We start from the raw sequence: 56890 nt of genomic DNA on the forward strand, positions 1-56890 counted from the left end.
GCCGATCCGGACCCGGTCGGCGGCCTCGGCCGGGTCGAGCTCCGCCCAGGAGGCCGGCATCTGCTCGGCGATGAGCGCGTGCAGTCGCGTGATGCCGTCGAGACCTTCCGGCAGCCGGGCGCGGGCGATGCGCCGCCCGTCATCGTTGAGCAGTTCGACGTCGTGGTGGTCCTCGGCCCAGTCGTCTCCGATCCAGATTATCTCTCACCTCCATTGTGGACAGTTACGTGCTGCAGCAAGGAGGAGACGCCAGCGATCTCATAGTCAAGTGCTCACCGCCTCGAGCCGGGGCACGTCATCCCATCAGCTGTTGCATCTCCTCACGACCAGCGGGCGCACGGTCTGCCGCAAGACCTCAACAGGGTCCGATCCGAAGAGTGCTGACCCGCCAGCCGCTACAGGAGCCATCCTGCATCCGCAGGCTGACAAGAACCTATGAGATCCGGATGTCTGATCAGGTCTGTGTTCATTGCCGGCCGGTCAATTCATGGCGTGGGTTGGAGCTGAACGAGGACCATCCAGTTGTCACCATCGGCGCGGTACGTCGCCCGGACCCGGTATGCGCTCGGCTCCAGATCGACGACGAGGTGGTTGTCCGGCTCCAGCTCCGATCCGGGCCACGCCGAATCGAACAGCACGACTGGCCCGTCCACCACCCAGCGGACATCTTCATCGGCGTCCCACTCCACGCCATCACGTACCGCACGGCGCGCAGCGCTCACCAAGTCGTCTTCCTCGTACGCCGCTGCCCACCGCAGGAACAGCCGTTCCGAGGGCAGGTACGTCGTCTTCGCCGGCTCGTCGCCCAGAACAAGCGCCTGCACCTGACCGATGGCGACCACGCCAATGTAGCCGTCGATCGCGCACGCCCGGCCGTAGTCCCCCCAGTCCTCCACAGGTCCGTCCGTGCTGTCAGCACCGGTCCACAGCGACAGCGCCGATTGCGGAGCGACGAGCAGCGGTCCACCAGCTGACGAAACCCACGTGCACGGCAACGGCTCCACCTCCCGTATCGATCTTGTCAGACCGCGGCAATGCACGGCTGCCCGCCAAGTGGCGGTAGAACGTCATCAACGCCGGAGCCTCGACCGCACGATGCCGCAGCCAGGCGATCAGCAGGTACGGCGGTGACGGCCACCTCGGCAACAGCCGTGCGATGACAGCGGCATGTGCGGATGGCGGTTTGCCAACTCGGTTGCCACTTTGTCGATGTCTGTGGCACGGTGCGGATCCCCGACCCCGATCCGAGGCCCAGGTGACGATCTACTTTTACGGCGCCGACGAGGTTCCGTACGGCTGCTTCTCCAACTTCTCCGCTCACGGCTTCGACCTTGATGGCCGCTGGTGGTCGACCTCCGAGCACTACTTCCAGGCTCAGAAGTTTGCCGGTACCCGCCACGCTGAACTCATCCGGCGGGCGGCGACCCCGCTGCGGGCCGCCGAGTTGGGCCGCGACCGGTCCCGTCCACTGCGCCGCGACTGGGAGCGGGTCAAAGACGACATCATGCGCCGGGGCGTGGCGGCCAAGTTTGCCACCCATGCCGACATCCGTGCCGTCCTGTTGGACACCGGCGATGAGGAACTCGTCGAGGACACCGGCACCGATCACTATTGGGGACGGGGCCGGAGCGGCGCCGGCAAGAACATGCTCGGCCGGATCCTGATGCGCACCCGTACCCAGCTGCGCGCCGACCTCGCCCAGAACGGCCACATCCAAGGCCACCGACATCGACAATCGCGCTGAGCGCGAACGCCTCCAGGTCGAGACGATCGACTCGTAGCATCTCGGCATGTCCGGGAGCTGGGCGGCCAACTCATCGTGACGTTCCGTAGCGAGCTGATTGCGGCCAGATGAGGATGGGTTCGGGCACCGACGCGCCGGACGTGATCCGGCAGACTGCGTTCATGACTGAGAACGTGCTGTCCGTGCCCGCCTACAGCTCTCAGACTGGGGTCATCGCTCCCGTCGAGGGAGGAACAGTCACTATCGAGATCCGGGATGGATCGGTCGAGATATTCGGCGACCCAGCCGGACTTCGTGATCTCGCCCGCTGGTGCCTTGCGCTGTCCGACACACGGGCGCCATCTGGAGCACATGTCCACCTTGACCCCGGAACCATCCCGCTCGCTGTGGAGTCAGTGCCACTGATGCTGGCTCGCCACTCGCGGTAACGCCCCCGAACCCCGACTTGCGGCAGAAGAGCGCGTTGTCTCCTCGGGCGCTGCTGATCGATGTCGTGGCGATCGACGCGCCGGGCCGTCTATCCTCCTGGACGCAACAGCCAGCGTGCGAAACACCCGTCGTCGGGCAGCTCGGTGTACCACCGGACGGCGAGCCGGTACGTGCGATGGCTGGTCTCGATCAACAAGCCGGGGTCGGCCACGGCGGTGGGCCGTCCATGGGCTGGCGGCACCGGACCCGAACTGACCGGCAGCAACGGGTCGGACCCGTCCACCGCGGCGCTGAAGATCGCCAGCTCGCCGCTGTCCACCCGCAGCGTTCCGCCGTCGATGTCCCCGCGATCGGGGTAGTCCAGCGCCTGGGCGACGACACGCCGGTAGTCGGAGCCGGAAGCTTGCACGATCGCCAGCGCGCCGTCGTCGGCCTCGAGCACCTCCATCCAGCTGTCGTCGCGAACCACACCGTCACCACCGACGAGGACCGCCGTTCCCGGCCCAACCGCAATGCTGGTGGCGTCCGGCCCGATGCCGACGATGCGTTCCTCGTACAGGTCCTCGTCGCTGCTGCCGCGCCGCCCCTCGCGAAGGGCGGCGTCCACCGCGAGGAACGGCTCGCCGTTGGTCCACAGCCGTCCGACGTGCACCCATGTTCGCATCCGTTCAGTTTGCACGTCGCCGTCTCGTGATCATGTCCCGACCATGCCCGCGCGCACAGGTCGCTCACTACCTTCAATGCCGTGTGTCTCGCCGGATCGCGGCAGATGAGGATGCTCAACCAATGCCGCGCGAGGTCGCAGGCACGAGGCCGCGGCGCGGCCAGCGGGTTGAGGCGGTGCTTTAGATTGACTTGAGTCGGTACACGGGGGTCACATGACGGTTTTCGGCTGCCGAACCTGCGGAGCCGCGCTGACGGTTCCCGTGTCAAGAGTGGCGCTTCCCGTCCACGCACATCAGAAGTACGGGAACGGGCCGGGTTCACTCGACCCGGTGCTGGAGCCCGGCACATTCGCGGTGGATCCATTGCCGTCCGGTTCGCCGTGGCGCCGGTGGGCCGAGCTCGAAGTCGGTGAGGCCGAGGCACTTGGCTGGTACGCGCCGAGGTTCAGCATCTCCGACGGACCGGCCGGCCAGGTGCTACTCGCCCCGGGGGACGTCCGTGACGCCGTCATCGACCCCGCGCTGGCGGGCGACTCCGCATGCTGCGGCCTCGACGGCGGCGAACCTAACATGGCCTGCATCAGCTGCGGCGCACTGGTAGCCACCCGGATCGACGACTGCGGCCTGCCGCAGGCGGTGTGGCTGGACCCGCTGACGACCCGCGTGATCGAGGACGGTCCCGGCCCGCACCCGGTGCTCGACTGGACGGGCCTGATCGACCAGCGGCCGGGCATCCCGCCGTCCGAACCGGACGGCGGCTGGCACCCGATGTGGGCGGCCGCCGCCGCCTCGGCGTTGGCACATTTGCTGGCCGTATCGGGCGGAGACCCGATCCTGATCCCGGATCACCGCATCGCCGGAATCTTCCGGCCCACTCTCGACCGTCTCATCGGTCCGGTCAGCGCGGCGCCGGAGCACACCCTGGTCCTTGCCGGGCCGGGCCTTCCGGCCGCCGACGGCGACTTCGCCCTCGTCCCCGAACATCCGCAGACCGGCGAACACTGGCCGGTGGCCCAGCCGGTGAAGCCGGTCCCGCTGGCTTGGGACGCCTGGCGGCATCTCGCGTTTCACCGCGACCCGAAGACGGTCAGACGGTCAGTCCCGATCCTGCCGGAGGCCCTGCCGGCACTGCTCCCAGGCTACCGGCTCGAGCCGGACGGCCGGATTTTCCTCAGCGTCCTGGCCCGACTGCCCGAAGTCAGGCAGCCCTGGCTACGCGCCATCTACGACCGAGGCCGCCCCTACAGCTACTACGTCTTCTGACCGGCTGGTTCACTGTCGTTGTCGGCGCCAACGGGCCAAGCATGCCTGCCCCGGCGCGACAATATCGCCCTGCCGATCTACGCAACTCGACTCAGGCGGATGCGCGCTCATCGGCTATGAGCGGAAACGTGGTCAGGTGCTCCGGCGGCGTGTGCGCGCATTCCATGGCTGGCGGTGCGGCCTTGCGGCCCATTGCCGTGGCCTTTGGTGCGCCGACAGCGCTGCCTGGCGTCCGCGGTCGCTGCGCCCCCTTGCTATCCGGCGGTACACAGTGGCGGCATCACCAGACCGGTGACGCGGTCCGCCCCCGCGCGCCGCGTCCGCCGTGTTTGTCCCGTTGTTTGCCCTCAGCGGTACGCTCTCTCGAGACGCACGGTGCCGGCCCCGCGGCCTGGCGGCGACAGGCAGGCGACCGTTGGCTTCGACATGGCTCTGTGGCCGAGCAAGAGATGATTTGAGTTGACAACCGCATTAAGAGCGCGATTCCGGCGGTGTGGCCGGGTTGCGGTTGGTGCCGGATAGCACCCGTCTGTGCCGGTTTTGGGCGGCCCGAAGCCATCACCGCTGCCGCCATGTGGCGGGCAGTGCCAGTCGCTATGCAAGCGGTCGATCACATCGATCACACATTCCGGCGCGGCCAGGCAAGCGGTCTGGGGGCCTGAACCGACTACCGCTGGGTTGAAAAGGATCAGTCACCCCTATTAGCCATCCTGCGAATTTTCGCCCGTACGTGGTGGAAGCCCTGGCTGTCGGCAGGGCTGTCCGATGCACACGGTGGGGGCTGCAGTCTGTGGCCGTTGCGTCGGGCCGGGCGGCTGCAGCCTCGGCGAGACGCTGTTCGCGTTCGCTGTCATCAAGCAACTCATGCAGTTGGGCACCGACCTTGCGGTTGTCGCAGGAAATGCCGGATTTCCTGCGGTACTGCTGGCGGTCGTTCGGCCCGATGCGGGCGACGGCGCGATCGTCTGCAACTGCGACGCGCTGCCGGGGCATCGACTGCCAGTAAGGTCGCCAGGGTGCGAGGAGTGACGCAGCGGATGCTGCGCGAAGCCATTGGCGTGGCACTACGCGACCCGTTCACGCCCGACGTGCTCGACGTGCTCGGCGCGGCCGCCGGGGTGGCCCTGCGGCCGACCGACGCCGGCGCGCGCTCCGCCGCCGCGACTGCCGACGCCCGCACCGAAGCCGCCGCCGATCGGGCGTACACCGCCGAGCCCCGCCTCGACGCCCACCTCGCCAGCGACCGTGCAGATCCCAGCCACCCGAAGACGCCCGCCGGCCGCGGCAGTGGCCGATGAGCGCCATCCGCTGGGTCGGACGCAATCCGGCCACCATCGAGCAGGCCATCCAGATCCTGCTCGTGGAGCTGCACGACGGCGCCCGCCCGATCGACGGTCGAGGCGGCGACGGCGGCCGCGACGTGCGCTGGGACAGCCCGGACGGGCTGGTGGTCAACGCTCAGCCACTGCAACCACAGCAGGTGATAGAGCACCGGCAGCACCGCGAGCGGATCACCGACTCGGTCGGCCGTCTCCATCACGGCCGCCGGGCTCGCGAACGCATCCAGCAGACGATCCGCCAACGCGGGTTGGAAGTTTCGCGGATGTCGATATCCCGCCAGCCAGCGCAGGTTCGCCAGCCATACCGGATCATGCCCGGTCACCAGCCGGTATTCCCATCCCATCTGCTCGCAGGCGGCCTCGGTCGCGGCAAACGCCTCGGCATCCCGCGGCTTGATCCGCCGCGCCGGTCGGCAGTCGATCACCACCGCGCCGTCTACGCGCCGCGCGAAGAAGTCCGGCGCATGTGACCTGCTCCGTCCATCAGCCGGCCAGAAGAGCCAGAACGGTTGCGGAGCAAAACGCGTGACCGTGGCGTCGAAATCCAAGGCCATCGCCTCGTCCCGCTCCAGCCACGACTCGACACCGACGTGACCTCCGCAGGATGCCGACCAATACAGACCCGGATAGTTCCGTTGTCCCTTGTACGACGGAAACGACCGCACCGGCGGCACGCGCTCGAACGCCACCGGGAACGCGTCGGCAAACAGCCGGCGTACTTCCCCGTCGTCAGGATCGATGTAGCCGACCTCGAACTCCAAGGGAACCGAGCGCTGACCGCCCACGACTGACCGAAGTCGCGCGACCACCGTGTCATCCATCGGCTGTCAGGGGTGCAGCGGCGTGCGGCGGGGAATCACCTTGCGATACGCGATGCGCCATCCAGCCGCTTCCCGGCGTACGACGTCCTCGTAGACGACGCTGCCCACGCTGCCGGTGGAGGAGACCCCGATCCCCTTCGACCGCACCCGCACCGTGCCGTCCGGATCTTCGGTCACGCAGATGTTCGTGACGTGATGGCCGACGGGGTTCGCGTCGCCGACCGCCAGGCTGGCTTCGCTGATCGCCTCGTACCCGCGCAACTCGCCGAGCCCGAACGCGGAGACGTCGTAGACGACGTCGGCGCAGAACAGCTCGTCCATCCGTTCAAACTCTCCGCCGTCCATCAAGTGACCGTGCAACGAGATCAGCTCATGCACGGCCAGCCTGTCCTCCACAGAGAACGCCACCCAGCAACTCCCTCAGCTCTGCGGTGGGCAACTTGGACGGCGTCACCAACCGGCCAACGTCGATCTTTCTATCAGATCGGATGGGTCGTTTGTCAGACCAGGCGCAGCCCGCAGGACCAACAGCGTGGTCGAGCGCCTCTTCGGCACGCTGAAGTACGAGCACGTCCTACCGGATGGTGACCTCAGCGTCTCCGATACTGCCTTGATAACGCCGTGCGATGCGGATACACAGGGCCACATGTCCACCCTGCTTGTCATCGCCGGGCCACCCGGAGCCGGGAAGTCGACCGTCAGCTCCATCGCTTCTTCGCGTCTCTCACCAAGCGTCCTGATCCGCGGAGACGCCTTCTTTCGATTCCTGGACCAGGGTGCGCAGAAGCCGTGGCTGCCAGAGGCGAAGGATCAGAACCAGACGGTCATCCGCGCCTCGGGTGCGGCAGCTGGGCAGTTCGCGCGGGGAGGATACGAGTCCGTCTTCGACGGAGTAATGGGGCCATGGTTCCTGCCGACCTTCTTCGAAGCCACAGGACTGAACGAGTTGCACTACGCCGTTCTGCTGCCCTCGGTAGAACGCTGCGTGCAGAACGTCACCACCCGGGAGGGAAACCGTGACGACGAGCCCGGTACGCGGTATATGCACGAACAGTTCGAGCAAGCCCGCATCGACGCCCGGCACCTGATCATCGAGCCAAGGGGGACTCCGGAGGAGGTGGCTACAAGCATCTTGTCTCGCTACCGTCAGGGTGCCTTTGCCTACGGTGCTCGAGACGTCACATAGTCCTTGGCGACCCATCGATGCGACCTCTAGCCTCGGCCCCGTTTAATCACCAGTGAACTATGCGTCACGGGCCTGGATATGAGCATCGGAGGCGGTCTTGACGTGCAGGCGCGTAGATCGATAAGATCCCGGGTCGCGCGTTTGCCGGAATGATCTCAGGGGGAAGCCGCAGTGGCTCTCGACAGTCCGAAGCTGCAGAAGGTCCTGGAGGAGATCGAGACCGGAGTGATCCAACTTCCGGACTTCCAACGTGAGTGGAAGTGGGACGACCAGCGTATCCGTGAGTTGATCGCCACCGTCACCCTCGACTATCCGCTCGGTGTGGTGATGACGCTGGAAACCGGTGGCGCGGCGCCGTTCCGGGCGCGTCCGCTGACCGGAGCGGAGGATGCCCGCACGGTAACGCCGGGTCTATTGCTGCTGGACGGTCAGCAGCGGCTCACCTCGCTCTTCCAGGCACTGCATCTCGACCGCCCAGTCCGGACGGTCGATGACCGCAACAGAGAACTCAACCGGTGGTACTACGTGGACATAAAGAAGGCGGTCAAACCTTCAGCGGATCGAGACGAGGCGATCGTGTCCGTGCCGGAGGACCGGGTGCTGCGGTCAGACTTCGCACGCAAGGTCGACCTGGACCTCCGCAGCACCGAGTTGGAATGCCGTGCCTCACATTTTCCGTTGAGTAAGGTCTTCAATGGTGCCGAGGTGACCCGCTGGCAACGGAAATTCGTGGCCATGGCCGAATCCAACTGGGATCTGTGGGGAGCGTTCGAACAGCAGGTACTCCGTAACATTCAGTCCTTTCAGGTCCCGATGATCAGACTCGGGGCCTCCACCACCAAAGATGCGGTGTGCTCGGTGTTCGAGCGGGTGAATACCGGCGGCGTCCCTCTCAACGTCTTCGAACTGCTGACCGCCACCTATGCCGGCGACCAGGATTACGAGCAAAAGTTCGGGGATTACTACCGTCTGCCGGAAGTGTGGCAGGACATCAAGAAAGGGCTGGCCACCGCCTACCCGGTCTTTGGGCGGATCGAGCAGGGGATCGCGGACGGGCTCAGCAGTAGCGATTTCCTGCAGGCCATCGCGCTGGTGCTTACCTGGGAGCGCAAGCAGGTCACGCGCACGGCAGCAGTCTCCTGCAAGCGGCGCGACCTTCTGGCCCTGCCGCTCGAGGACTTCCGCCGCCTGGCGCCGCGGGTGGCGAGCGCCTTCGAGTGGGTGGGCGAGTTCCTCAGCCAGCAGTACATCGTGCGTGCCAATGACCTGCCCTACCGGACGCAGCTCATCCCGCTGGCCGCCATACGTACAGTGCTCGGTGAGCAGGTCGACGAGCCGGAAATGCTGAAGCGCATCACCCGCTGGTACTGGTGCGGCGTCCTCGGCGAGATGTATGGCAGCGCGACAGAGAGCCGCTTCACCCGCGACGTCGAGCAGCTCATCGCGTGGGCACACGGCGAGGGTGATCAACCGGACACCATCACCGAGGCGGCGTTCCTCGCCGACCGGCTTGACAGTCTGACCACCCGAAACAGTGCCGCCTACAAGGGGATCTACGCACTGCTGATCAAACAGGGGGCGGTGGATTGGTACTACAGCGAGGGCCGGCTCACTCAGGCAACGCTGCTGCAGCACTACGTGGACATCCAGCAGGTCTTCCCGAAGTCATGGTTCGCCCGTCGAAAGGGCGATGACAAGGGCGACAGACGAGCCAATACGATCGTCAACAAGACACCGCTGTCCTACCGAGCCGGCAGAAGCGTAAACGGATCGCCATCCGTCTACCTTACTGTGCTGGCCAAAGAGTCCGGAATGCGCGCTGAGTGGTTCGACGATGTGGTTGCCACCCACCTGATAGACCCTGCGACGATGCGGACTGACGACTTTGAGAGCTTTTATGCCGATAGATCAACACGGCTGCTTAAATTGGTGAACGAGGCCATGGGCAAGATTACCGTCTTCCGCGACATTTCGGACCGGTGACCATGGAGGAGATCCAGCGGCCATCACGGCAGCAACTTCTCGCGCTCAAAGGAACGTCCCTTCAGGTCCCTGCGCTGCTTGCACTTTTCGGCATGCGCCTCCGGAATCACCAGACGGTGCCCGTCATCGCCGAGGCGCTCAGTGAGGTAGGGCTCAACACTGTTCCGTCCTTCACCACTTGTGGCTTCGGGACCGAGGTGTTCGTGGTCGCCGCAGAGTACGACGACTCGCCTGGCGAGACCACGGAGGAAGAGTTCTCGCCCGGAGCCCTGCCGCAACAGTCATTTAAAATCGGCGACATTCCCTCCGCGCGCGGCGGAGTTGACTCGGTCCCGTCGAGCGCGCCACTTAGCCAAGCCACGTACCTGATGAAGCTGAGGAACTACTCCCAACTCCCAGTCATCGACGGCATGTCCGACCTCAGGGGCGTCATCACCTGGAGTTCAATCGCGGCCCGCTACGAGATGGGGGAAATGCCGAGCCTGGCCAGCGCGATGGTGAAGGACTCGTTGCCGGTCGCCGAGGTGCATCAGGAGCTCTTCCCACGCCTGCCGGAGGTGGCTGAATACGGATACCTTCTGGTGCGGAGCAACAGCGGCAGCATCGACGGAATTGTCACTGCGGCGGACATAACCGGTCGGTTTCACGCCATTGCGCGGCCGTTCTTCCTCGTCGGAGAAATCGAGTTCCGGCTACGCCGGTGCCTCGGGGCGAAGCTGACCGGCGACCCCGTTCGAGCTGTCCAGCAGAGAAACCGGCAGACGGGCGACATCTCGGACCTCATGTTCGGCGACTACGTCAAGCTGTTGGACGCGGACCAGAACGATCAACGGCTGCGGGGCCTCGCCGACAGTAACTGGCTGCACCTCGGCTGGACCGGCGTCAACCGGGCGCAGTTCGTCCACCAGCTGAAGCGAGTGAAGTCGATTCGCAATCAGATCGCGCACTTCGACGACACCCCGCTCAGCGAACAGCAACTGGCTGACCTGATCGAGTTCTCCGGCCTGCTCAAGCATCTGATCTGAACACCGCGGACACGAAGAGGCCCGGTCTGTCTGCATCGTGTCCGACAGGTGCGGCCCACCGCTCGCGTACCTGCGCCGAAGCCGCTCGTCGGCCGACATGATCGCCGCATGCAAGCGGGGGCGCCGGCGACGCCGGGTAATGGCGCTTTTCGAAGCGCTGGTGCCGGGGACTGCGCCGTCGGCTCACGCCATGCCACGAGCCCACGTGAAGATTCATCGCGATCGACGAGTCTGCGGGCCCGCGGATTAATCCGCGGGTGCGCACGTCATGGCGACGGACGGCTGCCAGCGAGGTGGGCACCAGTTCGAACACGGTCACATGTTGTGTGCTCGATGTGTGCTCGGCAGTCTTGGCATGATCCGGCACTTCCCGCCACGGGGGAGACCTCGACGGCCTTCTTCAGCCCTCTCCGTGTCGAGCCCGCGGATTAAGAGCGCGATTCTGGCAGTGTGGCCAGATTGCGGTTTGTGTCGTAAGGCACCGCTCTGTGCCGGTTTTGATGGCACCGAAGCCGTCGCTGGTGTCGGGACGTGCCGGGTAGGGCCGGTCTGCATGCGAGCGGTCGATCACACATCGATCACACATTTCGGCGCCGAGCGGCGCGTCCTGGCTGCCCGCCGCCGGTGGCGGTGCGGCCCGGCCGGGTGTGCCCGCCGCACCGGGGGTGCGCGCCGCGACCGGCGGAAGAATCGTACGGGCTAACGGCCGCCAGCGAACACTCCGCCGACAGGGCATCGGCTACGACTACGTGGTGGACGGCGGGGTAGACGAGCGCCTTCATGCTCTGGGCGCGCGGGCTACCTCGGCTGGCGCCCGTGTCGAGCCGAGGGAACCCGCAGCCGAGCGGATGTTCTCGGCGGCGGTCCGGTTGGCTGCCGAGGCCTCGGGCATGGGCTTCTATCCGCATGACGCCGCTGATGTCAATGTCCGAATTGTGTGCACGGGTGTTCGGAGTCCTGTGCACGCGCGGGGCCGAGTGGGGCGGGATCTCAGGGTTGGCGGCCGTGAGATCCCGCTCGGCGTGGAAGTCAGCAGCCGGTTGCTAGGTGGTGCAGCAGTGCATCAAAGCGCGCTTGCCCGCAAGATCTCACCGACAACACGCTGACCCCGCGGACCTTCGATCGCCGTGGCCTCACGGCGTCACTACCTCCGTTGTGAACGTGATGACCTCCCTGACGGACAGGAGACCCGAATGGACCATCGAGAACAAGAAATGCACCGCGCTGACCTCGAGGCCATGACCCGGCCGAGCACATTGCCATGGCCGCCCACCTCCAGGCCCAGGCCCTCGCCTCCACCCACGACGGCCTCGCCATGGCCAACGTGCCGGGCGCCGACGTCCGTCAACGGCAGGCTTACGCCGCGGCCGAACTGGATCGGCAGCAGGCCCTCGTGTACCTCGGCATGGCGCAGGCGAAGAGCCTCGCCGCCATCGAAGCGAGGCTGACCCAGTGACCACTTAGACCAGCGCGGTTCGCGCGCTGGCCGCACTCATCTACGTTCGGCCAGGTCGTACACAGCGCGTCGGTTGCCGCCGCACCCGGCCCCTATGGCCCAGCCGCACCGCCATGGTGGTTGGTGGCTGTGGCTCGGTGGCGCGGGCGCGCACCCGTCCGGACCTGTCCGAGGAATAGCCGGACTCCTTCCGTCGGCTGCTTCGGCCCCGCACGGTGGAACCGGCCGCGGCTCCCCGCCGCGGCGGCAATGCCGAAGGAGGGCGAAGTGCGGGCAAAGTCGAGGTGGTACCGAATGGTGGTCCGCAAGGCCGTGGCGGCGCTGGCCGCGACCGCCGTCGGTGTGATCGGCGGCGCGGGCGTCGCGCACGCCGGCGCCGATGCGGACGCCAAGGACCCGTACGACCCGGCCACAACTGCACCAGTAACGCGTCGGTGGTCGCCAGCGCGCCAGTGGTCAACGGCGCTGGAGCCACGCTGGGCACCGCATACCTGTAGTACAGCTGGAAGCGTGGCACCAACTGGGCGCCGGTCCGGGCGGGCGTCAACTCGAACGGGGTCGGCCAGCTCACGACGAACGTCTTCAGGTCGTACTACTACGAGGAGCAGCGGTACACGTGGGTCGGCAGCTTCGTGGTCGGGTCGCGGAGCTGGAGCGACATGATTTATTCGCCGTCATATTGCGTGACGGCCTGGGTCGCCATCCAGCTCGGCAACGGTGACAACGGCGACGCATACCTGAAAGACCCCACCTGCCCCTGAGTCGTCGAGGCGTCCGGAATCGGACAGCGACCGACACATCCACGTTCGAGGATGGGTCGGTGTCCGAGTCCGAGGCAGTCAACCCGATGCAGGCGCGGACGCCGGAGGAGTTCGCACAGGTTCTGACGCGGCTACGGCTGCGCAGCGGTCTGTCGATCCGCGACGTTACGCGGCTGGTGAACCGGCGCAGCGAGGTTACAGTGTCCTCTTCGACGGTGGGCGGCTGGTTCAGCGGCAGCCACCTGCCGACGCCGAAGCTCGTCAGCGCTGGCGTGTTCGCCGAGGTGCTGCGGGCATGCGGCGTGTCCAACCAGGACCGGGCCGCCGACTGGCTGACCACTCTGGAGGCGGTCTGGGCGCGGCCCGGGCCGCGCCCGGCTGGTCTGCGGGCGCCCTTCCGCGGCCCTGGCGGCCTATCAGCCGGAGGACGCCGATCTTTACCACGGCCGCGGGGCGCTGGTGGCCGAGTTGCTCGACCTGTTCAGCCCTTCCGGCCCGGTCGTCGTGGTGGGCCCGTCTGGGTCCGGCAAGTCGTCGCTGCTGCGAGCGGGCCTCGTTCCGGCGTACTGCGGGGGCATTCGGCCGTACGCGGTCTGCATGCCCGGCGCCGAGCCGGTGGCGCGGCTTGCCGCCGCGCCCGCCGATGTCTCGCTGCTCGTCCCGGATGCTCGGAATCCACATCAAGGTCGCCGTCCAGTGGCAGAAGGCATCAGCCGGAGACTGGACCGCCTACGCCTCCGACGTCAGCCTCCGAAACCAGTCCTGATCAAGCATTTGGGCTAGATTCTGTCTCGTAGAGCGTGGTGGCGATCATGAGCGTGATCGTTGAATGAACCAACCCGAGAGGCACGCATCATGTCGATCCTGAACGCGCTGGGATTCCCCATCCGCCGCCGAGCCCGCACCGAAGCACCGGCCGAAGACGCTGCCCCGAACATCGACGAGTGGATCCGGCAGGAGGCTGCCCGGGACGATGCCGCCCACGTGGTCAACGGCTACCGGCATGGGGACTGGTGCAGCGCCGGCTACATGACGTGCTCTCACGGCGGCTGCACCAAGAAGGCGTGGCCCAGCACGGTCCATACCGATCACGACTGCTGTGGTAGATCGGCGCATCACCGCAGGCAGGTAGAGGTGCGTTAGCGCCGATGACCTAAGTGCTTCGCGCCGTAAGTCTTTCGGGGGTTATGCGGCGAGGGATAGTGCGGCAGGCTGGTGATCGCAGCTGGGAGGATGTTGGGGGCTCGGCTCTTTCTGTTCGTGTCGCTCGATCCGGGCCAACAGGTCCTCGAGGTCGGCCTGGGTGAACTTCCATCGGAACGGCCGGGCGGTCGCGTTGTAGCGCTGCTCGAAGGCGGTGAGCCGGTCTTCGACCTGGTCAAGGCTGGTGAAGTCGTTAGGTGTGAGCACTTTGCGTTGGATAGCCGAAAAGTAGATTTCCACCTGGTTCAACCAGGAAGCGTGCACGGGAGTGTGGACCATGACCGTGTTCGGGAACCGTTTCGCGAGCCGGTCGATCGCGGCTTGACCGCGGTGGGACGAGCCGTTGTCGACGATCCAGAACACCCGCTTCGCCGACGCGTACGGTTCTTGGGTCATGACCTGTTCGGCCAGGGCCGTGAACGGCGCGATGCCGGTTGGGCGCGCAGCGGGAGTGCACGCGGGCCCGGTGGACGTCGTAGGCGGCCAGGTAGGCCAGGGCGCCGCCGCGGTCGTATTCGTGGTTGACCCGCATGGTGCGCGCGGCGCCGGGTGGCAGGGCTTGTGGTGATCGAGGCTGGACTGATCGCGGGGTACGTGGTCGCGTGGGCGGTGCGCAAGGCCCGCCGGGTCGGCGGCCGGCTGGATGCCGAGGTGGACACGGCGATCGACGCGGGCTTGGACAAGCTGCACGAGGTGGTGGCGGCGAAACTCGGCTCGCATCCAGCGTTGGACGATCTGGCCGAAGAAGCCGCCACCGACGAGGGACAGGTCAGCGAGCTGACTCGTCAGCAGGTGGAGCTGGCGGTCACCGCCGCAGCCCGCAAGGACGACACCTTCGCGCAGGCAGTGACCGAGTTGCTGGCCCAGCTGCGGGCGGCCGAACAGGCCGGCGGCGTGTCGGTGGTAGCCGGGGCAGGGGCACGGGTGTTCAACGCGCACACGCACGCCAGCGGTAACGGGATCGCGATCGGGCAGGTCGCCGGCGAATCCGCCAGGACCCGCCGCCGCTCAGGGCGTGGCGGCTAGGCCGGTTTCACACCTGGCCGCTCCGGCGGACCTCTGTGGTGGAGCGCGGCGACCACGCTGCGCCGAGCCGGAGGAGGCGCATCTACGGTGGACGACGACGTGATTGGTTCGCCCTAGCAGGGCAGACACTTGTACTTACGGCGCCAGGACTCAAGATGCCCATTTCAGCGGCGACGTGGGCGATGGGACGTGTCTGGCACCGCTTCCGAGCCGCCTACGGCCCTCGACGCTCAGGGGCGCATTCGCGTGGGGCACTCGTCGTCATCTCGAAGTCAGACAACGGCAGGCGCGACACCTGACGCGCGCCTGCCGCATTGTGGCCTTTCAGTCCCGCGGTGCGACCCGGATACGGTTCCCGTCAGGATCGGCTGCGAGGAAGGTCAGCCCGAACCCCGCATCATGAGGCTCTTGCAGGATCGTGACGCCCTTGGACTGCCACCGCTTGAAGATCGCGTTGACCTCGTCAGGTCGTCCACCGCCGATGGCCAGGCAAACCTCACTGGTACGCGGGACGTCGGGCGACAGATCCTCGAACTGGCCAGACCACAGAGCGAGGTCAGCGCCTGGCCCGAGGTCGAAGGTGATGTATCCCGAAGTCTCGAACGAAGGGCTGATGCCGAGGAGGTCGCCGTAGAAACGAGCTGCGGCGGGAGCGTCGTTCACATAGACGATGGACACGACGGATGTGGTCATGGTTGTTCCTTCTCACAGGTGGTAGGTACGCATCCACCAGCCTGGCCGGAATATACGCCGCATGGTGTCGCAATTCCTGGAAAACTTGGTGTGTGTGACCCCGGACCGCTTCTTCGCCCTGATGCTGCTCCTCGAATCGAGGGATGGCGCGACCACACAGGACCTTGCCTCGGCGCTCGGGGTTTCCCTCCGAACCATCACCCGGGACCTGAACTGGCTCCGCGACGCCGGTCTGCCAGTGACCGCACACCGGGGCCGCCTCGGCGGCGTGACCATGCTGCCCGGGCCCGGGCTCGACCTCACGCGACTCACGCCTGGCGAGCGTGATCATCTCTCACTCATCGGGCTGGATGAAAAGCAACGCGCGGAGCTCAACGCATCGGTCGAAAGCCGGCGCGCGCTCGCCAAGATCGCCGCTACACAGTCACGTCGAGTTCATGAGCTCCTGCCGCTCACCGACGTCGTGCACGTGGACAGTCGTCCCTGGCTCCAGACACGAGCTTCCGGCACGACTCCGGCTTCGCTGATCGGCGCAGTGCGGCGAGGTCGCCAGCTACGGATCGAGTACGACAGCCCACGCGAGTCATGCCCACGCGACGTGGTCGTGGATCCCTACGGGCTGTTCGCCAAGGCGGGCATCTGGTATCTCGTCGCCGACTGTGCCCGAGTGCCACGGATGTACCGACTCGAACGGATCACGACGTGGAAAGAACTCGACCAGCCACGACGGATCCGCGAGAACCAGACCCTGGCCACCGTCGCAGCAGCGCTCATTGATCAGTGGGCACACAACCACGCGATAGAGGTCAGCGCCACCATCGACCCTACCCAGATCGAGCGAGCGCAACGGATTTTTGGCCTACGACTCATCCGGGACGACCATGAAGAATCCGCCACCGGCCACAAGGTAACAATTCGCTTCCTGCATCTGGAGGACGTACGAGCATTGCTGCCGTTCGGGAACGCCATCACTGTGCACGGCCCCACCGAAGCCAGGGCTCACCTCCGCGCCCTCGCCACCAACCTTGCCCACCACTACGCGCCGTCACCAACGTCCTGACCAGCAACACCTAGTTGTCCTCCACGCGCTGTCGGCCGAGCAGGAGGGCAAGGGTGCCCCTGGCCGCTCGTCGTCGACGGCGCTGAAGCAGTAGCGCACGCCAGAACCCGTCGGCAAGCTCGATCGGCCGGATCGCCGCCGCAACACGCTGGGACTTGACAGGGAAGCTGGATGCCGTTTCGGGAGCGGCGGCCGCTGCTCAGCGTGAACGAGGCTGGGAGGAAGTCCTCCTGCTGGTGCTCAGAGACGCCGGCGCCTGGGTGGAGGAAAGCGATGTTCCGGCGAAGCTCTCGGCCCGAGCCCGGGTGTTCGCTCCCTTGGTCAGCCGGCGTGATGTCCGACCGCTGGACCTTCTCCTCTTCTTCCTGTACCGCGTTCTGGAGAGGCCGGGACAGGACAACGGCAAAGCGTTCGTCGTGGCCAACGTCGACAGGATTGAGGAGTACCCGTTAGGAGATTTGTACACGACGCCGCTCACGGTGGCACCGCAGCAGCCGGTGCACGTGTTCGAGGAGTACCGGCAACGTGCAGTCGGCCGCATTGAAGCCCTCCGGAGCGCAGACGTCGACATTGTCAGTAACACAAGGCAAGATCACAAAGCCGTGTGATTCCGTGACCGTCTGGTGTTGGACCATCGACGGCCTACCGGCGGAACGCGGCTCGGGTTGCGGCTGCGGTGGAGCGGAAGTACTCGGGTGGTCGGATGAACCACCACTCGTCGAACGGGGACCCGTTGAGGATCGCGCGTCGGTAGCCGAAGCAGGTGAGATAGAGCGTTCGGATGTACATGAGTGCTTCGAGACGGTCGAGTTCGTCGTCGGTCGGCTCGACGTGCCGGCGATAAGCGCCCGCGGCAGCGTCGATGCGCTCCTGGTCCGGCCGCCTCGGGTTCCAAGAGCCGGTGCCCCAGATCAGGTAAGCGAAGTCGGCGAGGCGTGGTCCACGACCCGATGCCTTCCAGTTGATCGCGACCGGCGCTCGCTCGCTCAGGATGACGTGATCGGGGGCGTGGAGCAGGTTTCCGTGCAACAGCCCCTCGGGCAGACCGTCGCCGTCATCGGCCGAGCGCACCTTGTCCCTGAGCCGCTCGAACCGTTCGCGTTCAGCGTCCGGCACTTTGGTATCCACGGCGTCGAGAAACGCGAGCGCGGCGAGCAGGTCCTGACGCGGTGCGCCCTCACGGCTTGGGTCCTCCCCGCTCGCTCCGCCCGGTCGCCTTATGGACTCGTCTTGCGGCAGGGCGTGCAGTCGTCCGAGCAGGTCACCCATCATCGCGAGCTTCTCCGCGCTGTCGGGAAGCTGGCCGCCTCGGACGAACCGGGTCACGAGGACTGAGCTGCCATCGAAGTCGGATACGGCGTCGTCGACCGCAAGGCGCTCCGCGGGATAGTCCTGTCGCTGCAGAAACCGCAGGATCGCCGCGTCGCCCTCGACACCTGCCCTGGGGCGAGCGGGCGGAAAGGCTCGTGCGACCCACGGCTCGCCGTCCCTGCGGTCGATGCGAAAGACGTAGGTCTTGTGCACGCTCAGCTTCGTCGCCGCGATCGGGTCGATGTCGTAACGAGCCCGTAGATGGGCGAGCAGCCGCTCTCCAGCGGGCTCGTGATCTATCCGCGCGCCGAGACCCTTCAGATCGGTCAGCGCTTCGGTGTAGCGCTGACCGGTGTCCTGCGCGTGGTGGCGAACCACCTTCTTGAAACTACCATCCTTCGTCATGGGCAAGCCTCCTCTTGACACCCTCGCCCCCCAGCGGCGCAGTGTGCAGAGATGACCTGTGACGTTCGACGACCGTGAGGGCAACTTCCCCTTCGCCATTGGAACCCCGGCTGGGGCGGACGTTCCATAGCTCGGCGTGCGGTCGACGCCGTCCAGAGCAGTCTATCAACCCTGCATAGCCGCGTACGGCTCGTCGCTTGGTTCGACTGACGACGCTCAACGCCCACGCCACCAGGTGGCGCTCGAACTCAGCGACACGAGAATGACCCCAGCGACTGCGGCGCTCGCTGTGAGCGACAGCTGGCGCTCGAACTGACATACAAAACCAACATCGCCGCACACCTCTACCGATACCGCAAAGCCAAGTGGAACCGAGGTCACGGATCCAGTCACGTGCTGATCGCGGGCGGTGCGACGCTGCGACAGCGTCTGCACCGCTCCCGCGGGTGATGCGTTGACCCTGCGCTAGGTGATTGTCCGGAAGCGTGGAATGGCCCACGGCGTGGAGACGTCCGCGGGCGGCGGTGGCGCAGGGACAGCCGGATCAATGACGGCCGACATGACCGGCTGGAAGCTGTCGATGCGGAGGGTCTCGGCGTGGCAGTTGGGGCACGGCCCGTCTGGAGCGCAGTCGACGCCGGCCAGGAGGTTGCGTGCGTGGTGGAAGGCGTCGTTTGGGTGATCGGCCCCTTATGGCGTGCCACTGACCGGACTGTTCTGTGGCGGGCAGAGCAGCCGCCACCTCGGGCCGCATCGGGAGGTACAGCTCGGCGCCGTCGTGGCGGACGACGAACGTCCGGTCGAGGTAGTCGCATTCGTCGGGGCCTGGTTGATGTACCGCATACCAGGCGGCGGACGCTCACCGTCGCCGTCACCCGCGACGGCATGGCGATGGAGCAGCACTTCGCGTTCACGCCCCGGCTGAGCAACTGCCCGCCGCGCTGTGGGCGCCGCTGCCCGCTTCGATGACGCCCGACCCGCACGCGCCCACCGTCGTGCCCGGCCTGCTCGGCGGCTTCGACATCAGCCCGCGCACCGACCCGATCGTCGGCACGGACCGGGCCACGGTGGAGGGGGTGGAGCTGCTGCAGTACCACCTGCCGGCGCTCCCGTCCGGGACGTACCCGCTCACCGTCACCCAGGACGTCACCAGTTCCGAGGGCACCGCCACCCCGCCGGAGCGCCGGCGCACCCCGCCGCAGCACCTCGCCGGCGGCGGCCCGGTCACCTTCACTGTCTCCGGCGTGCGCCCGAGCGTCACCGACGCCGACGTCTACGCCGTGTACCCGCCCGACGGCGGCACCGCCGACTACGCCCGCGACCTGCCGCACGTCATCCTCGACCGGAGCACCGTGCCGTGGCAGGTCATCGAGGGCCGGCCGTGGCTCGCCGTCGTCGTGTTCGACGAGCCCGCCGCCCCGCCATCGCGCACCGCGACCGTCGACGGGCTGACCGTCTCCGTCATCGACGTCCCGGACGACCTGCGCCCAGCCAAGGCCACCCTGCCGCTGCTGGCCCACGTCCGCCGGGCCGCCGACGGCACCGAGCGCGCGGTCGTCATCGGCGGCCGGCTGCCCAGGCCCGGCGCCGTCCACGTCGCGCACCTCGTGTCCGTGCGCGCCGACACCGGGCCCATGGTGACCCTCAAGAGCTGGCGGTTCACCTGCACCACCGCCCGGCCCGGCCTCGCCGGGCTGCTGCGGCGCCTCGCCGACACCAGCGCGCCGCTGAGCGGGGCGGCGAGCGTGCCGTACCTGCCCGCCGACGGCCCGGCACAGGACGTGACCTACCGGGGCTCGCTCGCCCCGAAGCCCGACGGCGAGCGCCCGGCGCTGCCCGGCACCGTGGCCGCCCTGCCGGCCCACCTGGCCGCGGCCTGGCAGCTCGGCGGCTCCTGGCCCTGCAGAGCAAGCCGTTCGCGGCGGCGCTGTTCCGCTGGAAGCGGCTGCGCGCCCAGCACCGCAAGTCCGGCGACACCACCCTGCCCCCGGTGCCCGACGCCGTGACCGGGTGGCTCGACAGCCTCGCCGACCTGGAGGGCGTGCCCTTCAACTACCTCGTGCCCGACGCCGCCCAGGCCGCGGGGGAGAGCCTGCGGTTCTTCTCCGTCGCCGAGGGGTGGATGGCCGCGCTGCTCGACGGGGCGCTCAGCCTCGGCCGGGTCACCCCCCAGACCTGCGCATGGACGCCACGCTCGCCGCGGACCTGGCCCCGCACGCGGGGGCGTGGGCCTCGTACCTGCTGCATCCGGGCGCGCCGCAGCGCCGCAGCGGGTTCCTGCTGCGCTCCCACGCCGTGGCCGGCTGGCCGGACCTGCGCATCACCGCGCCGGACGGCTCGCTGCCAGTCCGCACGGTGCTGCTGTCGGCCGACACCGTCCTGGTCCGGCATCCGCATCACCCAGCCGCCGCAGACCCTGCACTTCACCCTGGGCGACGACGCGGCAGCGTGGCAGGGCGGCAACCGGGTCGTCGACGTCGCGGCGCTCGCCTCGGCCACGTTCGCGGCGAGCATGCTGGCCGGCGCCACCACCATCGCCGTCGCACGTGGTTAGAGTCTGTATCGAAGTGGGGTCGGAGCGAGGCGAGGCGATCAGGAAGTCGACGCCGCAGCCCGGCCATCCCCTTTGATGCAGACCCTAACTTTCGCGGGAGCGCCCGCGCCGCACGGCATTTGTGCGGCCCAGGGCGGTGGTCGTGCGCGTCAGGAACGGGCAGAAGTGCTTGGGACGAGGACATGGCGCCGGAGCAGACGCGCCGTGTGCTTGTCGCGTCTGCCTCAACTTCTGGGTGATCCGCCTCGACGAGGTCGGCCAGTGCCGCGAGTTCACCGAGTGGTGGATGAAGCAGCCCAAACATTCCTGACCGCAGCCTCAACGACCCGCAGACACTGTCGGAGATCACCTACTACCGCGGCATGTCGAAGAACAACAACACCACCGCGGTCACCCTGACCGACTCCCAGGGCGGGACCCACGACGACGCCGACCAACTCGCCGGCAGCCCCCTTGAGAGCACTGCATACCTGGGCAACGGTGGACCCGTAGACCATTCCACCATCAGCTCCTACTGGGTCTCTGCCGCAACCGTCACCCGCACCCGTACCGGCCTGCCAGACCTGACCGCCAACTTGGTCGGCGCCGCCGAGACGTTCACCAGGCAGGCCGTCACCGGCTCCGGTACCACGACCTGGCGCTACAACGAAACCGACACCACCTACGACACCACCACCAGCAGCGCAACGTTCGGCTCAGTGCTGTGGGAGTACAGCCACACCGTCCCAGCCAACACCGCCTACGACCGGTGCACTCGCACTACGTACGCCAAGCCCAACACCACAGCAAACCTCGTTGCCCTACCAGCCGAAGTCGAAGTGAACGCCGTTGCCTGCGGCGGATTCACCGAAGCGGCCAAGCCCTCCATGCCGTCGGCGCTCAACACCCTCACCGCGCCCGCGTCGGTGAACCGTCCGGCCCAAGTGGTGTCGGTCACCCGCACGTTCTACGACGACGTGAACTTCAACGCCACCTTCCCCCAGACGACCGCGCCCGTGTACGCAGACCCGACGATGTTGCAGAAGGCGTCGGACCATACCAGCGGTGCCTTCACCTTCCAGACCACCACCAAAGCGACCTACGACAGCGTGGGACGGGCTACCTCGACCTTCGACGGCAACGGCAACAACACCACGACCACCTACACCACAAACAGCGTGGGCCTCGTCGTGGGCGCCAAAGTCACCAACCCGCTGAACCAAAGCGCATCCACCACATTCGACCCCACTCGCGCGCTCACGAAGACGGCCACCGACGCCAACGGCGTTGTCGCAACCCGCTGGTACGACGCCCTCGGCCGCGCCACCGCGGTATGGCTGGCCTCCCGCCCGACCAGCAGCCCGGCCAACTACCTGTACAGCTACCAGATCGCCAACAGCGGCACGACCGCGCGTGCAGCCGTGACCACCCAACGGCTCAACGACGCTGCCATGTACGTCCCCTCCACGACGATCTATGACGGCCAGTTCCGCGTCCGGCAGACCCAGACCGCCACTCCGAACAGCGGGCGCCTGATCAGCGACGTCTTCTACGACACCCGCGGCTGGAAACGCGCCACCAACACCGCCTGGTCCAATCCCGGCACCGCCCCCGGCACGACCCTCATCGCCCCCGACCAGATCACCCCACGGCCGCCGATCCCGGTGCAGGACTTCTACACTTACGACGGCCTCGGCCGGGTCGTCGTCGACACCAGCGCCAACTCCGGCGTCACCGTGTCCACCACCACCACCGTCTATAACGGTGACCGCACCACCGTCATCCCACCCAGTGGCGGCGTGACCACAGCGACCAAGACCGACCCCATCGGCCGCACCGTCGAGCTCGACCAGTACGCCAACCCACCCACACTCAACACCCCGACCAACACGTTTACAGGCATCTGGTCTGTCACCGGCGGCACCACCGTCGCCACCAGCTATGGCTACGACAGCCACGGCAACCAGGACAAGATCACAGACGCCAACAACACCACCTGGACCACCACCTACAACCTGCTCGGGCAGGCCACCGCGAAGACCGACCCGGACGGCGGCACCAGCTACTCCGTCTACGACAACGCCGGCAACCTTACCCAGGTCACCGACAGCCGGCTCAAACTCACGTCGTTCAAATACGACGCCCTGAACCGCAAGACCAGCGCCTACGACGCACCTGTCGCCACTCAGGCGAGCTCGAACCAGGTTGCCGCCTGGGTGTACGACAACTCCGATAGTGCTGTCACCGGCATGAAGTACCCGATCGGGCACCTCACCAGCGCCACCACCTACTGGAGCGGCAACCCTTACAAGATCCAGTACAAGAACTTCAACGTCTTTGGTGAATCCCTCGCCGAAACCGTCACCATCCCCTCCACCGGCGAAGGCAGCGTGCTTGGCAAGGCGTACACGTTCAACCACGTGTACTCGACTCTGACCGGCCTACGGTCTGCGGACGTCTATCCGGCCGCCGGTGGCCTGCCCGCCGAAACCGTCAGCTACGGCTACACCAGCGCCCTCGATTTGGTCAACAGCGTCGGGGGTCTGGGGGGCTACCAGTCAGCCACCGCATACGACGACTGGGGCCGGATCAGCCAGGCCACCCTCAACGCCCAACCCAACGTCACCTACCTCACCAACCAATACGACCCGCACACCGGCTGGCTGCTCAACCAGAGGGTGACCCGGGCCGTAGCCACCCCGGCTGACGTCGACGAGCAGGCATACAAATACGACAAGGCCGGCAACCTGCAGCGGCAGATCTCGACCCGGCTCGGCGCGGCCACGCCAACCGAGACCCAGTGCTACAGCTATGACGGACTCGCCCGGCTCACCGCCGCCTGGACCGCCACCGACGACTGCACCGCCACCCCAACCACCGTCGACCACCACACCGTCGGCGACAGTCTCGGCGCCACCAGCACCTACTGGACCACCTGGAGCATCGACCCGCTCGGCAACCGCACTCAACAGGTCAAACACAGCATCACTGGCGGCGTTGACACCACCACCGGCTACACCTACGACGGCAACAGCGCCGGCCAGCCGCACACCCTCACCGCCACCAACACCAGCGGTGGAGCCACGGAGACCACCGCCTACCGCTACGACAGCGCCGGCAACATGACCTACCGCAACACACCGGCGCAAGGTCCCCAAACCCTGACGTGGAACGACCAAAACCAGCTCACCAGCGTCATTGGCAGCACCGGCTCCAGCACCTTCAAATACGACGCCGCCGGCAACCTGCTCATCCAGCACGACGTCGGCACCACCACCTTGTACCTGCCGGGCGAGCAACTCGTCCTCAACAACACCACCCAGGCCGTCACCGGCACCCGCTACTACCCGCTACCCGGCGGCGTAACCGCAGTACGCACCGGCACCGCCACCACTGCCTACACCTACCAAGTCAACCGACCAACACGGCACACCCACCCTGTACCTTGACAACACTGCACAAATACCCAGCTGGCGGCAGACCACCCCCTACGGTGAACCGCGCGGCGCTACTAGCACCTGGCCCGACAACCACGGCTTCCTGGGCGCCCCCACCAACTCCGACACCGGCCTCACCCGCCTCGGCGCCCGCGATTACGACCCAACCACCGCCCGTTTCACCAGTCTCGATCCCATCTTTGACACCGCCGACCCACAACAACTCAACGGCTACAGCTACGCCGACAACAACCCAACCAGCCTCGCCGACCCAGCCGGCACCGACCCCTGCTCGACCGGGGGCAACGGCTGCACCGTCCAAGGTGCCAGCGGCACCTACTATCCGACCCAAGAAGACGCAGTCGCCCGCGGAGATGTGTGCTGGAACGCAAACACCTGCGAACATCACCGCATCGACGGCGGCACATGCAGCATCAGCTGTAAGCTGCAGCAACCGGCTAAAACCGCCACCGGCGCAAGGCTTGAGATCGGCGGACTGAAAGGCCTCGGATACAAAGGATCCGACGACTTCACCTACGCCGACGCTCTCAACTTTGCCGCCACAAATTCGGAGAACTTCAACTTCGTCTGCACTGTCATATTCGGCTACAGTCGGGACCACTGCACCGCCATCAACCCGATCGGCAGAGACGTACCGGCGTGGAAAGTGCTGCTTGGTGCGGTAGCCGCAACTTTGATCGCCGCCGGCGTAATCGTGTGCATCGACGCCGTCGTTGCCTGTGCCACGGCAGTCGGTGAAGCCACCCTCGACTTCGCCGCCTACGGCGGCACAGGAATGGCACTCACCACCGGCGGCGGCGCAGCACTAGGGGCCCTCGAACTCGCCGGCGTAGAGAGTGCCGAAGGTGAAGGTGCGAACCTCCTCCGCCTTCTCTGTAAAACAAATAGTTTCACCCCAGATACGCCCGTTGTGATGAGTGATGGCACCACGAAACAAATCGAAGACATTCGTATTGGTGATCAAGTCGTAGCGACCGACCCTACCACCGGCACAACAAGCATCCGGTCCGTCACTGCGCTGCATGTCAATAATGACCATGACTTTACTGACATTGCTGTCCGTAGCATCGATGGAAACATTGCCATCCTGCACACCACTCAGCACCACCCGTTCTGGGACGCAACCGCACAAACCTGGGTAGATGCCGCAGAGTTCGTTGTCGGCCACGAACTTCGCACTCCAAACGGCGCACCGGCTGTGGTCGTTGCCGTCCGGCTCTTCTCGGGCGCCAACCTGATGTACAACCTCACCGTTAGTAGCGTCCACACGTACTATGTTCTTGCGGGCGACACGCCGGTTCTTGTTCACAACACGGGCGGCAGCACTGCTTGGTGTGGCGGCCAAATTCCAACCGAATCTCTTGAGGTTATCGATAGTATCAAGAAGAACGGTGTCATCGTTCAGAGTGGCCCGAAGGGTCCAGTTGTTCCAGAGCAATTTCTAAACGACGGCCGTAACGGCGGTACCATCCTTCCGAGAACGACGGCTGGCGGAGATGCAATCACTTATCGTGAATGGGGGACGATCCCAGGTGCTAACAATCCAAAGCCGGGAGGCGAGCGAATCGTGACGGGCTCTGATGGCTCGATCTGGTACACGCCCGACCATTATCAGACGTTTATTAGGCATCAATGACGATGAACGAAATTCAGCGGCTCTGGGACACGTCGCGCCCGTGGCTCCATGTATTGCCTAGCGACACTGACGTTGCTCGCATCCGCACGTCAGCGCCAACTGAGTCTGTCGTACTGGTTGAACTCGATGGCGCGCGGATGCGAAGTGTCGATGATCTATTCCGGGAATTCGTCCGTGAATTCCGATTCCCGGAATACTTCGGATGGAACTGGCCGGCATATGCGGAATGCATCGGGGACCTGGAATGGCTGCCGGCGCGAGCCTATCTAACGATAGTCAAGCGACCGGAGCTACTTCTCGATGATAGTCCAGCTGATCGGGAGACGTTCTACAGGATTACAAACAACGCGTGTTCACGGTGGGCAAATTCGTTTGCCTTGGGGCCAGAATGGGGCGGTGGCGAAGTGCCCTTCAATATCGCTCTGTTCTGTGACGAGCCAAACAGGGAGGCAGTCAAACAAGTGGTCGGGGCCTACTTGTAGCGGCATTCCGTTACCACTACGCCCCGTATTGGCGCGATGCCTATGTTCATCGACGTCTGTTGGAAAGCGCATTCGGGCGTCTGCGTAGCCGTCGACGTTGCCGTCACAACCATGCAAGCATATAAGCTTACGGTCTTCGGCGGCGTCGCCGGACAGCTCGATCTCTGCCTTCAACGTCACTGCGGCCGAGGACTGGCTGAACCGCTCGGCCTGCTGATCCCGTTGCTCCGCCCGCGCCCGCCCACGGCGCGCATCCACCGCGTTTACCACGATGCCGACATGGACGCCCAGGCGAGAACGGCGCCTCAACCAGAACCCGAGGGCCATGATCACAAGGCCCAAGGCCGTAAAGAAAACGAACCACAGTCGGCCGGGCTTCTCGCCTGTCGCCAGGGACTTCATCGTCTCGGTGACGAAGCCGCCGGCGACGAGACTGCCGACCGCGATCGCAGCCGAGCCGTCGGCCAGCAACGCACGGATCCCTTGTCCATCAGCGGGCCGTTGCCCCGCACCTACGACCGTCAGATGCGGCGCGCCGGTGCCCTGCGTGACCGTCACTAATTCACCACCGTCAGACGAAGCGGTTGTCCCGCGCTGACGGATCTGGTCTCAACTCAGGCCAACCAGCGCCCCGGACAGCCTAGGGGTCCAGCGAGCGCCGAGTGCCGCAACACACCGTCGGCAACCTCGCGTGGTCAGCAAGCTGTGGTCGCTGGCCCGTGAGGCGGGCGAAGATCTGCGGGCTTATCGCCGATTTCGCCGAGGTCGAAGCGGATACGTGGCTTCGACCACCAACGTGCCCGCTGGGACTGCACAGTTCTGTGACGTGCCACGGCGGGATTCGAACCTGCGCCCAACAATGCTGTTGCCACATATCGCGTTAGGACATGTCCTGCGTCACATCGGCTGATCGCCTGCTGTCGGGCTGTTCCGGCCTGTAGCGAGCGCTACGGATCACACGCCGATCACACAATCGTCCATCGTGGACAATCGAAAGGCCACGCTCCTGGAGAGTTTCCCCAGGCCGTGGCCCTGTTGATCTGGTACGCCGCGTAGGACTTGAACCTACAACCCGCAGATTAAGAGTCTGCTGCTCTGCCAGTTGAGCTAGCGGCGCCCGGCTGAACGGAGGTAACCCTAGCACGGCCACCCGGGGCCTCACCAAACGAGATACCCCCGTCCAGAACGTGGCCCGCGTTACTCCTCGTCGTCTTCCCAGAAGAAGTCAGTCTGGGAAGCCTGGTCCGGATCCTCCTCGAGCAGGTCGGAGTCCGGGCCGGCGAGCTCGTCCATTTCCTCGTCGGCCTGGTCCCAGGTCACGGGCGAATTCGGCATCTCGGCTGTCATGGCACACCCCCGTGGGTACCGGATCGTGATTCCAAACTGGCGACTCGCGAGCTACCCGGCGTCGGCGGTCCTAACCGCGACCGGCCAGGTGGAGGCGCGCAGTACCAGGGTGGTGGGCATGAGTAGCTCCTCGGGGGTCCAGTCGCCGGTGGTCATCGCGCGGCGCAGCATGCTCGCGGCGAGCACGCCCTGCTCGAAGACCCGCTGGCGAACCGTGGTCAGGTCGAGCAGTGCGCTCAGTTCGTGATCGTCGAAGCCGATGACCGATACGTGACGTCCGGTACGGCGCAGCGCGCTCAGGGCTCCGAAGGCGAGTTCGTCCGATTCGGCGAACACGGCCGTCGGCGGGTCGGCGAGGGTGAGCAAGCGTCGCATCGCCTGTTCGCCGCCGTCCAGGCCGTGCGGTACCGACACGATGAGCTCCTCGGCCATGGGGATTCCCACGTCGGCGAGTGTTTCGGCGTACGCGCGCCGCCGCGCGTGTGCGACCGGCAGGAACATGCTCTGGTCGTTGTACGTCGAGATCATCCCGATGCGCCGGTGGCCGAGGGCGAGCAGGTGCTGCACCGCCGTGGACGCGGCGGCGGAGTCGTCGATCCGGACGCACCCGGCGCCGGGGACGTTGTGGCCCACGGCGACGATGGGGACGCCGAGCGACAGCAGGTCGGCGATCTCGGCGTCGGTGAACTGCATGGCCACGGTGAGCACGGCGTCGACGCGCCGGCGCAGGGGGAGCTCGCCGAAGAAGCGCTGCCGGGCCGGGATGTCGCCGAGGTTGTACAGCAGCAGGTCGAGGGAGTGCTCCCGCAGCACCGACTCGGCGCCGGCCACGATCTGGCCGAAGAACCAGCGGGAGGCGTACGGGACGATGACGCCCACCGTGTGCGTCCGCCCGCTGGCCAGGCGCGAGGCGATCGGCGAGACGACATACGAAAGTGACGCCGCGGCCCGTAGCACGCGGTCGCGCGTCTCGTCGGAGACGTTGGGCAGCCCGCGGAGGGTGCGCGACACGGTCGCGGTCGAAACTCCCGCGAGCCGGGCAACGTCCTCCATGCTGACTGGCGGTGGTGCGTCAGCCACACGCCGAAGGCTAGGCAACGCGGCCAACGACGGCAATATGTCCGCTGTGTTGCTAACTCGTTATCGATGAATGCGGCCGAAGGGGTCGACAAACCGGCCCTGCAAACGCTTACATCCGAGGAACACAGGCACACCCCAGCACACCGGGTACGCGGGCGGAGGCTGTTCGCCCGGACCGGGTATAGCCAGAAGGAGGCTAACCATGGCCGTCCTCTCGAGGCGGCGTCGAGCGTTCGCGCTCGCCGGTGTGGCCACATTGGCCCTCGCCGCATCCGCCTGCGGCAGTGGTGACAAAGACGCCGGCTCCAGCAACGCCGACAAGCCCGAGTGCGCGCCGTTCGCGCAGTACAAGGTCGAGAAGACCAAGCGCGTTTCGATCTACGCCACGATCCGCGACGCCGAGGCCGAGAAGCTCAAGGAGTCGTGGAAGCAGTTCGAGGGCTGCACCAATATCAAGATCGACTACGAGGGCTCCGGCGAGTTCGAGACCCAGATCAAGGTTCGCGCCGACGGTGGCCAGCCGCCGGACATCGCGATCTTCCCGCAGCCGGGCCTGCTCGCCTCGTTCGTGAAGAGCAAGAAGCTCAAGGAACTGCCGGAGCCGGTCAAGACCAACCTCGACAACAACTGGTCGAAGGACTGGGCCAAGTACGCGACCGTGGACGGCAAGGTCTACGGCGTGCCGCTGGGTGCCAACTTCAAGTCGCTGGTGTGGTACTCGCCGGGCCTGTTCAAGGAGAAGAACTGGACCGTCCCGACCACGTGGGACGAGATGATCGCCCTCTCCGACAAGATCGCCGCGAGCGGCATCCAGGCGTGGTGCGCGGGCATCGAGTCCGGTGACGCGACCGGCTGGCCGGCCACCGACTGGATCGAGGACATCGTCCTGCGCGACCAGGGCCCGGACGTCTACGACCAGTGGGTCAACCACACGATCCCGTTCAACGACCCGAAGATCTTCTCGGCCGCCGAGCGCGCCGCGTCGATTCTCAAGAACCCGAAGTACGTCGGCAACCCCAAGACCATCGTGACCACCTCCTTCCAGGAGGGCGGCCTGCCGGTCAAGGACAAGAAGTGCGGCCTGCACCGCCAGGCCAACTTCTACTCCAACCAGTGGCCGAAGGGCACGAACGTCGGCCCGGACGGTGACGTCTACGCGTTCTACTTCCCGCCGGTGGACCCGTCCAAGGGCAAGCCGGTGCTGGTCGGTGGCGAGTTCGTCTCCTCCTTCACGGACCGCGAAGAGGTCGTCAAGGTGCAGACCTACCTCGCCTCCGGCGAGTGGGCCAACAGCAAGGCCAAGCTCGGCGACTGGATCTCGGCCAACAAGAAGCTGGACGTCAGCGCCGTGACCGGCACGATCGACAAGCTGTCGGTGACGCTCCTGCAGGACCCGGCCACCGTGGCCCGGTTCGACGGCTCGGACCTGATGCCCGCCCAGGTCGGCTCGAAGTCCTTCTGGACCGGCATGACCGACTGGATCAACGGCACCAAGGACACGAAGACGACGCTGGACTACATCGAGAACAGCTGGCCCAAGTAGTGAACTGAGATCCGGGTCCGGCGCCACTCACCGCGGCGCCGGACCCGGCTGGTCGGAGGGCACCCCCATGGAATATGACTTCTCCGAAGACGTCGCCAAGATCTGGCCGGCGCTCATGTTCATGGCCGGCTTCGCCGTGGTCGTCGGCGCGTTGCTGTTCGTGCTCGACATCCTGCCCCGGTGGGGTAAGGGCAAGGAACGGCTGCAGATGGCCGGCTTCCTCGGTCCGGCGCTGATCCTGCTTTGCCTCGGCCTGGTGTACCCGCTCATTCGCACCGTCTACCTGTCGTTCTTCAACGCCGAGGGCGATCAGTTCGTCGGGGTCGACAACTACAGCTGGATCTTCACCAACGACGACACGCTGCTGATGCTGCGAAACACGCTCTTCTGGGTCGTGTGCGTGCCGCTGGTGTCGACGGCGTTCGGCCTCGTCTACGCGGTGCTGGTCGACAAGGCCCGCGGTGAGGGTATCGCCAAGTCCCTGATCTTCATGCCGATGGCGATCTCGCTCGTCGGCGCGTCGATCATCTGGAAGTTCATGTACGCCTTCCGCGAGGCGGGCCAGGACCAGATCGGCCTGCTCAACCAGATCCTGATCTGGCTCGGCGGCGAGCCGCGGCAGTTCCTGAGCACCGCCCCGAGCAACACGTTCTTCATGATCATCATGCTGATCTGGATCCAGGCCGGCTTCTCGATGGTCATCCTCTCCGCCGCGATCAAGGCGATCCCGTCCGAGATCGTCGAGGCGGCCCGGCTCGACGGTGCCAACCCGTGGCAGATGTTCTGGCGGGTCACACTGCCGACCATCCGCCCCGCCGTCGTCGTCGTGGTCGTCACTATCACCATCGCCACCCTGAAGGTCTTCGACATCGTCCGCACCTCGACCGGTGGTCAGTTCGAAAGCAACGTGCTCGCCCTGGAGATGTACAACCAGGCGTTCCGGTCCTACGACAGCGGCAAGGGCTCCGCGCTCGCGGTGCTGCTGTTCGTCCTGGTCGTCCCGATCGTCATCTACCAGGTCCGGCAGCTGCGGTACCGAACGGAGGTCCGATGAGCAGCACCGTCAGCACCGACGCTCCCAAGGCCGGCCGGCTCGAGCGGGGCGCGCCCGACACGATGGCCGGCCGCGTGGCGCGCAAGCTCGGCACCCGCGTCGCCAGCGTCGTCTCGATCATCATCGCGCTCGTCTGGACGATCCCGACCTTCGGCCTGTTCATATCGTCGCTGCGTCCCGAGGGCGACATCAAGACCACCGGCTGGTGGACCTTCTTCAAGAACCCGTCGATGACCCTGGACAACTACCACGAGGTCGTCTTCGGCACCGCGGGGACGTCCGGCCGCCTGGCCAGCTACTTCGTCAACTCGCTCGTCATCACGCTGCCGGCCGTACTGTTCTCGGTCAGCCTGGCGGCGATGGCGGCGTACGCGCTGTCCTGGCTGAACTTCCGCGGCCGCGACTGGATCTTCATCGGCGTCTTCGCCCTGCAGATCGTGCCGCTGCAGATGGCGCTGATCCCGCTGCTGAAGCTGCTGCACAACTACACCGAGTGGGGCGGCGGCTTCTTCGCGGTCTGGTTCGCGCACACCTGTTTCGGTCTCCCGCTGGGCGTGTTCCTCTTGCACAACTTCATGTCGGAGCTGCCGAAGGACCTCTTCGAGGCGGCCCGGGTCGACGGCGCGGGCCCGGCGATGGTGTTCCGGCGCATCGTGCTGCCGCTCGTCACGCCGGCGCTCGCCTCGCTGACCATCTTCCAGTTCCTCTGGATCTGGAACGACCTGCTGGTGGCCCTGGTCTTCACCTCGGGGCCGGGCACCCGCCCGCTGACCGTGCGGCTCGCCGAGCTCGCCGGCACGCGGGGCAACGACTGGCAGCGGCTGACCTCCGGCGCGTTCGTGTCGATGCTCATCCCGCTGATCGTGTTCCTTTCCCTGCAACGCTATTTCGTACGCGGCCTGCTGGCCGGTGGAGTCAAGGGGTGAGTCCGCTGCTGTGGTGGCGCGATGCCGTGATCTATCAGGTCTACCCGCGCTCGTTCGCCGACGCGGACGGCGACGGGATGGGGGACCTGCGCGGCATCACGTCGCGCCTCGACCACCTGGTCGAGCTGGGCGTCGACGCGCTGTGGATGTCGCCGTTCTACCCGTCCCCACAGCACGACGCGGGGTACGACGTCGCGGACTACCGTGACGTCGACCGCCGCTTCGGCACCCTCGCCGACTTCGACGCTCTCGTGGCCGCGGCCAAGGAGCGCGGCCTGCGGGTCATCGTCGACCTGGTGCCCAACCACACCTCCAGCGACCACGCGTGGTTCCAGGAGGCACTGGCTGCCGGCCCCGGCAGCGCGGCCCGCGACCGGTACCACTTCCGCAAGGGCCTCGGCGTCGACGGAGAGCTGCCGCCCAACGGCTGGCAGAGCGTCTTCGGCGGATCGGCGTGGACGCGCGTCGCCGACGGCGAGTGGTATCTGCACCTGTTCGACACCAGCCAGCCCGACCTCAACTGGGACCTTCCCGAGGTGCGGGCCATGTTCGAGGACGTGCTGCGCTTCTGGCTGGACCGCGGCGTCGACGGCTTCCGCGTGGACGTCGCGCACGGCCTGATCAAGGAGAGCGGCCTGCCCGAGTGGACCGCGGCGCAGGTGCCGATCACCAGCCCCGGCGCCGAGCACCGCACCCCGCCGATGTGGGACCAGGAGGGCGTGCACGAGGTGTACCGCTCGTGGCGGCGCATCCTCGACAGCTACCCCGGCGACCGGATGATGGTCGGCGAGGCGTGGGTCGCCCCGGCCGAGCGGCTCGCCCGGTACGTGCGCCCGGACGAGATGCACCAGGCGTTCAACTTCAACTATCTGACGGCCCCGTGGACCGCCGCCGACCAGCGCGAGGCGATCGAGGCCAGCCTGGCCGGCGTGGAGCCGGTCGGCGCCATCTGCACCTGGGTGCTGTCCAACCACGACGTGGTCCGCCACGCCAGCCGGCTCGGCTTCGCGTCCGGCGACTCCACGCAGGGCGGCATCGGCGAGGACGACCCGCAGCCGGACGAGGCCCTCGGCCTGCGCCGCGCCCGGGCGGCCACGATGCTGATGCTGTCGCTGCCCGGGTCGGCGTACCTGTACCAGGGCGAGGAGCTCGGCCTGCCCGAGCACACCACGCTGCCCGACGACGTGCGCCAGGACCCGACCTGGTTCCGCTCCGGGCACGAGGTCCGCGGCCGCGACGGATGCCGCGTGCCGATCCCGTGGGAGGCGGACGCCCCCGCGTACGGCTTCGGCCCGGGCGGAGATCCGTGGCTGCCGCAGCCGTCGGACTGGGCCCGCTTCGCCGCCGACCGGGAGCGGGGCGTGCCGGGCTCGACGCTGTCGATGTACACCGAGGCCCTGCGCCTGCGCCGCAAGCACGGGCTGGGTCAAGGTACCGTCGAATGGCACAATGCGGCCGACGCGATCGACTTCCGCAACGGCTCGGTCCGGGTGATCACCAACTTCGGCAAGGTCCCCGCCCCGCTGCCGCCGGGCGAGGTCCTGCTGGCCAGCGGCGACCTGGCCGCGGACGGCACTCTCCCCCCGGACACCACCGCCTGGCTGCGCGCATGACCAACCGGGGCGTGACAGCCCCGGTTACCGTCTAAACCATGAGCGCACTCATCGCCCTGGTCTACAGCTACCTCAGCCCGGCGACCCTGGACGCCCTGGACACCGGGCTGGAGCTCGAACGGCGTCGCCGCGGCTTCAGCGGCAGCCTGATCGGCGCCTGCTGCTGCGCCGTGGTCGTGGGCATCGCGGTCGTGGTCCTCGTGATCGTCATGCGCCGGCGTCGCCCGCGGGCTTGATTTCGCCGCCACCCTACCGATGGGGGGATTGCGACCCCTTCCGGAAGGGCATCATGCGGTCATGGCGCGAGTCCTGCTCATCGACAACGACGCGGAGATCCGTGAAACGACCGCCATCCGACTGCAGATCGGCGGCCATCACGTGATCTCCGCCGCCAGCCCGCAGGAGGCCCTGAGCGTGGCGGCGGACCATCCCCGCTTCGACGTGGCCGTGCTGGACCTGCACCTGCCCCGCGCGGACGGCGACGAACTGCTGGCGCTGCTGCGCCACAACAGCGCCACGGCGGATCTGCCGGTGGTCTTCTACAGCTCGAACGCGCCGCACGCGACGTCGGTGCACGGGTTGTCGCTGGCCGATTCCCGGCTGACGAAGGGCCGCCCGCTCAACAGCCTGCTCGCCACCATCAGTTGCCTTTCGAACTAGCGATGCTTCACTCGGGCCCGCGTCACCTGGGGACCGTCCCTCCCGCGAGACAGCGGTCGGCCCTGGCGGGCCTCCCTGCCAGGGCCGTGGGCGCAAGAACCAGTAACAATCGGCGCACAGGACGCAGGGTTCACGGTGGTTGGGCCGACTCGGCGGATCACCCAGACATGAGTAGCTATTTCTGAGTTTTCGCAGGTCAGGGGCGGGTAGGCTTCCCACCGGGCGCGGCGCCGCGGCAGAGCGGCGACAGGGACGGGGCGTTTCGGACGCACCGGAACAACGCGCCGACCGAAGGGGGTGTCCGCTTGATGCGGATCGATTCGCGGATCGGGTGCAACGCCGGGCGCATCGCCGGCCGAGTGGAAGGCTACGGCCATGTGGCCGCCTGAACACGAGCGCTTCGCGGACCGTTCGGCCGCGGGACGCATGCTCGGCACCGCCGTCGCGGAACACTTGCGGCAGATCGGAACGGGCGCCGCGCACGACGCCGCGGACATGGACGCGGCGCGGACGCGCGCTCCGCTGGTGCTGGCGCTGCCGAGGGGTGGGGTGCCGGTCGGCGTCGCGGTGGCCGAGGCCATCGAGGCGGAGTTCGACCTGATCATCTCGCGCAAGATCGGCCTGCCCTGGCAGGCGGACCACGGGGTCGGCGCCATCGCCGAGAACGGGCCCGCCGTGTTCGACCTGAGCGCGGTCGCGGCCGCGGGGCTCTGCGTCAGCGACCTGTCCCCGGCGGTACAGCGCGAGCGAGTCGAGCTGCGCCGGCGCCAGGAGCGCTATCGTGGCGCCCGGCCCGCCCCGGACGTTGCCGGGCGCGTGGTCGTGGTCGTGGACGACGGGCTCGCCACCGGGGTGACCGCCCGGGCCGCGGTCCGCGCGCTGCGGGCCGGCAAGCCGGCGCACCTGGTCTTCGCCGCTCCCGTGTGCGCGGCGGAGTCGGTCGACCTGCTCACCTCCGACGTGGACGCGGTCCTGGACATTCACAGCCCGCGCGAGTTCCACGCCCTGGGGCTGTACTACAGCGACTTCACCCCATTGACCGACGCCCACGTCCTGCAGATGTGCACGCGAATGTGGGAGGCGACCAAGGTGCCCGCCCCGGTGTGAACCACGTATGGACCACGGTGCGAAGCACGAGTTTTCGCACCCGTCGCGATCCCGGCACCGAGAAGGTGCCGGGATCGCGGTGTTTATAACGCCGGGGGTGGGTAGAGCATCACCCTATGAGGGCGGAAGATCTGCGGGCCCGCGTCGAGCGGCGGGGGGATGCCACGGTCGTGCGCCTCGACGGGGTGCTGGATGTGGACAGCTCGCCGTCGTTGCGCTCGGCGGTCCTCGCCTGCCTGGCCGCGGAACCCTCCGTGATCGTGCTCGACGTCGCCGACCTGCGCCACCGCGACGACGTGGCGCTGACCGTGCTGCCGGCGCTCGCCCAGCACGCCGCCGCCTGGCCGGGCAGCGCGATGACGCTGGCGGCCGCGCCCCCGCCGCTGGCCTCGGCGCTGGACCGGATGGCGGTCGCCCGGCTGGTACCGGTGTTTCCGACGACCGACGCCGCCCTGGCCAACGCGTCCGGCGCGGGCGAGCGGCTGCGCGTGCGGCTGCAGCCGATGCTGGACGCGACCGCGGCGGCCCGGCATCTGGTCGGCCGCGCCTGCGTGCGGTGGGGCGTCGACCGCGTCCGCGACGTCGCCGAGCTGGTCGTGACCGAGCTGGTGAGCAACGTGCTGCGCCACGCCGGCACCGAGATGGAGGTCGGCGTCGCCCGCGATCGGCGCCTGCTGCACGTGTCCGTGCGCGACCATGGCCCCGGCATGCCCCGCCTCGGCGGACGCGCTCACAAAGCCTACGAAGAAGCCTACGAAGCGGAACGGGGGTATGGGGCCGAACCGGCCTGGGACGAGGAGCAGGAAAAGGATGAGGGGCGGGAAAAAGACGAGAGAAAGGATGAGTGGCAGGGCGGCGGCATGCCGCGCGAGGATGGGCGTGGGCTGCTGGTGGTGAGCGCACTGACGCACGCATGGGGGTGCACCCCGGTGCCCGACGGAAAGGTGGTCTGGGCGACATTGCGCATTTAAAAGCTCACCCAGGAAGTCATCCTTTCGCTTTGAAAATGGGCGCGAATTGGTGCGTACAGTGATCCGGAAAGCAAATCCGCCTGACTGATTAGGGGGAGTCTCCGCCATGGAGACAATGCCTACGGATTCGGTACCTGCACTGGACATCTGGCGGAATGGGGACGACGAGGTCCTGCGTCCCTCCGGAATCCTCGACTATGCGGCGAGCGTCGGCCTGCGGGTCGCGCTTTCCCGACGGCTCGACGCCGGCCAGCTGAACCTGACCGTCGACCTGTCCCGGCTGCGCCTGCTGGACTGCGCCGCGGCGGACACGCTGCTGCACGCCCAGTCCGAGGCCCAGGAGCGCGGCGGCGCCCTGCGCGCACCCGGCGCGAGCGACCTCGTCCTGGATGTGCTAGAGATCATCGGCGCGGCGAAGCAACTACGCGCGTACGACGATCCGCCGCCGGGCGCGCCCCCGGGGCAGGGGGAAGAGGCGGAGAACGCCGAGCCGCCCAGCCAATGGACCACGGTCAACGAGCTGCTGCGCCAGGCCGCGGCGATGGACCGCACCGACCCGCGGCGGGGCGCGCTGCGCGACCGCGCGGTCACGCACAGCCTGCCGCTGGCCGACCGGCTGGCCCGCCGCTTCCACGGCATGGGGGAGTCACCCGCGGACCTCAGCCAGGTCGCCGCGCTCGGGCTGATGAAGGCGATCGAGGGCTTCGACCCGGACTACGGCACCGACTTCGGCGGCTACGCCACCCCGACGATCGTGGGGGAGCTGAAGCGGTACTTCCGCGACAAGGGCTGGGGCGTGCACGTCCCACGCCGGCTGCAGGAGCTGCGCATCGAGATCAACCGCGTGCGCGACTCGCTGGGCCAGCGGCTGGGCCGCTCGCCCACTCCCAAGGACGTGGCGAGCCACCTCGGCATCGACGAGGAGCAGGTGCTCGAGGCGCTGGTGGCCTCCTCGGCGTACCGCCCGGTGTCGCTCTTCGCCCCCCTCGGCGGCGACGACGACGCCGGCACCCTGGCCGACGTGCTCGGCGACGACGACCGCGACATCGACGGCGTCGAGTTCCGGCAGGCGATCAAGCCGCTGATCGCCCGCCTGCCCGAGCGCGAGCGGCGGATCCTGTCCCTGCGCTTCTACGGCAACCGCACCCAGGCACAGATCGCCGCCGACCTGGGCATCTCCCAGATGCACGTGTCGCGGCTGCTCAGCCGGACCCTGGATGGGCTGCGCAGGGCGCTGCTCGACGGTTGAGATCACCTCACGACGGGTAGTAGGCCCCCCGGTTCGACGAAAGGGGAGCCGTGACAGAGCTCCACACCGTGGAGATCGCCGCGGTGCTGCGCCAGCTGACCGCGAGACTGATCGCCAGCGACGACCTCGACGAGGCACTGGAGGACCTCGCCGAGACGGCCGCCGACCTGGTGGAGGGCGCGTCCTGGTGCGCGGTCACGCTGGTCCGCTCGGGCGGGCCGTCCACGGCGGCGGCATCGTCCGGGTTGCCGGAGTCGCTGCTCGACAGTCAGTACGGCAGCGGCGCCGGCCCCTCCATGGAGGCGATCCGCGCCCGGGACCTCGTCCACAGCGACGACCTGGCGGCCGACTCCCGCTGGCCGCAGTGGCGACCCCACGCGCTGGCGGCGGGGGTCAAGGCGGTGCTGGCCGTGCCCGTCGACATCGACGAGCACGTGATCGGCGCGCTGACCGTCTACACCGCTGAGCCCGGGAGCTTCACCAGCGACGTCGGGCTGACCGCGATGCTCGTCGCCGAGCATGCCGGGCTGCTGCTGTCCGCCGTGCTCGACCGCGGCCGCCGCGCGGACGTGCACGCCGAACTGACCGAGGCGCTCGCCGACGGCGAGACGGTCAACCGCGCCGTCGGCATCATGATGGTCCAGCGCGCCTGCTCCGCCGAGGCCGCGCTGGACGTGCTGCGCAGCACCGCCCGCCGGCTCGACCTGCCGCTGACCACGGTCGCCGGCCGCCTGGTGCAGACGGTCGAGCGCCGGGTCAGCCCTTGACGGTCAGGATGGGGCGCAGCTCGACCACCGGCTCGGCGACGCCCGCGGTGCGCAGGCTCTCCACCACCGGGCGCACCTCCTTGTACGCCCACGGCGCCTCCTGCTTGAGGTCGCGCCGCCACGCGGCGATGATGTCGCGGCGCGTCGCCACCGCGGGGTCGCGATGGTTGAGCGGGGTGACCACCCGGAACTCGCGCAGGAACTCGTCGAGCTCGGCGTCGCTGCCCCGGGCCGCCGCGCCGCGCGGCACGCTGCGCCCGGCGCCGTGGCAGGCGCTGCCCAGCGCCCGCTCGTTGCCCAGGCCGCGCAGCAGGTAGCTCGGCGCGCCCATCGAGCCGGGCACGATGACCGGCTCGCCCCACCCATCGGCGCTCGTCCCGGCCGGCGTGGCGCCCTTGCGGTGCAGGACCACCCCGTCCGGGTGATCGCCCGCGTCGCCGCCGGGCCACAGCAGGTTGTGCGGCGCGTCGTACACCAGCCGGGCGTCCAGCTCGCCCACCGCGGCGGTCAGGCCCGCCCGCAGCATGAGCGCGAGGAAGTACCGGTTGCCGATCGCGAAGTTGGCAGCGTTGGCGAAGGCCGTGAGGTACCGCCGCCGGCTCTTCTCCGTGCGCTCGTCCAGCAGCATGGGCAGGATCCGGTTCTCGGGCATCGGCACGCCCGCGGGCCACGCCTTCTTCGCCAGATCCCGCCCGGTCGCGCCGGCCTGGTGGCCCAGCGACAGCGAGCCGCTGTGCACCATCGCCACCACCCGCCCGGGCGCGAGGCCCCACGCGTAGGCGGCCGGCCCGTCGTGCACTGCCGAGACGTACTGCAGCTCCGCGAAGTGGTTGCCCCCGCCGACCCCGCCGATGATGCTGTCGTAGCTCACCCCGCCGCCGCTGCCGACCCAGTCCCGGAACTCCTCGGCGGAGTCCGCGGCGAACCCGCTCGCGTGCAGCCGGTCGGCGTCGCGCACGTGCGGGCCGAGGGGCCCCTCGGCGAGCAGGCCCGGCAGGCCCGCACGCAGCAGGCCCTCGCGCTGGGCCGGGGTGAGACCGATGCGCCGCCCGCCCTCGAAGAACAGGTGCCGCAGCCGGCGCTCGAGCTCGTCGAGGCGGGGCCGCACCCGGTCGACCGTGAGCGAGGTGACCTCGACCCGCATGCCACAGTTGATGTCGTTGCCGACCGCCTGCGGGATCAGCGCGCCGGAGGTCTGCAGGACGGTGCCGATCGGGATGCCGGCGCCCTTGTGGAAGTCCGGGGTGCACACCACCCGCTCGATGCGCGGCTCCCGCGCGAGGCCCGGGATGGCGCCGGCCAGCGTGCTCAGGGTCCGCGCGGTGTCGAGCACGGTCAGCAGCTCGTCGATCGCGGCCGGCTCGATGGGCACGCCGGGCCCGGCGCAGATCTCGACCGGAACGTCGTAGGGGTTGGGCAGCGTGGTCCAGGACTCGTCGAGCCGGACGAGGCGAGGGTCGGTCCGTTTGGTCATCGTCCGCCGAGGGTAGCCGCGGGGGTGGTTGGACAGCGATCGATTTAGAGCGTGATGGTCCAGGCGTCCAGGTATCCGGCGCCGCCCTGGTAGGCGTCGCGCACCCGCAGCTTCCAGACGCCGGTGCGCTGCCGGTTGGCCAGGTTCACGGTGTACACCGCGTCGAGGTTCGCCGCCCGGTCGCGCCGGTTGGCGGCCTTGAGCCGCTTCGCCGAGCCGTTCGGCGCGATCAGCTCGACGACCAGGTCGCCGCGCTTCGGGTGCACCACGTGGACCTCGACCCGGGCGGCGCGCGAGGCCTTGCCGGCGCAGCCGGTCACCGTCACCGCGGTCGTCGCGCTGCCGCGGTCGCGGATCGCCGCGTCGGTGCCGTTGGACCGCACGTTGCACGGCGCGGCCACGGGCGTCGCCGCGGGCGCGGCGACCGGGCTCGCGGCGGGTGCCGCGGGCGGCGCGCTCTCCGGCGCCGGCTGGACGACCGGCGTGCCGACGGTGACGAGCAGCCGGTTCGGCGAGCCCGAGCCCGGGCCGGCGACGGCGCCCTTGACCGAGGCGGCGACGAGCGTGTCGCGCACCTGCCCCGGGGTCGCCTGCGGGTCCGCCGCGAGGACGAGCGCCGCCGCGCCGGCGACGTGCGGTGCGGCCATCGAGGTGCCGCTCATCACCGCGGTGCCGGTGTCGGAGGCGTTGCTCGCGCTGGTGATCCCCACGCCCGGGGCGAAGAGGTCCAGGCACGAGCCGTAGTTGGAGAACGTGGCGCGCGCGTCGTCGCGGTCGGTCGCCCCGACGGTGATCGCCTCGGCGGTGCGGGCCGGCGAGACGCCGCACGCGTCGGCGCCCGCGTTGCCGGCCGCGACCGCGAACGTGATGCCGGACGCGATCGAGTTGCGCACCGCCTGGTCCACGGAGCCGTCCGCGTCGCCGCCGAGGCTCATGTTGACGACCGCGGGCCGGTGCGCGTTCGCGGTGATCCAGTCGATGCCCGCGATGATGCCGGAGTAGCTGCCCGAGCCGTCGCAGCCGAGGACCCGCACGCCGACCAGGGACACGGCCTTGGCCACGCCGTACGTGGCGCCGCCGATCGTCCCGGCGACGTGCGTGCCGTGGCCGTGGCAGTCGCTCGCGTCGGTGTCGTTGTCCACGAAGTCGTACCCCGAGCGGGCCCGCCCGCCGAACTCCGCGTGCGTCGTGCGGATGCCGGTGTCGAGCACGTACGTCGTGACGTTCGAGGCCGTCGTCGTGTACGTGTAGGCCCCGTCCAGCGGCCGGTACTGCTGGTCGATGCGGTCCAGCCCCCACGGCGCGTCCGCCTGGGTGTCCGCCACCCGCACCGTCCGGTCCTGCTGCACGTAGTCCACCAGCGGGTTCGCCGCGAGCCGCCGCGCGCCCCGCTCGGTGAGCTGGGCCGAGAAGCCCTTGATCGTCTTGCTGAACGAGCGCCGCACCTGCCCGCCGAACTGCCCCGCCAGCCGGCTCGCGTCCGCCGCGGTCGAGCTCGCCGCCGCGGAGTCCTTGAACACCACGATGTAGCGGTCCCGGATCGTGCCGGCCTCGTTCGCTCCGAGGATCGTCCCCTCGGGCGCGGCGACGGCGGGCGTGCCGAAGACGGCGAGCCCGCCGGTGGCCGCGACCGCGATCAGGGTGGCACGGAGGGAAGCGCGCATCGGCGAGGACTCCTTCGGGTCGGGCGGACCGGGACCACTCCAGGCTCGGGACAACGCGGTGCACCCGCGGTTCGCCACCCGTTGCCGAGGGGTTGCGGCGACGCCTTTTCGCCGGATTTATCCGCCACTTCGTGACGGATAAATCCGATATTTCGGTTATGCGCGGTTTATTGGCCGAGGGTGATGCGACGGTCCTGCGAGACTGGGCGCATGGAGTCCTCGCTGGCCGTGTTCGACATCGACGGGGTGGTCGCCGACGTGCGGCACCGGCTGAAGTACCTGGACCGCCGGCCCAAGGACTGGAACCGGTTCTTCGCCGCGGCCGGCCGCGACCCTGTGCTGGCCGAGGGCGTCGAGCTGGCCCGGGAGTACGCGCGGCACCACGTGCTGGTCTGGCTCACCGGGCGGCCGGAGCACCTGCGTGACGTCACCGCCGCGTGGCTGGGCGCCGCCGGCCTGCCCGCCGAGCTGCTCTTCATGCGGCCGGCCAACGACCGCCGGCCCGCGCGCGACTTCAAGTCCCGCGAGCTCGCGCGGCTCTCCCGCGAGTCGCCGATCGAGCTCGTCGTCGACGACGACCCCGAGGTGGTGGAGCGGCTGCGCGGGCTCGGATACGCGGTGCGCCTCGCCGACTGGGTGCCGCACTCCTCGACGCTGCGCACCGCCCAGGAGCGCGAGGGCCGGACCTGACCGGGTCCAGCCGCAGCCGGCCTTCGGTCAGGTGGTCAGGGCCGGGGTCGTCGAGGGCCGCGACAGCAGCTCGGTCAGGCGCGGGGCCGGCAGCGGGCGGGCGAACAGGAAGCCCTGCGCCAGGCCGCAGTCGAGCTCGCGCAGCACGCTCGCCTGGCCGGCGGTCTCCACGCCCTCGGCGACCGGCTGGAGGTACATGCTGCGGGCGAGCTCCACCACCGCCCGGAACAGCGCCTTGTCCTGACGCTCCTCGATGCGCGACACGAAGGCGCGGTCGATCTTGAGTACGTCGATCGGCAGCGTCCGCAGGTAGGCCAGCGACGAGTACCCGGTCCCGAAGTCGTCGATGGCGATGCGGATGCCGAACGCGCGCAGGCGGGCCAGGCGGCGGCTCACCTCGGCCGTCTCCTCGATCGAGGCGGTCACCAGGACGGTCTCGGTGATCTCCAGCACCAGCGCGGCGCCGGGCAGGCCGGTGCGCCGGAGCACGGCCAGGACGTCATCGGCGAACCGCGGGTCGCTCAGCTGGCGGCCGGAGACGTTGACGGTGACCGAGATCCCGTGCTCCTCGTGCCACGCCTTCGCGTCGGTGCACGCCCGATCGAGCGCCCAGGCGCCGAGCCGGCCGATGAGGCCGATCTCCTCGGCGATGGGCACGAACTCAGCCGGCGATACCGGCGTGCCGTCCGGGGCGGTGAAGCGCAGCAGCGCCTCGACCGCGGTGACGCGCGTCGAGTGGACGTCGACCACCGGCTGGTAGTGCATGGCGAAGCCGGTGCCGGCCTCGACGGCCGAGCGCAGCTGGTCGGCGAGCATGGTGTGCGCGACGTGCGCCTCGCGCAGGCCGGGGTGGTAGCGCATCGCCCGGTTGCGGCCGGCGTCCTTCGCCGCGTAGAGGGCGATGTCCGCGCTCTGCAGCGCCTCGCCGGTGGTCGCGGGGGTGCCGGCGTACACCCCGATGCTCGCGCTGATGCGCTGCTCGCGGCCGGCCACGCGGTACGGCAGGCCCAGCTCCCGGACGAGCGCCGCGGACAGCTCGTCGAGCGCGGCCGGCGGGCAGATGACCGCGAACTCGTCGCCGCCGAGCCGGGCGAGCAGGCAGCCGGGGTCCACGATGGCGCGCAGCCGCGCGGCGGCGCTCAGCAGCAGCTCGTCGCCGGCCGGGTGACCGAGGGTGTCGTTGACGTCCTTGAACCCGTCGAGGTCGATGATGAGCAGCCCGACCTCGCCGGAGGCGTCGATGCCGGCCTGCAGGCTGCTTCGGAACAGCTCGCGGTTGGCCAGGCCGGTGAGCACGTCGTGCTGGGCGCGGAAGGCGAGCTCCTGCTGCAGCCGGACGCGGTCGCGCAGCGCGCGGCCGAGGCGCAGCACCATCGCGACCATCAGCGCGGCGGTCAGGATCGTCGGCACCAGCGCGTGCTGCCACGAGTTGACGCCCCGGCGCACGAACAGGTCGACGATGGCCATGCAGGGGCCGAGCAGCGCCAGCGCGATGAACCCGCCGATGGGGGTGCCGTGGCCCTCGGCGGTCGCACGCGGCCGCTCCGCGACGGTGCGGACGTCGGGGTGCAGCAGCGCGGCCGCGAGCAGGAGCGTCCAGGCCAGCCAGCCCGCCGAGGTGATCCAGCCGCGCACCTCGGCGCCGCGGCCGATGACGAGCATCGCCACGTACGTCGAGTCGGTGAGCACCATGGTGGTGCCCGAGCCGATGGTCAGCAGCGCGGCGACGCCGCCGCTCACCGCGAACGCGACCCGCAGCAGCAGCGCGACGAGCAGCAACTGGCCCGCGGCGAGGCCGGTGATGCCGATCGTGGCCAGGCCGTCGAGGTCGCCGCGGTGCAGCAGGGGGTACAGCACCAGGGCCCACGTCAGCTGCGCGATGCCCAGCATGACGATGACGGCGTCCAGCAGCCGCGTGGAGGTCCACGGACGCAGCCGGCGGGCGAGCAGCCACAGCCCGGCCGCGGTCAGCGGGTAGCAGAGCAGGCATCCGGACCGGACCGCCAACGGCGCGTCCGGCACCAGCGCGGTGGCCACGGTGCTCGCCGCGGACGCGCACACCCCGGCCAGCAGCAGCCACCAGGCCGCGGCCGGCTCGGGCCGGTGGCGGCGCAGCCCGGCGACGGCGGCGGCGACGCAGCCGAGCAGCACCACGAGCATCGGCAGCCCGTCGCCGTCGGGCGAGAGGCCGGCGGCGACCGCCGACGCCACCACGGCGCACACGAGGAACCACAGCCAGATTCGCACTCACTCATTCACCGGGACGCGCGGTGCAGGCCAGTTGCGCCGCGGGGTGCAAGGAGGCGCTCCGGGCGGGTCGTGTAAGCCGCGCCGAAGGCCACCGTGCGGGCGCTTTGATCCACTTATAGTGGCATTTATGACTTTCCGCCGCGATCGCGGGACGCGGCTGATCCTGGCGGTCGCGGTACTGCTGCTGCTCGGCGGGCTGGCCACGGCCGGGACGGCCGCGCGGACCTGGTGGTGGCGCGCCCGGGAGACCGGCGGCGCGCAGCAGCGCCTGTCGCAGAGCCTCGACGAGCGGTGGGCCGCGCGCGGGAGCGACCTACCGGAGGCCGCCGGGCGCGGCCCGGCCGCAATGCCCTTCGGCGGAGCCCGCGGAACCACGGACCCCGGCGACGGCACCCCCCTGGCCCGCCTGCACCTGCCCACGCTCGGGCTCGACCTCGTCGTGGTCGACGGGGCCGACGACGCCGATCTGCGGCTCGGCCCGGGCTACATCCCGGGCACCGCGCCGATCGGCGCGGCGGGCAACACCGGCATCGCCGGGCACCGGCAGCCCGGCGTCTTCTGGAGCCTCGACCGCCTCGGCATCGGCGCGCCCGTGGTGCTGGAGACCCGCGACACCTGGTTCGTCTACCGCGTCATCGAGGCCAAGGTGGTCCGGCCCGAGGCGCGCGAGGTGCTCGACCCGCCGCCGCCCGGGGCGAGCCCGCTGCTGACGCTGGTGACGTGTGAGCCGCGGCTGACCACCGCCCGGCGGCTGATTCGCCAGGCCACGCTCGTACGCCGCGATCCGCACGGCGGCCCGAGACCCGCCGAACTGGCCTGACAGCGGACTTCCGCCGCGTGATGGCAGGCCCGCCCCAATCGCACCGAATCTCCTTCACCGGCCATCGTGGGTGCCGATTGTCCCGGTGGGTGCGGGCCGCGGGGTTCGTCCCGATGCGTGTCGTGTCCCCGCGCGGGGTCGAAAGGAGCGCCTGGCCGTGAGCGATTTGGGTGACATCGTCCAGGAGTTTCTCGTGGAGTCCCATGAGAACCTCGATCAACTGGACCGCGACCTCGTCGCGCTCGAGGCCAAGCCGGGCTCGCGCGACCTGCTCTCGTCGATCTTCCGGACGATCCACACGATCAAGGGGACCTCGGGCTTCCTGGCGTTCAACCGCCTCGAGCGCGTGACGCACGTCGGCGAGTCGCTGCTGTCGCGGCTGCGCGACGGAGCGCAGGCGATGACCCCCGCCACCACCGACGCGCTGCTGCGCATGGTCGACACCGTCCGCGTGCTGCTGTCCGAGATCGAGGAGAACGGCCAGGAACTCCCGGGCGACGACTCCGAGGTGGTCGCCGCCGTCAACGCCTGCATCACCGACGGCTCGGCGCCGGCTCCCACCGCGCCGTCCGCGGCCCCAGCTGCCGTAGCTCCAGCTGCCGCGGCTCCGCTCGCCGCGGCTCCGCCTGCGCCGGCCCCGCCTGCCGCGGCCTCACCCGCGCCAGCTCCGCCTGCTGCGGCCCCATCCGCGCCGGCCCCGCCCGCGCTGGTGGTCACCGAGGCCGTCGCGATCGAGCCGGCCGTCGTGGTCGTCGAGATGCCCGCGTCTTCCGCCGCCCCGTCGCCCGGCACTGCGGCCCCGTCGCCCGGCACTGCCGCCGCACCGCCCGAGACGCCCACTCCCGCCGCGCCCGCGTCCACTCCCGCCGCTCCCGCGCCCACCGCCGCCACCGCTCCCACCGCTCCCACCGGTTCCACCGCTCCCACCGCCGCTGCCGCTCCCGCCGTGCCTGCCGCCCCTGCCGTGTCGACCGCGTCCGTCGCGCCGACCGCGTCCGCCGCCGAAGCCGTGCCTGCCCCTGCGGCTTCACCCGCCCCAGCCGCCGCGGTCGAGGCGCCCGCCGCTGCCGCGCCCGCCGGTGGGGTCATGGCGCCCGCCGGTGGGATCGAGGCACCCGCCGCTACCCCGGCCGCCGGTGGGGTCAGGCCGCCCGCCGCCGCGCCCGTCGCTGCGGTCAAGGCGCCCGCCGCGCCGGGAGAGGCCAAGCCGGCCGCCGGGGAGCCGGGCGAGGACGCGGTGTCCCGGCGCAGCGTCGCCGACCAGTCGATCCGCGTCGACGTCGACCTGCTCGACAAGCTGATGAACCTCGTCGGCGAGCTGGTGCTGACCCGCAACCAGCTGGTCCGGGCGATCGGCTCGGTGGCCGACCCGGCCATGACCCGCACCGGCCAGCGGCTCAACCTCATCACCTCCGAGCTGCAGGAATCCGTGATGAAGACCCGCATGCAGGCGATCGACCACCTGTGGTCGAAGCTGCCCCGGGTCGTGCGCGACCTCTCCTCGACCTTCGGCAAGCAGATCAGGCTCGCCCAGGAGGGCAAGGAGACCGAGCTCGACCGGTCGCTGCTGGAGGCGGTCAAGGACCCCCTGACGCACCTGGTGCGCAACGCGGTCGACCACGGTATCGAGACTCCGGACGATCGCGTCGCCACCGGCAAGCCCGCCGAGGGCGTGCTGACGCTGCGGGCGTACCACGAGGGCGGCCACGTCATCGTGGAGGTGCGCGACGACGGCGCCGGCATCGACCCGGACAAGATCGCCCGGATCGCCGTGGAGAAGGGGCTCGTCTCGCGCGACCAGCTCGTCGCGATGGACCGGCGCGAGATCCTCGCCCTGGTCTTCCGGCCCGGCTTCTCGACCGCGAAGGCGGTCACCAACGTCTCCGGCCGCGGCGTCGGCATGGACGTGGTGAAGACGAACATCGAGCGCATCGGCGGCGCCGTCGACGTCGAGTCCGTCGTCGGGCAGGGCACCACCTGGCGCCTCACGATCCCGCTGACGCTGGCCATCATCCAGGCCCTCACGATCGAGTGCGGGGCGGAGCGGTACGTCATCCCGCAGGTCGCCGTGCACGAGCTGGTCTATCTCGACGGCCAGTCGGGCCGGGTGGTCGAGCACGCGATGGGCGCGCCCGTCTACCGGCTGCGGGGCAAGCTGCTGCCGCTGGTGTACCTCGACGACACGCTCGGCCTGGCCCGCGACGGCAAGCACGACACCGATGTCTACGTCGCGGTCCTGCAGGCCGAGGGCAAGCGGTTCGGCCTCGTCGTCGACCGCGTGCGCAACACCGAGGAGGTCGTGGTCAAGCCGCTGACCTCGCGGTTCAAGGACATCGGCGTCTACGCCGGTGCCACCCTGCTCGGTGACGGCCGGGTCGCGCTGATCCTCGACGTCGCCTCGCTCGCCCGCCGGGCCCACCTGGCCGCCGGGGGCGAACGCGCCGAGACCGACACGACCGTGCGCCGCGGCGGCGACAACGCCGATCGGCTGCTGATCGCCGGCGTCGGGGGCCGGCGCGTGGCCATCCCGCTGGACATGGTCACCCGGCTCGAGGAGTTTCCGGTCGAGCGCATCGAGCGCACCGGCAGTCGCGAGGTGGTGCAGTACCGCGACCAGATCCTGCCGGTGCTGCGCCTGTCGCACCTGCTCGGCGCCTACGAGACGGAGCCCGGCCCGACCGTGCCGGTGGTCGTCTACACCGAGAACGGGCGCTCGGTGGCGCTCGCGGTGGAGAAGATCATCGACATCGTCGAGGAGGGGCTCGACGACTCGCGCCGCGACTTCGGCGACGACGGCCTGCTCGGCTCGGCCGTCATCCAGCAGCGGGTCACCGAGCTGCTGGACGTGCGGAGGGCCATCCTCGCCGCCGACCCGTTGTTCCACACCTCGATGGACCCGTACGAGCAGCACGACCCGTACCAGGCCGGCACTGATGCCGACTTCAACTCCTACCAGCCCGCCGGAGCCTGATCCATGGCCAGCCGTCAGTACGCCACCTTCGAGGTCGCCGATCAGCTCTTCGGCCTCGACGTCGCCAAGGTCCAGGAGGTCCTCTCCTTCGACCAGTACACGCCCGTGCCCCTCGCCCCGGAGTCCGTCGGCGGCCTGTTCAACCTGCGTGGCCAGGTGATCGCCGCGGTGGACCTGCGGGTCCAGCTGGGCCTGCCGCCGCGCACCAAGAGCGCCGAGCCGGCGATGAACGTGATCGTCAAGACCGACGAGGAGTCGGTGTCGCTGCTCGTCGACCGCATCGGCGAGGTCGTGACGCTGCACGACGACACGTTCGAGCCGCCGCCGGACACCCTGCAGGGCAGGGCCCGGCACCTCATCACGGGCACGTTCAAGCTCGACGGGCGGCTCATGCTCGCCCTGGACACCTCGAAGGCCGTCAACACCAACCCGCCCGGATCCGGCGTCAACCGCGAGGAATAGGCCATGAGCTGGTTCACCAACAGAAGCGTCCGGGCCAAGGTCCTCGCGGCGATCGCGATCGGCGGCATCGTCACGCTCGTCATCACGTTCACCGGGCTCAACTCGCTGAGCAGCGCCAACGACACCATGCGGCAGTTCACGGCCAAGAACACGCAGTTCGTGGCGCTGGCGAACATGCGCCAGGGGATCGCCAGCGTCCTCGGCGCGTTCAACCCCGAGCAGCAGAAGGCCGCCACCGCCAGCCTGACCGGCGCGATCGGCCGATACCGCGCGGGCGCCCCGGCCGACCGCGCCGCCGATCTGAGCACCGTCGAGGAGTCGCTGCGGCAGTACGGCCAGATCCGCGACGGGGAGGCGGCCCAGGCCCTCGCCGCCGGCCGTCTCGACCAGTGGGTCCAGATCATGGAGACGAAGGGCCAGCCGCTGCTGACCAGCGCCATCGACGCCATCGATCGCATGCAGGCCAGGGAGGTCGCCGAGGCCGAGCAGTGGCGGGCGAGCGCGGAGAGCGACTACAAGAGCAGCCGGATGCTGATGATCCTGGCCGCCGTGATCGGGCTCATCGCCGCCTTCGGCATCGGGTTCTGGGTCACCGCGCTCGTGGTCGGGCCGCTGCGGCGGGTCTGCGACGTGCTCGCGGCGGTGGCGAACGGCGACCTGAGCACCAGGGTCGAGGTGCGCTCCGCCGACGAGGTCGGCGCGATGGCGGCGGCGCTGAACAAGGCGACCGACAGCATGCGCGACACGGTGCAGACGATGGACCAGACCGCCACCTCGCTGGCGACGTCGGCCAACCAGCTCACCGGGATCAGCGCGCAGATCGCCTCCGGCACCGGCGAGGCGAGCGACCAGGCCAACGTGGTCGCGGTCGCGGCCGAAGAGGTCTCGCGCAATGTGCAGACCGTTGCGGCCGGCGCCGACGAGATGGGGCTGTCCATCCGGGAGATCGCGCAGAACGCCAGCGAGGCGGCGAAGGTCGCGTCGCAGGCGGTCATGGCGGCGGAGTCGACCAACCAGGCGGTCAGCCGGCTGGGTGAGTCGTCGACCGAGATCGGCAACGTGGTCAAGGTGATCACCTCGATCGCCGAGCAGACCAACCTGCTGGCGCTCAACGCCACCATCGAGGCGGCGCGCGCCGGCGAGGCCGGCAAGGGCTTCGCGGTCGTGGCGAACGAGGTCAAGGAGCTGGCTCAGGAGACCGCGCGGGCGACCGAGGACATCTCCCGGCGGGTCGAGGCGATCCAGGCCGACACCACCGGCGCGGTGGCCGCGATCGGCGAGATCGGGCAGATCATCTCTCGGATCAACGACTACCAGCTGACCATCGCCTCCGCGGTGGAGGAGCAGACGGCCACGACGAACGAGATGAACCGCAGCGTCAGCGAGGCCGCGACCGGCTCCGCCGAGATCGCCACGAACGTCTCGACGGTGGCCGCGGCGGCCCAGAATACGTCACGCAACGTAGTCGATGCGCAACGCGCCGCCTCCGATCTGTCCCGAATGTCGAGCGAGATGCGCTCGCTCGTCGCCCGGTTCCGGATCTGACGGCGTACCTCTGACCCGCGGTCGGGCTACAGTGGGTGGTGACGCTGGGCTACCGCCCGGCGTCGCCACCAGCCCTTTCGGTGGACAGACCGGGGTGCAGGTGCGTTGCAGACTAGTTGCCATGTACAGCCTGGTTAGCGCCCCCGTTCTCGGCTTCGACCTCTCCCGTCTGCAGGGCGGATCGGCTGCGGCTGATGTACTGCTTCGCAGCCTGACCCTTACGCAGGGTGAACTGCCCGCGATCGCGGCGGCCCGCTCCGACGACGACCTCGACCGCGTGGACCTGTGGCGCGACGTCGACGCCGCGGCTCAGGAGCGCAGGGCGTCCGCCGCCGCCGGCACCCTGGCCGTCATCGAGCGCGCGCCCCTGGGCACGCTCGACGGGCTGCTGCACTGCCTGCGGTACGACGTCCTGGACTGGACCTGGGGCAACCGCCCGGCCCAGCAGGCCACCATGCCCGCGCCGCATGTCCGCACGCCGCGCCAGCGGCAGAGCCCGGTCGCCAGCAAGGCCACCGGCGTGCTCTCCGACGCCGCCGCGGCCGCTTACCTGCGCGAGCTGCTGCCGGACGACTCCAGGCGCCGGCTGAGCGCCCCGTGGACTGCCGCGATGCGCGCGCTGCCCGAGCGTGAGCACGACCTCGGGCCGCAGGGCGAGGACGTGCAGCGGCTGCTCGCCCGGGTCGGGACGCTGACGACGGCGGAGACGGGCCGGCTCAACAAGGTCACCGACAGCACCCGCCCCGGGCTGTCCGACTGGGCCCCGGCCGTGCACTCGGCCTCGTGGGCGGTCTTCCTGTCCGGCCGCGTCCGTTCCGGCGCCGCAGCGCAGTTGCTGCTCGTGCAGGCACTGGATCGCTCCGGGGTGCCCGTCGCCGACCGCGCGGGCGGGGTGTGGAACCTGCTCAGCGGGGCCGTCCAGGCCCTCATGGTTCGCGACCTGCTCGACTCCGCGACCGCGCGCCGGCTGCTCGACCCGTATTTCACCGCGCTCGGCCCGCTGGCCGCCTGACCCCGAATCCGCCGGGCCGCTGTCCGGAATGCTCCGGCAGGGCGGCTTCTTCGCGGAATTCCCTCATCCACGCCGGATCCGGCGCCGATTAGCCCGCTGGAACGTGACGGGCCTGGCAGTTGCCGCGGCCCCCCGGTGCTGGAGGCAAGGCGCGTGATCTCGGTTCTGGTCGTGGACGACTCGGTCGTCGTCCGGCGTCTGATCACCGATGCGCTCGGCGACGACCCGGAGATCCGCGTGGTGGGCACCGCCCCCAACGGCAAGGTCGCCCTCACCAAGATCGAGCAGTTGCACCCCGACCTGGTCACGCTCGACATCGAGATGCCGATCATGGACGGGCTGCAGACCATGCGGGCGATCCGCGCCCGGTACGCCCGGCTCCCGGTCATCATGTTCAGCACGCTCACCGCGGCGGGCGCGACAGCCACGCTCGACGCGCTCTCCGCCGGCGCCAGCGACTACGTGACCAAACCGGCCAACGTCGGCAGCGTCGCGGAGAGCATCCGCAGCGTCCGCGAGCAGATCATCCCGCGCATCCGCGCGCTGTGCGGCGGCTCCCGGGGCCCGGGCCGCGGCGCCTCGGCCGCCCCGCCACGCCCCGGTGCGCTCCCCGGGCGCCCGCTGCCCGGCAACCACGCGCCGGCGACGCCGCTGTCCCGGCCGGGCGGCTCGGCGCTGCCGGGCTTCGATCCGGCCAAGGTCCGGCCGCCGAACGCCCCGCCGGGCGGCCCGGCCGCCGCGCCGGTGCGGGCCGCGCCGCGCACGGGCGGGATCGAGATCGTGGCGATCGGCTGCTCGACGGGCGGGCCGGACGCGCTCACCGCCGTGGTCCGCGCGCTGCCGGCAAGCCTGCCGGTGCCCGTGGTCGTGGTGCAGCACATGCCGCCCGTGTTCACGAAGATGTTCGCGGACCGGCTCGACCGCATCGCCGCCCTCACCGTGATGGAGGCGACCGGCGACATGGTCGTCAGGCCGGGAAACGTCTACATCGCCCCCGGGGACTTCCACATGGAGTTGTACCGGCGCGGCACCGAGGTGGCGACCAAGCTCAACGCCGGCCCGCCGGAGAACTTCTGCCGGCCCGCCGTGGACGTGCTCTTCCGCTCGGTGGCGCGCGTGTACGGCCGCGCCACGCTGGCGATCGTCCTGACCGGCATGGGCCAGGACGGCAAGCGCGGCGCGGAGCAGCTGCGCGCGGCCGGCGCCGAGATCGTGGCGCAGGACGAGGCGACGTCGGTCGTCTGGGGCATGCCGGGCGCCGTGACGCAGGCGGGTCTCGCGCATGCCGTGCTGCCGCTCGGCGAGATCGCGAACCATCTCATCAGCCGTACCGCCGGTGGCCGCGGCGCGAAGTCCATGGAGGTGACCCGGTGACCCTGACCGCGCAGGAGTTCGCCTTCATCAGCGGCCTCGTCCGGCGCGACGCGGCCATCGTGCTGGAGGCGGGCAAGGAGTACCTGGTCGAGGCTCGCCTGTTGCCCCTGGCGCGCCAGTCCGGCCTGCCGACGGTCTCGGAGTTCGTCAACCGCGCGCAGCAGCGCCCGGAGCCGGAGATGCACGCGAAGATCGTGGATGCGCTGACGACGAACGAGACGTCGTTCTTCCGCGACGGCGAGCCGTTCAAGCAGCTCGTGGACACCGTGCTGCCGGACCTGCTGGCCCGGCGGGCGGCGACCCGGACGATCAAGATCTGGTCCGCGGCGAGCTCGAGCGGCCAGGAGCCGTACACGCTGGCCATGGTGCTGCAGGACAGCCTGCCGGCGGGCTGGACGTTCGACATCCTCGGGACGGACATCTCCACCGAGATGCTGACCCGCGCCGAGGCCGGGCAGTACACCCAGCTCGAGGTGAACCGGGGGCTGCCGGCGCCGCTGCTGGTCAAGCACTTTGAGCGCAACGGCGCGCACTGGAAGGTCACGCCGACGCTGCGCGCGAACGTGTCGTTCCGCCGGCTCAACCTGGCGGCGCCGTTCCCGCCGATGGGGCCGTTCGACATCGTGTTCATCCGCAACGTGCTGATCTACTTCGATGTACAGACCAAGCGGACCGTGCTGCAGCGCGTCGCCGGGACCCTGCGCCCGGATGGCTGGCTGTTTCTCGGCTCCGCCGAGACGACGATCGGCATCGATGACAGGTATGAACGGGTAGTCGCCGGCCGGACGTCCGCGTACAAGCTCCGCGCGTCCGCAAGGGCCGCGACCCCTGTGAGCGCTGTAGGAAAGGGGTGAAGCCAGATGCTCACCATGGTGATCGACGATTCGCGGGCGATGCGCCTGATTCTCAAGCGGATCGTGGCACAGCTGGGATTCGACGTCGTCGAGGCGGGAGACGGCCGACAGGCGATGGACTATCTCGAGGCCAACGTCTTGGAGGGCGGTGGCGAGATCCCGGGCCTGGCGCTCGTCGACTGGAACATGCCCGAGATGAACGGGCTGGAGTTCGTCACGGCGGTCCGCGCGGAGCCGCGGCTGCGCGGGATGACGCTCATGATGGTCACGACGGAGAGCGAGCAGAGCCAGATCGTCCGGGCCTTGGCCTCGGGGGCGCACGAGTACGTGATAAAGCCCTTCACTCCGGACGCCATCATCGACAAGCTGGCGCTGCTCGGCCTCGTCTCGAACGGAGTCGCGGCATGACCAATCCGACAGAAGACGACCTGAAGGTCATCGCCGATCAGGTCTGGTCCTCGTATCTCGACCTCGACGGTGCGAGCCCGCTGATCCCGCACCCGCACGACAAACCCGTCGCCGACGTCACGGCGTCGGTCTCGGTCACCGGCGCGTGGCGCGGCCACGTGCTGGTGAGCTGCTCGGAGCAGGCCGCGAAGAACGTCGCGGCCGCCCTGCTGAGCATCGACTTCGAGGAGGTCGTCGAGGAGGACGTCGCCGACGCCCTCGGCGAGCTGGCCAACATCATCGGCGGCAACGTCAAGAGCCTGCTGCCGGAGCCCTGCGCTCTCTCGCTGCCGCACGTGCACGTCGACGGCTCCAACGGCCGCTACCCGTCCGTCACCGAGGTGTGCCACCTCGACGGGACGTGGCTGGCCGAGTCGGTCACCGTCACCGTCCTGGAAAGCACCGCCGATCTCGCTGGAGCACCCGTATGAAGATCCTGATCGCCGACGACAGCCGGGTGATGCGACAGATCGTGACCCGGACCCTCCGCCAGGCCGGCTACGAGGGGCACGACCTCGTCGAGGCCTGCGACGGGCAGGAGGCCTTCGACAAGGCGCTCGCCGAGAGGCCGGACCTGGTCCTGTCGGACTGGAACATGCCCCACATGAGCGGGGTCGAGGTGCTGCGCATGCTGCGCGCCAACGGCAACCAGGTCCCGTTCGGGTTCGTGACGTCCGAGGGCACCCCGGAGATGCGGCAGGCGGCCGAGGACGCCGGCGCGCTGTTCCTGGTCACCAAGCCGTTCACGGCCGACACGTTCAAGGACGCGCTCGACCCGATCCTCGGATGACTGACCCAAATTTTGGGATGATATGAGTTATGTCGCATGTTCTGCCCGTTCCCAAGGCCGTCAAGGACCTCTTTGACGACCTGCTCGGCCGGCCGGTCACGGTGAGTCCGGCCGACCCGCTCAAAGCCGCCGACATCCCGCGCACCCTGGTCGCCCTCTACACCGACGAACGACTCCAGCTCATGGCCGTGATCGGGATGGACTTCAAGCTCACCGCCTATGCCGGCGCGGCGATCGGGTTGATTCCGCCGGGCGGCGCGGAGGCATGCGTCGAGGACAACGAGATCTCGAAGATGATCGGCGAGAACGCCATCGAGGTGTGCAACATCCTCGCGGGGCTGATCAACCGGGAGGGTGCGCCGCGGGTCAAGCTGCACCAGACCTTTCTGCCCGGCGGCGGCGGGCCGCCGGCCGACGCGGTGAACTACCTGCTCGCGCTGGGGCGGCGGCTCGACCTCAAGGTGGATGTGTCCGGGTACGGCAGCGGCAAGATCTCGATCGCGCTTGCCGGCTGATGTGGTGCCCGAAAAATGCCGAATTTTTCGGGCACCACCCCGGTAAGATCCAGGTCCGCACGGTTGCGTGGGCTACACCGTGCAAAAAATTGCGTAGTCATGCACTACGCTTGCGGACATGACTCGACGACTCGCTGAGGTGGCGAAGTACGCCGGCGTGAGCGAGGCGACCGTGAGTCGGGTGCTCAACGGCAAGCCCGGCATCTCCGACGCCACCCGCACCGCGGTGCTCACTGCGCTCGACGTGCTCGGCTACGAGCGGCCAACCAAGCTTCGCGGCGAGCGGGCCCGACTCGTCGGCCTCGTGCTGCCGGAACTGCAAAACCCGATCTTCCCGGCCTTCGCCGAAGTGGTCGCCGGGGCGCTGTCCAAGCGCGGCTTCACCCCGGTGCTGTGCACCCGGACCGCGGACGGCGTCTCCGAGGCCGACTACGTCGATATGCTGCTGGACCAGCACGTCTCCGGCATCATCTTCTGCGGCGGCCTGTATCACCAGGGCGCGGCGGAGCACGAGCACTACCACCGGCTGCACGAACGCGGGCTGCCCGCGGTGCTGGTCAACGCCGCCATCGACGACCTCGGTTTCCCCCGCGTGTCGGTCGACGACGGGCACGCCGTGGACCAGGCGTTCAACCATCTGAGCTCACTGGGGCACAAGCGGATCGGGCTGATCCTCGGCCCCGCCGACCACGCGCCGTCCAACCGCAAGCTGGCCGCGTTCAAGGCCGCCGCCGCGCTGTCGAGCACGGTCAGCGAGGCCGACGTCGAGCGCGTCATCTTCTCGATGGAGGGCGGGCGCGCGGGCGCCACGCGGCTGATCAAGCACGGCGTCACCGGCATCATCTGCGCCTCCGACGTCCAGGCCCTCGGCGCGATCCGGGCGGCCCGCCGGCTCGGCCGCGAGGTCCCCGACGACGTGTCCGTGGTCGGCTTCGACGACTCGCTGTTCATGAACTGCACCGACCCGCCGCTGACCACCGTCCGCCAGCCCATCCAGTCGATGGGCCAGGCGGCGGTGACGCTACTGGTCAGTCAGGTCGCCGGCACGCTGGTGCCGACGGAGGAGATGCTGTTCGAGCCCGAACTGGTCGTGCGCGGCTCCACCGGCGCGCTGCAGGAGGCCCGGGCGACCACCGCCGCATAAATTCCCGAAACCGGGGCGACAGCCCAGAGCGCCGCGACTTCGCGCAGAAGTCGTGGCGCTTCTTTGCGGCTCGCGCGCAAT

At 68.9% G+C, this 56890-nt stretch carries 54 protein-coding genes, 1 tRNA gene and 4 pseudogenes; 45 read left to right on the top strand and 14 right to left on the bottom strand.

Translation table 11 applies throughout. The features are described from left to right. Positions 1–264 (top strand): hypothetical protein (locus ABT297_RS43190; protein ID WP_502885628.1); only part of this gene is annotated, 264 nt, incomplete at its 5' end. Positions 265–485: 221 nt separating this feature from the next. Here the strand turns inward: ABT297_RS43190 and ABT297_RS22545 are convergent. After that, on the bottom strand, positions 486–1004 hold the full coding sequence (locus ABT297_RS22545) for an immunity 21 family protein (RefSeq protein ID WP_350552832.1): 519 nt from the start codon (positions 1002–1004) through the stop codon (positions 486–488). A 251-nt stretch (positions 1005–1255) separates the two neighbouring features. Here ABT297_RS22545 and ybiA point away from each other — a divergent pair, with 251 nt between their 5' ends. Both ybiA and ABT297_RS43195 read left to right on the top strand, forming a co-directional pair. After that, on the top strand, positions 1256–1744 hold the full coding sequence (ybiA, locus tag ABT297_RS22550; protein ID WP_350552834.1) for a riboflavin biosynthesis intermediates N-glycosidase: 489 nt from the start codon (positions 1256–1258) through the stop codon (positions 1742–1744). 161 nt (positions 1745–1905) lie between these two features. Beyond that, on the top strand, positions 1906–2172 hold the full coding sequence (locus ABT297_RS43195; RefSeq protein ID WP_502885629.1) for an Imm32 family immunity protein: 267 nt from the start codon (positions 1906–1908) through the stop codon (positions 2170–2172). A gap of 89 nt (positions 2173–2261) precedes the next feature. Here ABT297_RS43195 and ABT297_RS22555 read toward each other — a convergent pair whose 3' ends face one another. Further along, the gene (locus ABT297_RS22555) at positions 2262–2837 is read right to left on the bottom strand and encodes a hypothetical protein (protein WP_350552836.1); all 576 of its coding nucleotides are present in this window, start codon (positions 2835–2837) and stop codon (positions 2262–2264) included. Positions 2838–3051: 214 nt separating this feature from the next. On the opposite strand from ABT297_RS22555, the gene ABT297_RS22560 reads away from it, so the two are divergent. The 3 genes from ABT297_RS22560 (at position 3052) to ABT297_RS22570 (ending at position 5399) form a co-directional block, all read left to right on the top strand. Further along, the gene (locus tag ABT297_RS22560; protein ID WP_350552838.1) at positions 3052–4101 is read left to right on the top strand and encodes a hypothetical protein; all 1050 of its coding nucleotides are present in this window, start codon (positions 3052–3054) and stop codon (positions 4099–4101) included. A 774-nt stretch (positions 4102–4875) separates the two neighbouring features. Beyond that, on the top strand, positions 4876–5130 hold the full coding sequence (locus ABT297_RS22565; protein WP_350552966.1) for a hypothetical protein: 255 nt from the start codon (positions 4876–4878) through the stop codon (positions 5128–5130). Beyond that, positions 5127–5399: a hypothetical protein gene (locus ABT297_RS22570; protein WP_350552968.1), complete on the top strand. Its 273-nt coding sequence runs from the start codon at positions 5127–5129 to the stop codon at positions 5397–5399. Before ABT297_RS22565 ends, ABT297_RS22570 begins: the two co-directional genes overlap by 4 nt. 212 nt (positions 5400–5611) lie before the next feature. On the opposite strand, the pseudogene ABT297_RS22575 reads toward ABT297_RS22570, so the two are convergent. Both ABT297_RS22575 and ABT297_RS22580 read right to left on the bottom strand, forming a co-directional pair. Beyond that, positions 5612–6262, bottom strand: a pseudogene (locus ABT297_RS22575) (TnsA-like heteromeric transposase endonuclease subunit); the annotation flags it as partial. Positions 6263–6268: 6 nt separating this feature from the next. Next, complete coding sequence (locus ABT297_RS22580) at positions 6269–6658, bottom strand: nuclear transport factor 2 family protein (RefSeq protein ID WP_350552840.1); 390 nt, start codon at positions 6656–6658, stop codon at positions 6269–6271. Between the two features lie 136 nt (positions 6659–6794). On the opposite strand from ABT297_RS22580, the gene ABT297_RS22585 reads away from it, so the two are divergent. The 7 genes and pseudogenes from ABT297_RS22585 (at position 6795) to ABT297_RS22615 (ending at position 13816) form a co-directional block, all read left to right on the top strand. Beyond that, entirely contained in the window at positions 6795–7448 is a 654-nt protein-coding gene (locus ABT297_RS22585) for an ATP-binding protein (RefSeq protein ID WP_350552842.1), read from the top strand. 171 nt (positions 7449–7619) lie between these two features. Then, positions 7620–9431 (top strand): GmrSD restriction endonuclease domain-containing protein, encoded by a 1812-nt coding sequence (locus tag ABT297_RS22590; protein WP_350552844.1) that lies wholly within the window; start codon positions 7620–7622, stop codon positions 9429–9431. A 2-nt stretch (positions 9432–9433) separates the two neighbouring features. Beyond that, positions 9434–10456, top strand: coding sequence for a CBS domain-containing protein (locus ABT297_RS22595; protein WP_350552963.1), 1023 nt, complete (start codon positions 9434–9436; stop codon positions 10454–10456). Positions 10457–11717: 1261 nt separating this feature from the next. Further along, positions 11718–11912 (top strand): hypothetical protein, encoded by a 195-nt coding sequence (locus tag ABT297_RS22600; protein ID WP_350552846.1) that lies wholly within the window; start codon positions 11718–11720, stop codon positions 11910–11912. An 847-nt stretch (positions 11913–12759) separates the two neighbouring features. Continuing rightward, positions 12760–12987 (top strand): annotated as a pseudogene (locus tag ABT297_RS22605) (helix-turn-helix domain-containing protein); the annotation flags it as partial. Positions 12988–13132: 145 nt separating this feature from the next. Beyond that, positions 13133–13456, top strand: a complete 324-nt coding sequence (locus tag ABT297_RS22610; RefSeq protein ID WP_502885630.1) for an nSTAND1 domain-containing NTPase — start codon at positions 13133–13135, stop codon at positions 13454–13456. A 72-nt stretch (positions 13457–13528) separates the two neighbouring features. Then, positions 13529–13816, top strand: a complete 288-nt coding sequence (locus tag ABT297_RS22615) for a hypothetical protein (RefSeq protein ID WP_350552848.1) — start codon at positions 13529–13531, stop codon at positions 13814–13816. A 42-nt stretch (positions 13817–13858) separates the two neighbouring features. Here ABT297_RS22615 and ABT297_RS22620 read toward each other — a convergent pair whose 3' ends face one another. Beyond that, positions 13859–14272: a transposase gene (locus tag ABT297_RS22620; RefSeq protein WP_350552850.1), complete on the bottom strand. Its 414-nt coding sequence runs from the start codon at positions 14270–14272 to the stop codon at positions 13859–13861. Positions 14273–14437: 165 nt separating this feature from the next. Here ABT297_RS22620 and ABT297_RS22625 point away from each other — a divergent pair, with 165 nt between their 5' ends. Further along, positions 14438–14902, top strand: a complete 465-nt coding sequence (locus tag ABT297_RS22625; protein ID WP_350552851.1) for a chromosome partitioning protein — start codon at positions 14438–14440, stop codon at positions 14900–14902. 324 nt (positions 14903–15226) lie between these two features. Here the strand turns inward: ABT297_RS22625 and ABT297_RS22630 are convergent, their stop codons facing one another. Beyond that, positions 15227–15595 (bottom strand): VOC family protein, encoded by a 369-nt coding sequence (locus tag ABT297_RS22630; protein WP_350552853.1) that lies wholly within the window; start codon positions 15593–15595, stop codon positions 15227–15229. A gap of 61 nt (positions 15596–15656) precedes the next feature. Between ABT297_RS22630 and ABT297_RS22635 the strand changes: the two genes are divergently transcribed. Together ABT297_RS22635 and ABT297_RS22640 are read left to right on the top strand one after the other, a co-directional pair. Continuing rightward, positions 15657–16655 carry a helix-turn-helix transcriptional regulator gene (locus tag ABT297_RS22635; RefSeq protein WP_350552855.1) on the top strand — a complete coding sequence of 333 codons (999 nt, stop codon included), beginning with the start codon at positions 15657–15659 and terminating at the stop codon, positions 16653–16655. Between the two features lie 155 nt (positions 16656–16810). After that, entirely contained in the window at positions 16811–17263 is a 453-nt protein-coding gene (locus tag ABT297_RS22640; protein WP_350552857.1) for a hypothetical protein, read from the top strand. Between the two features lie 34 nt (positions 17264–17297). Here the strand turns inward: ABT297_RS22640 and ABT297_RS22645 are convergent, their stop codons facing one another. Beyond that, positions 17298–18371: a phosphotransferase enzyme family protein gene (locus ABT297_RS22645; protein ID WP_350552859.1), complete on the bottom strand. Its 1074-nt coding sequence runs from the start codon at positions 18369–18371 to the stop codon at positions 17298–17300. Positions 18372–19336: 965 nt separating this feature from the next. Here ABT297_RS22645 and ABT297_RS22650 point away from each other — a divergent pair. From ABT297_RS22650 to ABT297_RS22675, 6 genes and pseudogenes are all read left to right on the top strand, one after another. Next, the gene (locus ABT297_RS22650; protein WP_350552861.1) at positions 19337–20377 is read left to right on the top strand and encodes a hypothetical protein; all 1041 of its coding nucleotides are present in this window, start codon (positions 19337–19339) and stop codon (positions 20375–20377) included. Continuing rightward, positions 20362–20925 carry a hypothetical protein gene (locus ABT297_RS22655; protein ID WP_350552863.1) on the top strand — a complete coding sequence of 188 codons (564 nt, stop codon included), beginning with the start codon at positions 20362–20364 and terminating at the stop codon, positions 20923–20925. The genes ABT297_RS22650 and ABT297_RS22655 overlap by 16 nt, the downstream gene beginning before the upstream one ends. Positions 20926–21287: 362 nt before the next feature. Beyond that, complete coding sequence (locus tag ABT297_RS22660; RefSeq protein WP_350552865.1) at positions 21288–24353, top strand: RHS repeat domain-containing protein; 3066 nt, start codon at positions 21288–21290, stop codon at positions 24351–24353. A 13-nt stretch (positions 24354–24366) separates the two neighbouring features. Next, positions 24367–24609: pseudogene (locus tag ABT297_RS22665) on the top strand (RHS repeat-associated core domain-containing protein); the annotation flags it as partial. Between the two features lie 108 nt (positions 24610–24717). Next, positions 24718–25998 (top strand): polymorphic toxin-type HINT domain-containing protein, encoded by a 1281-nt coding sequence (locus ABT297_RS22670; protein ID WP_350552867.1) that lies wholly within the window; start codon positions 24718–24720, stop codon positions 25996–25998. A gap of 137 nt (positions 25999–26135) precedes the next feature. Further along, positions 26136–26306: pseudogene (locus ABT297_RS22675) on the top strand (barstar family protein); the annotation flags it as partial. Positions 26307–26351: 45 nt separating this feature from the next. On the opposite strand, the gene ABT297_RS22680 reads toward ABT297_RS22675, so the two are convergent. The 4 genes from ABT297_RS22680 to ABT297_RS22695 all read right to left on the bottom strand — a co-directional run bounded on the left by ABT297_RS22680 (position 26352) and on the right by ABT297_RS22695 (position 28907). Further along, positions 26352–27038, bottom strand: coding sequence for a hypothetical protein (locus ABT297_RS22680; protein WP_350552970.1), 687 nt, complete (start codon positions 27036–27038; stop codon positions 26352–26354). 483 nt (positions 27039–27521) lie between these two features. Further along, positions 27522–27597 (bottom strand) — tRNA-Lys (locus tag ABT297_RS22685). An 80-nt stretch (positions 27598–27677) separates the two neighbouring features. Further along, positions 27678–27815 (bottom strand): hypothetical protein, encoded by a 138-nt coding sequence (locus ABT297_RS22690; protein ID WP_350552869.1) that lies wholly within the window; start codon positions 27813–27815, stop codon positions 27678–27680. A gap of 63 nt (positions 27816–27878) precedes the next feature. Next, on the bottom strand, positions 27879–28907 hold the full coding sequence (locus ABT297_RS22695; RefSeq protein ID WP_350552871.1) for a LacI family DNA-binding transcriptional regulator: 1029 nt from the start codon (positions 28905–28907) through the stop codon (positions 27879–27881). A gap of 202 nt (positions 28908–29109) precedes the next feature. On the opposite strand from ABT297_RS22695, the gene ABT297_RS22700 reads away from it, so the two are divergent. From ABT297_RS22700 to ABT297_RS22745, 10 genes are all read left to right on the top strand, one after another. Beyond that, entirely contained in the window at positions 29110–30450 is a 1341-nt protein-coding gene (locus tag ABT297_RS22700) for an ABC transporter substrate-binding protein (RefSeq protein ID WP_350552873.1), read from the top strand. 67 nt (positions 30451–30517) lie between these two features. Further along, a complete protein-coding gene (locus ABT297_RS22705; RefSeq protein WP_350552875.1) occupies positions 30518–31504 on the top strand; it encodes a carbohydrate ABC transporter permease in 987 nt (328 codons plus the stop codon). After that, complete coding sequence (locus ABT297_RS22710; RefSeq protein WP_350552877.1) at positions 31501–32430, top strand: carbohydrate ABC transporter permease; 930 nt, start codon at positions 31501–31503, stop codon at positions 32428–32430. Before ABT297_RS22705 ends, ABT297_RS22710 begins: the two co-directional genes overlap by 4 nt. Further along, entirely contained in the window at positions 32427–34043 is a 1617-nt protein-coding gene (locus tag ABT297_RS22715) for a glycoside hydrolase family 13 protein (protein WP_350552879.1), read from the top strand. The genes ABT297_RS22710 and ABT297_RS22715 overlap by 4 nt, the downstream gene beginning before the upstream one ends. Before the next feature lie 38 nt (positions 34044–34081). Further along, complete coding sequence (locus ABT297_RS22720; RefSeq protein WP_350552881.1) at positions 34082–34279, top strand: hypothetical protein; 198 nt, start codon at positions 34082–34084, stop codon at positions 34277–34279. A gap of 61 nt (positions 34280–34340) precedes the next feature. Then, positions 34341–34703, top strand: a complete 363-nt coding sequence (locus ABT297_RS22725; RefSeq protein ID WP_350552883.1) for a response regulator — start codon at positions 34341–34343, stop codon at positions 34701–34703. Positions 34704–35078: 375 nt separating this feature from the next. Continuing rightward, a complete protein-coding gene (locus ABT297_RS22730) occupies positions 35079–35810 on the top strand; it encodes a phosphoribosyltransferase (RefSeq protein ID WP_350552885.1) in 732 nt (243 codons plus the stop codon). A gap of 116 nt (positions 35811–35926) precedes the next feature. Continuing rightward, positions 35927–36781 carry an ATP-binding protein gene (locus ABT297_RS22735; protein ID WP_350552887.1) on the top strand — a complete coding sequence of 285 codons (855 nt, stop codon included), beginning with the start codon at positions 35927–35929 and terminating at the stop codon, positions 36779–36781. 106 nt (positions 36782–36887) lie between these two features. After that, complete coding sequence (locus ABT297_RS22740) at positions 36888–38030, top strand: SigB/SigF/SigG family RNA polymerase sigma factor (RefSeq protein ID WP_350552889.1); 1143 nt, start codon at positions 36888–36890, stop codon at positions 38028–38030. A 50-nt stretch (positions 38031–38080) separates the two neighbouring features. Then, positions 38081–38797 (top strand): GAF and ANTAR domain-containing protein, encoded by a 717-nt coding sequence (locus tag ABT297_RS22745; protein WP_350552891.1) that lies wholly within the window; start codon positions 38081–38083, stop codon positions 38795–38797. Here ABT297_RS22745 and ABT297_RS22750 read toward each other — a convergent pair. Then, on the bottom strand, positions 38787–40271 hold the full coding sequence (locus ABT297_RS22750; protein ID WP_350552893.1) for an RtcB family protein: 1485 nt from the start codon (positions 40269–40271) through the stop codon (positions 38787–38789). The two genes, ABT297_RS22745 and ABT297_RS22750, sit on opposite strands and share 11 nt — an antisense overlap. 44 nt (positions 40272–40315) lie before the next feature. After that, a complete protein-coding gene (locus ABT297_RS22755; RefSeq protein ID WP_350552895.1) occupies positions 40316–41935 on the bottom strand; it encodes a S8 family peptidase in 1620 nt (539 codons plus the stop codon). 210 nt (positions 41936–42145) lie between these two features. Between ABT297_RS22755 and ABT297_RS22760 the strand changes: the two genes are divergently transcribed. Next, on the top strand, positions 42146–42625 hold the full coding sequence (locus tag ABT297_RS22760) for a phosphatase domain-containing protein (protein WP_350552897.1): 480 nt from the start codon (positions 42146–42148) through the stop codon (positions 42623–42625). Positions 42626–42652: 27 nt separating this feature from the next. Here ABT297_RS22760 and ABT297_RS22765 read toward each other — a convergent pair whose 3' ends face one another. Beyond that, positions 42653–44872 carry a putative bifunctional diguanylate cyclase/phosphodiesterase gene (locus ABT297_RS22765; RefSeq protein ID WP_350552899.1) on the bottom strand — a complete coding sequence of 740 codons (2220 nt, stop codon included), beginning with the start codon at positions 44870–44872 and terminating at the stop codon, positions 42653–42655. 130 nt (positions 44873–45002) lie between these two features. On the opposite strand from ABT297_RS22765, the gene ABT297_RS22770 reads away from it, so the two are divergent. The 12 genes from ABT297_RS22770 to ABT297_RS22825 all read left to right on the top strand — a co-directional run bounded on the left by ABT297_RS22770 (position 45003) and on the right by ABT297_RS22825 (position 56809). Then, complete coding sequence (locus ABT297_RS22770; RefSeq protein ID WP_350552901.1) at positions 45003–45695, top strand: sortase; 693 nt, start codon at positions 45003–45005, stop codon at positions 45693–45695. Positions 45696–45852: 157 nt separating this feature from the next. Continuing rightward, on the top strand, positions 45853–48666 hold the full coding sequence (locus tag ABT297_RS22775; RefSeq protein WP_350552903.1) for a chemotaxis protein CheW: 2814 nt from the start codon (positions 45853–45855) through the stop codon (positions 48664–48666). A gap of 3 nt (positions 48667–48669) precedes the next feature. Then, entirely contained in the window at positions 48670–49128 is a 459-nt protein-coding gene (locus ABT297_RS22780) for a chemotaxis protein CheW (RefSeq protein WP_350552905.1), read from the top strand. 3 nt (positions 49129–49131) lie between these two features. Further along, the gene (locus tag ABT297_RS22785; protein ID WP_350552907.1) at positions 49132–50673 is read left to right on the top strand and encodes a methyl-accepting chemotaxis protein; all 1542 of its coding nucleotides are present in this window, start codon (positions 49132–49134) and stop codon (positions 50671–50673) included. 121 nt (positions 50674–50794) lie between these two features. Then, positions 50795–51685 (top strand): hypothetical protein, encoded by an 891-nt coding sequence (locus ABT297_RS22790; protein WP_350552909.1) that lies wholly within the window; start codon positions 50795–50797, stop codon positions 51683–51685. Positions 51686–51838: 153 nt separating this feature from the next. Next, on the top strand, positions 51839–53059 hold the full coding sequence (locus ABT297_RS22795) for a protein-glutamate methylesterase/protein-glutamine glutaminase (protein WP_350552911.1): 1221 nt from the start codon (positions 51839–51841) through the stop codon (positions 53057–53059). After that, positions 53056–53913: a CheR family methyltransferase gene (locus ABT297_RS22800; RefSeq protein ID WP_350552913.1), complete on the top strand. Its 858-nt coding sequence runs from the start codon at positions 53056–53058 to the stop codon at positions 53911–53913. The genes ABT297_RS22795 and ABT297_RS22800 overlap by 4 nt, the downstream gene beginning before the upstream one ends. A gap of 6 nt (positions 53914–53919) precedes the next feature. Then, entirely contained in the window at positions 53920–54321 is a 402-nt protein-coding gene (locus ABT297_RS22805) for a response regulator (protein WP_350552915.1), read from the top strand. Next, positions 54318–54791, top strand: coding sequence for a chemotaxis protein CheX (locus ABT297_RS22810; protein ID WP_350552917.1), 474 nt, complete (start codon positions 54318–54320; stop codon positions 54789–54791). The genes ABT297_RS22805 and ABT297_RS22810 overlap by 4 nt, the downstream gene beginning before the upstream one ends. Beyond that, positions 54788–55150 carry a response regulator gene (locus ABT297_RS22815; RefSeq protein ID WP_350552919.1) on the top strand — a complete coding sequence of 121 codons (363 nt, stop codon included), beginning with the start codon at positions 54788–54790 and terminating at the stop codon, positions 55148–55150. The genes ABT297_RS22810 and ABT297_RS22815 overlap by 4 nt, the downstream gene beginning before the upstream one ends. A 29-nt stretch (positions 55151–55179) precedes the next feature. Continuing rightward, positions 55180–55665, top strand: a complete 486-nt coding sequence (locus ABT297_RS22820) for a hypothetical protein (protein WP_350552921.1) — start codon at positions 55180–55182, stop codon at positions 55663–55665. 118 nt (positions 55666–55783) lie between these two features. Further along, positions 55784–56809 carry a LacI family DNA-binding transcriptional regulator gene (locus ABT297_RS22825; RefSeq protein ID WP_350552923.1) on the top strand — a complete coding sequence of 342 codons (1026 nt, stop codon included), beginning with the start codon at positions 55784–55786 and terminating at the stop codon, positions 56807–56809. Positions 56810–56890: the final 81 nt, after the last annotated feature.

The sequence above is a fragment of the Dactylosporangium sp. NPDC000555 genome, assembly GCF_040300025.1.
Lineage (GTDB): Bacteria > Actinomycetota > Actinomycetes > Mycobacteriales > Micromonosporaceae > Dactylosporangium.

What these genes read in the sequence shown, in the direction of transcription:
- ABT297_RS43195 (WP_502885629.1), top strand. Translation starts at nt 1,906, where the DNA reads ATGACTGAGAACGTGCTGTCCGTGCCCGCCTACAGCTCTCAGACTGGG.
- ABT297_RS22555 (WP_350552836.1), bottom strand. Translation starts at nt 2,837, where the DNA reads ATGCGAACATGGGTGCACGTCGGACGGCTGTGGACCAACGGCGAGCCG.
- ABT297_RS22560 (WP_350552838.1), top strand. Translation starts at nt 3,052, where the DNA reads ATGACGGTTTTCGGCTGCCGAACCTGCGGAGCCGCGCTGACGGTTCCC.
- ABT297_RS22595 (WP_350552963.1), top strand. Translation starts at nt 9,434, where the DNA reads ATGGAGGAGATCCAGCGGCCATCACGGCAGCAACTTCTCGCGCTCAAA.
- ABT297_RS22600 (WP_350552846.1), top strand. Translation starts at nt 11,718, where the DNA reads ATGGCCGCCCACCTCCAGGCCCAGGCCCTCGCCTCCACCCACGACGGC.
- ABT297_RS22615 (WP_350552848.1), top strand. Translation starts at nt 13,529, where the DNA reads ATGTCGATCCTGAACGCGCTGGGATTCCCCATCCGCCGCCGAGCCCGC.
- ABT297_RS22620 (WP_350552850.1), bottom strand. Translation starts at nt 14,272, where the DNA reads ATGACCCAAGAACCGTACGCGTCGGCGAAGCGGGTGTTCTGGATCGTC.
- ABT297_RS22630 (WP_350552853.1), bottom strand. Translation starts at nt 15,595, where the DNA reads ATGACCACATCCGTCGTGTCCATCGTCTATGTGAACGACGCTCCCGCC.
- ABT297_RS22635 (WP_350552855.1), top strand. Translation starts at nt 15,657, where the DNA reads ATGGTGTCGCAATTCCTGGAAAACTTGGTGTGTGTGACCCCGGACCGC.
- ABT297_RS22645 (WP_350552859.1), bottom strand. Translation starts at nt 18,371, where the DNA reads ATGACGAAGGATGGTAGTTTCAAGAAGGTGGTTCGCCACCACGCGCAG.
- ABT297_RS22650 (WP_350552861.1), top strand. Translation starts at nt 19,337, where the DNA reads ATGACGCCCGACCCGCACGCGCCCACCGTCGTGCCCGGCCTGCTCGGC.
- ABT297_RS22660 (WP_350552865.1), top strand. Translation starts at nt 21,288, where the DNA reads ATGTCGAAGAACAACAACACCACCGCGGTCACCCTGACCGACTCCCAG.
- ABT297_RS22690 (WP_350552869.1), bottom strand. Translation starts at nt 27,815, where the DNA reads ATGCCGAATTCGCCCGTGACCTGGGACCAGGCCGACGAGGAAATGGAC.
- ABT297_RS22700 (WP_350552873.1), top strand. Translation starts at nt 29,110, where the DNA reads ATGGCCGTCCTCTCGAGGCGGCGTCGAGCGTTCGCGCTCGCCGGTGTG.
- ABT297_RS22705 (WP_350552875.1), top strand. Translation starts at nt 30,518, where the DNA reads ATGGAATATGACTTCTCCGAAGACGTCGCCAAGATCTGGCCGGCGCTC.
- ABT297_RS22710 (WP_350552877.1), top strand. Translation starts at nt 31,501, where the DNA reads ATGAGCAGCACCGTCAGCACCGACGCTCCCAAGGCCGGCCGGCTCGAG.
- ABT297_RS22720 (WP_350552881.1), top strand. Translation starts at nt 34,082, where the DNA reads ATGAGCGCACTCATCGCCCTGGTCTACAGCTACCTCAGCCCGGCGACC.
- ABT297_RS22725 (WP_350552883.1), top strand. Translation starts at nt 34,341, where the DNA reads ATGGCGCGAGTCCTGCTCATCGACAACGACGCGGAGATCCGTGAAACG.
- ABT297_RS22730 (WP_350552885.1), top strand. Translation starts at nt 35,079, where the DNA reads ATGTGGCCGCCTGAACACGAGCGCTTCGCGGACCGTTCGGCCGCGGGA.
- ABT297_RS22735 (WP_350552887.1), top strand. Translation starts at nt 35,927, where the DNA reads ATGAGGGCGGAAGATCTGCGGGCCCGCGTCGAGCGGCGGGGGGATGCC.
- ABT297_RS22740 (WP_350552889.1), top strand. Translation starts at nt 36,888, where the DNA reads ATGGAGACAATGCCTACGGATTCGGTACCTGCACTGGACATCTGGCGG.
- ABT297_RS22750 (WP_350552893.1), bottom strand. Translation starts at nt 40,271, where the DNA reads ATGACCAAACGGACCGACCCTCGCCTCGTCCGGCTCGACGAGTCCTGG.
- ABT297_RS22755 (WP_350552895.1), bottom strand. Translation starts at nt 41,935, where the DNA reads ATGCGCGCTTCCCTCCGTGCCACCCTGATCGCGGTCGCGGCCACCGGC.
- ABT297_RS22760 (WP_350552897.1), top strand. Translation starts at nt 42,146, where the DNA reads ATGGAGTCCTCGCTGGCCGTGTTCGACATCGACGGGGTGGTCGCCGAC.
- ABT297_RS22770 (WP_350552901.1), top strand. Translation starts at nt 45,003, where the DNA reads ATGACTTTCCGCCGCGATCGCGGGACGCGGCTGATCCTGGCGGTCGCG.
- ABT297_RS22780 (WP_350552905.1), top strand. Translation starts at nt 48,670, where the DNA reads ATGGCCAGCCGTCAGTACGCCACCTTCGAGGTCGCCGATCAGCTCTTC.
- ABT297_RS22785 (WP_350552907.1), top strand. Translation starts at nt 49,132, where the DNA reads ATGAGCTGGTTCACCAACAGAAGCGTCCGGGCCAAGGTCCTCGCGGCG.
- ABT297_RS22790 (WP_350552909.1), top strand. Translation starts at nt 50,795, where the DNA reads ATGTACAGCCTGGTTAGCGCCCCCGTTCTCGGCTTCGACCTCTCCCGT.
- ABT297_RS22805 (WP_350552915.1), top strand. Translation starts at nt 53,920, where the DNA reads ATGCTCACCATGGTGATCGACGATTCGCGGGCGATGCGCCTGATTCTC.
- ABT297_RS22810 (WP_350552917.1), top strand. Translation starts at nt 54,318, where the DNA reads ATGACCAATCCGACAGAAGACGACCTGAAGGTCATCGCCGATCAGGTC.
- ABT297_RS22815 (WP_350552919.1), top strand. Translation starts at nt 54,788, where the DNA reads ATGAAGATCCTGATCGCCGACGACAGCCGGGTGATGCGACAGATCGTG.
- ABT297_RS22820 (WP_350552921.1), top strand. Translation starts at nt 55,180, where the DNA reads ATGTCGCATGTTCTGCCCGTTCCCAAGGCCGTCAAGGACCTCTTTGAC.
- ABT297_RS22825 (WP_350552923.1), top strand. Translation starts at nt 55,784, where the DNA reads ATGACTCGACGACTCGCTGAGGTGGCGAAGTACGCCGGCGTGAGCGAG.